44 protein-coding genes and 3 tRNA genes are annotated in these 49,701 nt (G+C 41.2%); 16 read left to right on the plus strand and 31 right to left on the minus strand.

Annotated features, from left to right (window positions below; translation table 11 throughout):
• The 8 genes from FIB07_14475 to FIB07_14510 form a co-directional block, all read right to left on the minus strand.
• On the minus strand, window positions 1-128 hold a 128-nt coding region (locus FIB07_14475), incomplete at its 3' end, for a transposase (GenBank protein NJD54060.1).
• Window positions 129-275: 147 nt separating this feature from the next.
• A complete protein-coding gene (locus FIB07_14480) occupies window positions 276-3,182 on the minus strand; it encodes a PKD domain-containing protein (protein ID NJD54061.1) in 2,907 nt (968 codons plus the stop codon).
• Between the two features lie 324 nt (window positions 3,183-3,506).
• Window positions 3,507-4,112: a winged helix DNA-binding domain-containing protein gene (locus FIB07_14485; protein ID NJD54062.1), complete on the minus strand. Its 606-nt coding sequence runs from the start codon at window positions 4,110-4,112 to the stop codon at window positions 3,507-3,509.
• The gene (locus FIB07_14490; protein ID NJD54063.1) at window positions 4,067-4,369 is read right to left on the minus strand and encodes a winged helix DNA-binding domain-containing protein; all 303 of its coding nucleotides are present in this window, start codon (window positions 4,367-4,369) and stop codon (window positions 4,067-4,069) included. The genes FIB07_14485 and FIB07_14490 overlap by 46 nt, the downstream gene beginning before the upstream one ends.
• Window positions 4,288-4,503 (minus strand): hypothetical protein, encoded by a 216-nt coding sequence (locus tag FIB07_14495; GenBank protein NJD54064.1) that lies wholly within the window; start codon window positions 4,501-4,503, stop codon window positions 4,288-4,290. Before FIB07_14495 ends, FIB07_14490 begins: the two co-directional genes overlap by 82 nt.
• Window positions 4,504-4,508: 5 nt before the next feature.
• Window positions 4,509-4,724 carry a hypothetical protein gene (locus FIB07_14500; GenBank protein NJD54065.1) on the minus strand — a complete coding sequence of 72 codons (216 nt, stop codon included), beginning with the start codon at window positions 4,722-4,724 and terminating at the stop codon, window positions 4,509-4,511.
• Window positions 4,721-5,143, minus strand: coding sequence for a hypothetical protein (locus FIB07_14505; protein ID NJD54066.1), 423 nt, complete (start codon window positions 5,141-5,143; stop codon window positions 4,721-4,723). Before FIB07_14505 ends, FIB07_14500 begins: the two co-directional genes overlap by 4 nt.
• A gap of 41 nt (window positions 5,144-5,184) precedes the next feature.
• Window positions 5,185-6,204, minus strand: coding sequence for a nitrogen fixation protein NifH (locus FIB07_14510; GenBank protein NJD54067.1), 1,020 nt, complete (start codon window positions 6,202-6,204; stop codon window positions 5,185-5,187).
• A gap of 94 nt (window positions 6,205-6,298) precedes the next feature.
• On the opposite strand from FIB07_14510, the gene FIB07_14515 reads away from it, so the two are divergent.
• On the plus strand, window positions 6,299-6,532 hold the full coding sequence (locus FIB07_14515; GenBank protein NJD54068.1) for a hypothetical protein: 234 nt from the start codon (window positions 6,299-6,301) through the stop codon (window positions 6,530-6,532).
• 75 nt (window positions 6,533-6,607) lie between these two features.
• Here the strand turns inward: FIB07_14515 and FIB07_14520 are convergent.
• The 4 genes from FIB07_14520 to FIB07_14535 form a co-directional block, all read right to left on the minus strand.
• Window positions 6,608-6,681: transfer RNA gene (locus tag FIB07_14520), tRNA-Phe, on the minus strand.
• Between the two features lie 84 nt (window positions 6,682-6,765).
• On the minus strand, window positions 6,766-7,020 hold the full coding sequence (locus tag FIB07_14525) for a hypothetical protein (GenBank protein NJD54069.1): 255 nt from the start codon (window positions 7,018-7,020) through the stop codon (window positions 6,766-6,768).
• A 6-nt stretch (window positions 7,021-7,026) separates the two neighbouring features.
• Window positions 7,027-7,923 (minus strand): hypothetical protein, encoded by an 897-nt coding sequence (locus tag FIB07_14530; protein NJD54070.1) that lies wholly within the window; start codon window positions 7,921-7,923, stop codon window positions 7,027-7,029.
• A gap of 3 nt (window positions 7,924-7,926) precedes the next feature.
• Complete coding sequence (locus FIB07_14535) at window positions 7,927-8,715, minus strand: hypothetical protein (GenBank protein NJD54071.1); 789 nt, start codon at window positions 8,713-8,715, stop codon at window positions 7,927-7,929.
• 171 nt (window positions 8,716-8,886) lie between these two features.
• On the opposite strand from FIB07_14535, the gene FIB07_14540 reads away from it, so the two are divergent.
• Window positions 8,887-10,179 (plus strand): hypothetical protein, encoded by a 1,293-nt coding sequence (locus FIB07_14540; protein ID NJD54072.1) that lies wholly within the window; start codon window positions 8,887-8,889, stop codon window positions 10,177-10,179.
• A 3-nt stretch (window positions 10,180-10,182) separates the two neighbouring features.
• On the opposite strand, the gene FIB07_14545 is transcribed toward FIB07_14540, so the two are convergent.
• Complete coding sequence (locus FIB07_14545; GenBank protein ID NJD54073.1) at window positions 10,183-10,854, minus strand: hypothetical protein; 672 nt, start codon at window positions 10,852-10,854, stop codon at window positions 10,183-10,185.
• Window positions 10,855-10,992: 138 nt separating this feature from the next.
• Complete coding sequence (locus FIB07_14550; protein NJD54074.1) at window positions 10,993-11,781, minus strand: hypothetical protein; 789 nt, start codon at window positions 11,779-11,781, stop codon at window positions 10,993-10,995.
• Between the two features lie 47 nt (window positions 11,782-11,828).
• Between FIB07_14550 and FIB07_14555 the strand changes: the two genes are divergently transcribed.
• Window positions 11,829-11,902, plus strand: a tRNA-Arg gene (locus FIB07_14555).
• A 62-nt stretch (window positions 11,903-11,964) separates the two neighbouring features.
• Here the strand turns inward: FIB07_14555 and ftsZ are convergent.
• The 6 genes from ftsZ to FIB07_14585 form a co-directional block, all read right to left on the minus strand.
• Complete coding sequence (gene ftsZ / locus FIB07_14560) at window positions 11,965-13,140, minus strand: cell division protein FtsZ (GenBank protein NJD54075.1); 1,176 nt, start codon at window positions 13,138-13,140, stop codon at window positions 11,965-11,967.
• Window positions 13,141-13,292: 152 nt separating this feature from the next.
• A tRNA-Val gene (locus FIB07_14565) sits at window positions 13,293-13,366 on the minus strand.
• Between the two features lie 331 nt (window positions 13,367-13,697).
• Window positions 13,698-16,655 (minus strand): hypothetical protein, encoded by a 2,958-nt coding sequence (locus FIB07_14570; GenBank protein ID NJD54076.1) that lies wholly within the window; start codon window positions 16,653-16,655, stop codon window positions 13,698-13,700.
• 275 nt (window positions 16,656-16,930) lie between these two features.
• Entirely contained in the window at window positions 16,931-17,551 is a 621-nt protein-coding gene (locus FIB07_14575) for a hypothetical protein (GenBank protein NJD54077.1), read from the minus strand.
• A gap of 45 nt (window positions 17,552-17,596) precedes the next feature.
• Window positions 17,597-19,498, minus strand: coding sequence for a hypothetical protein (locus FIB07_14580; GenBank protein NJD54078.1), 1,902 nt, complete (start codon window positions 19,496-19,498; stop codon window positions 17,597-17,599).
• A 67-nt stretch (window positions 19,499-19,565) separates the two neighbouring features.
• Complete coding sequence (locus FIB07_14585) at window positions 19,566-20,486, minus strand: hypothetical protein (GenBank protein ID NJD54079.1); 921 nt, start codon at window positions 20,484-20,486, stop codon at window positions 19,566-19,568.
• Window positions 20,487-20,797: 311 nt separating this feature from the next.
• Here FIB07_14585 and FIB07_14590 point away from each other — a divergent pair, with 311 nt between their 5' ends.
• Window positions 20,798-22,981 (plus strand): FCD domain-containing protein, encoded by a 2,184-nt coding sequence (locus FIB07_14590; protein NJD54080.1) that lies wholly within the window; start codon window positions 20,798-20,800, stop codon window positions 22,979-22,981.
• A 29-nt stretch (window positions 22,982-23,010) separates the two neighbouring features.
• Here FIB07_14590 and FIB07_14595 read toward each other — a convergent pair whose 3' ends face one another.
• Entirely contained in the window at window positions 23,011-25,506 is a 2,496-nt protein-coding gene (locus tag FIB07_14595; GenBank protein ID NJD54081.1) for an AAA family ATPase, read from the minus strand.
• Window positions 25,507-25,723: 217 nt separating this feature from the next.
• Here FIB07_14595 and FIB07_14600 point away from each other — a divergent pair, with 217 nt between their 5' ends.
• The gene (locus FIB07_14600) at window positions 25,724-26,299 is read left to right on the plus strand and encodes a hypothetical protein (GenBank protein NJD54082.1); all 576 of its coding nucleotides are present in this window, start codon (window positions 25,724-25,726) and stop codon (window positions 26,297-26,299) included.
• Here FIB07_14600 and FIB07_14605 read toward each other — a convergent pair whose 3' ends face one another.
• Complete coding sequence (locus FIB07_14605; protein NJD54083.1) at window positions 26,300-26,869, minus strand: hypothetical protein; 570 nt, start codon at window positions 26,867-26,869, stop codon at window positions 26,300-26,302.
• 112 nt (window positions 26,870-26,981) lie between these two features.
• On the opposite strand from FIB07_14605, the gene FIB07_14610 reads away from it, so the two are divergent.
• Genes FIB07_14610 through FIB07_14620 form a run of 3 tightly spaced genes read left to right on the plus strand, consistent with a single transcriptional unit; the run spans window position 26,982 to window position 28,688 of the window.
• Window positions 26,982-27,281, plus strand: a complete 300-nt coding sequence (locus FIB07_14610) for a hypothetical protein (protein NJD54084.1) — start codon at window positions 26,982-26,984, stop codon at window positions 27,279-27,281.
• A gap of 31 nt (window positions 27,282-27,312) precedes the next feature.
• On the plus strand, window positions 27,313-28,122 hold the full coding sequence (locus FIB07_14615; GenBank protein ID NJD54085.1) for a hypothetical protein: 810 nt from the start codon (window positions 27,313-27,315) through the stop codon (window positions 28,120-28,122).
• 26 nt (window positions 28,123-28,148) lie between these two features.
• Complete coding sequence (locus FIB07_14620) at window positions 28,149-28,688, plus strand: metallophosphoesterase (protein ID NJD54086.1); 540 nt, start codon at window positions 28,149-28,151, stop codon at window positions 28,686-28,688.
• Window positions 28,689-28,778: 90 nt separating this feature from the next.
• Here the strand turns inward: FIB07_14620 and FIB07_14625 are convergent, their stop codons facing one another.
• The 3 genes from FIB07_14625 to FIB07_14635 form a co-directional block, all read right to left on the minus strand.
• Window positions 28,779-28,937, minus strand: a complete 159-nt coding sequence (locus FIB07_14625; protein NJD54087.1) for a lmo0937 family membrane protein — start codon at window positions 28,935-28,937, stop codon at window positions 28,779-28,781.
• A 165-nt stretch (window positions 28,938-29,102) separates the two neighbouring features.
• On the minus strand, window positions 29,103-30,728 hold the full coding sequence (gene groL / locus FIB07_14630; GenBank protein NJD54088.1) for a chaperonin GroEL: 1,626 nt from the start codon (window positions 30,726-30,728) through the stop codon (window positions 29,103-29,105).
• Between the two features lie 3 nt (window positions 30,729-30,731).
• Window positions 30,732-31,004, minus strand: a complete 273-nt coding sequence (locus FIB07_14635) for a co-chaperone GroES (GenBank protein ID NJD54089.1) — start codon at window positions 31,002-31,004, stop codon at window positions 30,732-30,734.
• Between the two features lie 157 nt (window positions 31,005-31,161).
• Here FIB07_14635 and FIB07_14640 point away from each other — a divergent pair, with 157 nt between their 5' ends.
• The 4 genes from FIB07_14640 to FIB07_14655 are packed head-to-tail and all read left to right on the plus strand — an operon-like array spanning window position 31,162 to window position 36,677.
• The gene (locus FIB07_14640) at window positions 31,162-32,370 is read left to right on the plus strand and encodes a glucose-1-phosphate thymidylyltransferase (protein ID NJD54090.1); all 1,209 of its coding nucleotides are present in this window, start codon (window positions 31,162-31,164) and stop codon (window positions 32,368-32,370) included.
• A 10-nt stretch (window positions 32,371-32,380) separates the two neighbouring features.
• A complete protein-coding gene (gene glmS, locus FIB07_14645) occupies window positions 32,381-34,195 on the plus strand; it encodes a glutamine--fructose-6-phosphate transaminase (isomerizing) (GenBank protein ID NJD54091.1) in 1,815 nt (604 codons plus the stop codon).
• A gap of 2 nt (window positions 34,196-34,197) precedes the next feature.
• Entirely contained in the window at window positions 34,198-35,490 is a 1,293-nt protein-coding gene (gene glmM, locus FIB07_14650; GenBank protein ID NJD54092.1) for a phosphoglucosamine mutase, read from the plus strand.
• Complete coding sequence (locus tag FIB07_14655; protein NJD54093.1) at window positions 35,487-36,677, plus strand: glucose-1-phosphate thymidylyltransferase; 1,191 nt, start codon at window positions 35,487-35,489, stop codon at window positions 36,675-36,677. Before glmM ends, FIB07_14655 begins: the two co-directional genes overlap by 4 nt.
• Here the strand turns inward: FIB07_14655 and FIB07_14660 are convergent, their stop codons facing one another.
• Both FIB07_14660 and FIB07_14665 read right to left on the minus strand, forming a co-directional pair.
• Window positions 36,678-37,298, minus strand: coding sequence for a translation initiation factor IF-2 subunit beta (locus FIB07_14660; protein NJD54094.1), 621 nt, complete (start codon window positions 37,296-37,298; stop codon window positions 36,678-36,680).
• A 2-nt stretch (window positions 37,299-37,300) separates the two neighbouring features.
• Window positions 37,301-37,822 carry a 50S ribosomal protein L16 gene (locus tag FIB07_14665; GenBank protein NJD54095.1) on the minus strand — a complete coding sequence of 174 codons (522 nt, stop codon included), beginning with the start codon at window positions 37,820-37,822 and terminating at the stop codon, window positions 37,301-37,303.
• A 281-nt stretch (window positions 37,823-38,103) separates the two neighbouring features.
• Between FIB07_14665 and FIB07_14670 the strand changes: the two genes are divergently transcribed.
• A complete protein-coding gene (locus FIB07_14670) occupies window positions 38,104-38,979 on the plus strand; it encodes a CBS domain-containing protein (GenBank protein NJD54096.1) in 876 nt (291 codons plus the stop codon).
• Between the two features lie 29 nt (window positions 38,980-39,008).
• Here FIB07_14670 and FIB07_14675 read toward each other — a convergent pair whose 3' ends face one another.
• Window positions 39,009-39,824 (minus strand): CBS domain-containing protein, encoded by an 816-nt coding sequence (locus FIB07_14675; GenBank protein NJD54097.1) that lies wholly within the window; start codon window positions 39,822-39,824, stop codon window positions 39,009-39,011.
• Between the two features lie 163 nt (window positions 39,825-39,987).
• Between FIB07_14675 and FIB07_14680 the strand changes: the two genes are divergently transcribed.
• Window positions 39,988-40,503: a hypothetical protein gene (locus FIB07_14680; GenBank protein NJD54098.1), complete on the plus strand. Its 516-nt coding sequence runs from the start codon at window positions 39,988-39,990 to the stop codon at window positions 40,501-40,503.
• Window positions 40,503-41,336, plus strand: coding sequence for a TIM barrel protein (locus FIB07_14685; protein NJD54099.1), 834 nt, complete (start codon window positions 40,503-40,505; stop codon window positions 41,334-41,336). Before FIB07_14680 ends, FIB07_14685 begins: the two co-directional genes overlap by 1 nt.
• A 138-nt stretch (window positions 41,337-41,474) precedes the next feature.
• On the opposite strand, the gene FIB07_14690 is transcribed toward FIB07_14685, so the two are convergent.
• Window positions 41,475-41,657, minus strand: coding sequence for a hypothetical protein (locus FIB07_14690; protein ID NJD54100.1), 183 nt, complete (start codon window positions 41,655-41,657; stop codon window positions 41,475-41,477).
• Window positions 41,658-41,787: 130 nt separating this feature from the next.
• Window positions 41,788-42,918 carry an ethylbenzene dehydrogenase gene (locus FIB07_14695; GenBank protein NJD54101.1) on the minus strand — a complete coding sequence of 377 codons (1,131 nt, stop codon included), beginning with the start codon at window positions 42,916-42,918 and terminating at the stop codon, window positions 41,788-41,790.
• A gap of 443 nt (window positions 42,919-43,361) precedes the next feature.
• On the opposite strand from FIB07_14695, the gene FIB07_14700 reads away from it, so the two are divergent.
• Window positions 43,362-48,221 carry a DNA polymerase II large subunit gene (locus FIB07_14700; GenBank protein NJD54102.1) on the plus strand — a complete coding sequence of 1,620 codons (4,860 nt, stop codon included), beginning with the start codon at window positions 43,362-43,364 and terminating at the stop codon, window positions 48,219-48,221.
• Window positions 48,222-48,234: 13 nt separating this feature from the next.
• Here the strand turns inward: FIB07_14700 and FIB07_14705 are convergent, their stop codons facing one another.
• Window positions 48,235-49,548: a hypothetical protein gene (locus FIB07_14705; GenBank protein ID NJD54103.1), complete on the minus strand. Its 1,314-nt coding sequence runs from the start codon at window positions 49,546-49,548 to the stop codon at window positions 48,235-48,237.
• Window positions 49,549-49,701: the final 153 nt, after the last annotated feature.

Consider the following 49,701-nt stretch of genomic DNA (forward strand, 5'->3'; position numbering starts at 1 on the left):
AGCTCTGCTTGTTTCTTTCGTTCTGCGAGAGCATTATTATAGAGATACCTGCATGTTCCAAGCGTTCTATTCAAAATAACCTCCTGATTCATATTAGGGCATATTCTGAATTGATATGTCTTTTTCATGCCGTATCGACATTATTTTTAGATTATATATCGCTTATGATAGAGTGGGATGAAACTAATCTATTCCAGGGGGTACGTTTCAGCCCAAGCCTGAAGGCATTTGGCGATCTCTAACCCTTGACCCCGCACAAAGTATTCTCCTTCTGTTTACCTACTCTTCCGCCTGGCTGTATATACAGCCAGAAGCATTGTTATTGACAGAACTGCCTCAAATCCTGCCGCTTTTTCAGGGGAGGATCTGGTTGGGATTGCAATTGGAGTTTCATTCGGGTTCGCTGATGTTTCGTCTGGTATTATTTCACCCAACGAACCTTCAGACTTGACCCATCCGAATTTGACAAGCGATGATCCCCTCGCAGTCACATAACCACCGTCCGAGGTTGGTTTGATAGAATATCCCTCGTCTCTTTTCTGCCACTCAATGTTCCCATCAGAATCTAGTTTAACGAACTTTGCACTGTAGATTTCGCGGTAGACATCAGTCTTCTCATAATCATTCTCAGGACGTTCTTGCACCATTACAGAATAGATGTAACCGCCATCCTCTGTCGCGGATAAAGATGCTTCATATGCCAGGCCCTTTACTCTGTTGCCCTTTCTCCACTGTTCATTTCCCTTCGCATCGGTTTTCATGAGCCATATATCTGTGTTCCACTGTGGACCTGTGTAATTTGTCCAGTAAGAAGTCCAATTGGACTGATTCAGGTAGCTTGAAGTACCCATCATTACAAAACCTCCATCTGAAGTTTGAAGACCTGGGCCGGCATGATCATTGAGAGATATAATTCGCGTACATGCCCACTTTTCATTACCTTTTTGATCGGTTTTTATAAGAATTGCATCAGGATCAAGACCACCATACGGATTCCACCATGTCCCGGTCACAATGTAACCTCCGTCAGAGGTCTCTTGAACACTTGATAAAATATTTTGCCCTGTCCTGTTACCTTTTAATATCCTGCTCCAGCTATAGTTTCCTTCTGGATCGGTTTTCGCAAGCCAGGCGTCCATATTATCACCAGCGGCCCATTTATTGATCCCGGCCACGACATAACCGCCTTCATGCGTCTGTGCGACAGTGCCGTTTTCTCCGAATACCAGCCCAAATCCCAGATTTGGTCCAATTAATTTATCTTTGAATGTCCTGTACCACTGCTCCTTCCCTTTTTGATCTATTTTAACAAGCTTGATATCTGACATGTTGTCCCCGGCAGCCATGAAACCTCCATCCTCTGTCTGGATTACGGATTTTAATTCATTTCCGTTAAATGTCCAGTTCCACTCCTCTTTTCCATCCGGATCAGTCTTTACAAGCCATCCTTCATAGATCGAGTCGTTCCTCCCCGCAATGATAAATCCCCCATCAGAAGTCTCTTCCGCATATTTTGCGTCGGAATAATTCCCGAAAGACACATTCAATATCTCAAAAGGCGCAGCCAATTTCTGGACAAACACTTTTTTCCATGTGGAGTTCACTCCCCCGCTGTTATTAATTACGGTCAGTCTCACTGTCATTTCCCCGATCCTGTTGTATGAATGAGAAATTTTCTTGGCGCTTGTGATTGTTGTGTTCCCGTCTCCGAAATCCCATCTGTAATTAGTAATATTCCCTTTAGGGTCATTGCTCACCGAAGCATCAAATGTTACAGTCTGGTTCACTCCGGGATATTCAGGTTCATATGTGAATACAGCAAATGGAATATCCCTGTTCTTGAATTTTTTCAACTTTATATTGAGGCTGTTGCTTCCGCTTCCCATTAAGACATATCCATCATCGGTCTGTGCAATCGTTTTTTTCCCTACAGGGGGTGATCCGAAAAATTCATTTCCAAATATTTTCTCCCATAGTTTATTTCCAGTATAGTCAAGTTTTCTAACGGTGTAGCCCAGAATTACATCCTCTGAGAATTTTGTTGCTGCAAGCAGGTAATCCCCTTCCCTTGTTTGTTCCACATATGAAACAGCAAGATCATCCAGATTTTTTCTCCACTGCTCATTGCCGTCCCGGTCTATTTTCAGCAGCCTGTTGTCAGCCCATGCCGATCGCCACAAAAGAAAGCCGCCATCCTGTGTATGCTGGAAATCATGGAATGAAGTATCCATATATGTCTTTTCCCATTGTTTGAATCCATTCGTATCGGTCTTTATAAGCCTTATTTGCGATTCCGAAGTGCCTGCGATCGCTACCGCATAGCCGCCATCGGATGCCCTCTGGACAACGACCGATCCACCCCCTATTCCTTCGTATGTCCTGTTCCACAATTCATTTCCATTCTGGTCTGATTTTTCAAACCATGTAGTATCAGGACCATACACGCCTGCAAGGACTAATCCCCCATCAGGTGTCATTATGAAAGAATAAGCAGAATGGTCTGTTCTCCCAAGGGTCCTGTTCCATTCCTCATTGCCATTCAGATCAGTCTTCACAAGCCAGATATCCATGGGGCGCTCCATTTGAATCGAGCAATTCTGGCAATTATCGGTCTTTCCAAGAATCAGGAAGCCGCCATCAGGGGCTTCCCTAACAGATCTGTAAGTCTCATCATAACGATCCATGATCTTATTCCCTCCGAAAAACTGCCTGGCCGATCTATTTTCCTGTAAGTTCTTTTTCCATTCTTCCTTTCCTTCTGCGTCTAACTTACTGATCCAGATATTCAAAGAGCCAGTTGTGAAATTTGCTGTGCTCCCGGCAATGAGGTATCCAAGGTCAGTGGTCTGCATGATATTCATCGCATAACCCGCCCGGGATTCGTCCTCTTCTATGAATTTCCTTCTCCACTGCTCTTTACCCGTTGGGTCGGTTTTTACCAGAAGGTAATCTTCAGGATGCCTTCCATCATTTGAAGATTTACTCAAAGTACCAATAATAATGTACCCACCCTCAGAGGTCTTCTGGATACACTGAGTTTCGTATATTTCTCCAACGCTGTAAGTCCTGTTCCATTCCTCATCAGGGAATGGTTCCCTCGATTCTGCAAGGGCGGTCCTGGATGAGTTTACCAGATCACCCAGAAGAATCAATGCAAATAAGATCCTGGTGTACTTATTCATCGTCTCACTTCTTTCTCAAAAATACTATGAACAACAGCATTCCAGAAAAGAATATGATTCCGGAGGCGGTCATTTTTTTTATCTTTAGCATGGGTTTCATGTAAATGGAACCAGTGAGAAGTAGTAACATATGAACGAAAATGTATTTGGGATCCGTTCCCATAGCGTAACCTATTGCCCTCTTATCCTTTGAATACACGAATTAAGTACGTTTTGGATGGATATAAATGTTCCACGCATAACTGGCGAACTTGTGTACTGAAGGATGCCAGAGGGACCTGACTCTCTTGAACTGACTTAAACAGAAATAGATTAAAGACAATATCACTCCTTCAGAGGCGACATATACCCTCCTGCGGTCCTGCGCGTCAGGGGAACCATGGAATCGCATTTTTTTATCTGCACCTCTTTACCTGATATGAACTTCCCCATCCCCAGAGCCTTCACATGTATCTCCTTCAACGCATCCCTTTTGACACCCTCAAAGAAAAATACCCTGACAAGCGGTTTTGCATCATCCATAAAATCCCAGACCCCGACTACCCTCCCATCGGTCAATATCGTTGGTGCGGCATTTCCATTGAAATCAAAGACATTGTCATAGTACTCAGGGTCAAGATACCTTTCCCTTTCCTTATAGCCCATTATGTACGGGTCCAGGACTGGCAGCAGGTTCACGTTTTTCTTTTTCGGAAGCCCTGTTGCCTTCATCTGTTCTTTATCAGAGCACAGCATTATGTAAGTTCCGTCCGAATCCGGGACCTCAATTCGGATTATGCTGCTATCGAGTTCTTCCAGTATCTTTCTTACCTCCCCTTTTGGAAATCCCGTCCACCATGCAATATCATTTTCAAATGCAGGCGCGAAGGACGCAAGATACTTTTTTACGATCCTTTTCCCAGTTCTTTTATTATTTCCTTTGTTGTCAATCCCCTGCCATGAACAACATCAACTATTTTTCGGGATATTTTTTCATATTTTTCCCTGGTAATCCCGAATCGTTTAGCATAACTTCCGGAAGATGAGTTAACCATTTTCCGTGTTGCAGCAAATTCTTCCGGGATCATATCTTTCGGGAGGATATACAGGGTGCTTCGTATGCACTTTATCCTGCCGAGATTCTTTTTACTGTAGAGTTCTGAATCCAGATCTTCTTTTGTAAAATTTCTGGCCCGTGCAAAAAGGATAAGTAAGGTGTTTGAGGGACCTGTGCATGGAGACCCCCGATATCTCTGACTACCTGCACAATATCATCGATCTTCGAATCATCTGCGAGGTGCTGTTTCTTTAGGACGAACCGGTTGATCCTGTCCATGTTCATGCTGTTCATTTTCTCAGTTTCAAATTATATCCTCTCTGCGCTGCGATCTTATCGAGAATAGAGTGGAGTTTTTTCGATCTGCCTTTAATATCCATTGCCCCTGCGCCCATCCTGGATTCTGTCTTGCACCCGAAGCACCTGCTTTCTCCCTCGCTCTGGTACCTGGGGCACAGCCTGCACGAAAGCCCGCAGACGCCGATCTCGGGGTACTTGAAGATCATCTTTGGGTTCCCTTCTTTCTCTCAAACCACAGCCCGATAAGCCATGGATAAGCTATAAACATAATATAGGAGAACCAGATTGAGAAGTAAGCAAAGTAATCCTTGCTATTGAAGAGGATGAAATATATCAGGACATCCAGGATGAAGTTGACAAGAAAGATTAAGACACCAAATCTCAAACCTTCTGCTGCCTTCTTATCCGTACCCCCAAGATAGTCTCTGGCAAGAAGGCAGCCTATAATAAAATATGCCGCTATGAGCGGGAAGCTGATCGCAGGATATTTCGAAATATACGGAATGCTCTGCAGGTCCATTAACGCCGGCGTCATGAACACAAGTGTTCCCCAGAAGAATCCGATGAGCCAGATCAGCACTGAATACAAAAGAGCTTTCCCGGGTTTATAGGGTTTGTATGACATAGATGGATATTTTCCACCACGGCTATATAAATATTTCAATTTTACACTGCATAGATCCTTTTTAAAGCCATGAGAGCATGTAATGTAATCCATTTACTCGGCTTTCCTTTCTGTTCTATATTAACAAGAAAGCGCCCATTGAAAGTGCTTTCAAGCTTCCATCTGCCCTTTTCATCCTGCTTGGAAAGTATAAGCCCCACGGCTTCCTGCATCCTCCTGTCCCTGCATCCCAGTTTTGTTAGTATCCCCAGTACTTCCAGAACATCGGTGTTGTACATCAGGGGAAAACCGAACTCAAGCCATGCAGGGATAGATACGCGTTGAATGTTATGGCTTCTTTTGAAGATGTGGTGTTTGAGCAGGTATTCTGCACCTTTTCCCATTGTTTCTTTTATATCGGAAGATCTTCTACCAGAAGGGATCCCGGCCAGCGCCTTCAGCGCCTTTACAACACCCATGTGGCAGCTATGCCTTCTCCAGCAGCGCTGCCTTTTTTCATAAGGCCAGCCTTTTGGTGCCTCCCTGATCCGATCGTCAAACCGCGTATATTTGACGATCCAGTCTATCCCCTGCTGAACTCTTCTATCCTCAAGACATCCGAACCTCAGCAGGCACCAGACCATGTTCCCGGTCAGGCAGGGCACTACATTGGCGTGCTCGCCTCCGTCTTTTCCGCCCAGATACGAGAATCCGCCGCTTTCCCTGTCCTGTGAATACTGGAGGATGAACTCGCAGGCTTTCCTTATGCGCTCATCGTTCCCGTCTGCGGCTAGTTCAGCAAGGATGATGAACTGCCACACGGTTCCCTTGTATTTTGAGTGCTCATAGAAATCCTGTGGCTTTCCCCAATAACCCCCATCCTCCTGAAGGGATAATATCCGGGGAACCACACCTGTTTCCATGATTTCAGCTTTTGCCTGCCTCACTTCCACACTGTCTTCAGGCACCTCAAGGAGGTTGGCCAGGGCAAAATATCTGACAGAGGGATCATCTTTTTCCAGCAGCCAGTCTGTGGGATCCGCATTCAGCACCGATCTCCAGTTGTCTTGTTTCCTCGGCATCTTTAAGAGTAATTATGACGAACTATCTATAAAAGGATCGGTCCGCTATGTATAATAACAATAAAATTGCACTCATACCGCTGGCAAGGGATCCATGAGTCCTATGACCGGCATCAACCTGCTTTTTGGAAGTGTAATACTGGAAACGCAAGATGCTCCACTGAACTATCTTTATCTATCACTGAACCTTGAAGAACTTGGAGTTGAAGCCGGAGAAGAGGAAATTCTAATTGATTCTGATGAAAAGGCGGAGAAATTTGAATTTTTAGGTTCTCCAAGTATTAGAATAAATGGAAAAGATATTCAGGAAGAAGTGATCGATACATAAAAAGGTTAAGAAATGACTTTCTTTTATCCGTTGAGAAATAAAAAGGCATTCGATATCTCTTTCAAGGTAATTGAATGCCCAGACCCGGACTTGAACCGGGGACATCTGCGTCTTCAGCGCAGCGCTCTCCCAGGCTGAGCTATCTGGGCACACAGGTGCTAATTGCCGACATCGTATATCAAACCTTTGTCAGCGACGCTCACAATATGTTTAACCATAGAAATAGGTTTCGATTATCGGGACAGGAACATTTTCACAAGATAGACCCCGATACCGATCACTACGAGGCTGAAAATCGATCTGATCAGGGCTACATAACGATAATCAAATAACGTGGAAATTGCTTCCTGCATATTGAAAAAAAATGTATAAATTGCTATAAAGATCAGTCCCACCAGCATGATAACCACTGCAATGTTGATCAGCTTTTTGAAACTGTTATCTTCTATCTGTTCTTCACGTTTTTGTTCCTTTTGTTCCCCTTCCATTTTATTTCATCTCCTGCGCCGGATAATTATTTGATATACAAGCAATACACCGATCAGTGCAGAAGCAGCGAGGAACCCGGGTTCTTGGGGCGTTTGTACAGGTTTTGGTTTCCCTTCTTCCACAAGAACATCGGTTACCGGTTCGTTATATTTCAACGTATTCAGTTTTATTTTGTCAGCCAGGTTAGCCTGAGCAACAGTTCTTCCGTTTTCCAGGACTTTAACGGAAAAACTATATTCCTTATTCCTGGGAATGGTGAATGTTACCTTGCCCCTGGATCTGCCCTCGCTTTTTATTATGTTTATCGTATCACTCTGGATATATGTATTGTAAGGGTCTACCTGGGCTGTCACTTCAAGGGTCAATGGGTTTGAATCTCCTCCCTGATTATATAATCCGGGTGAAACCTCCACTACAGCCATTGACGCGTCATTTAGAAGTTTTGTTACGACAATATTCATATCAATAAGTTTGATATCAGATGGCTCACCTGGTGCAGGTTTTGCCTTGACAACAACTGGAGCAACATGTTCAGGAGTTAAAAGCTTGCTTCCTTCAAATACCTGAACTGCAACTGCATATTCGCCCGGATTCGGAACATTGAGTGATATGCTGTTGGACGAAGAAGACTGACTTTTAATATAACCTATGTCCGAATCTTTTTCTGCAACTATTAAATTTGTTGAAGGTTCCCTTATTTTTATTTTCACTGTAAGTGAACCGGTATCGGTATCCTGGTCATTCCTGATATACGGGGTCACAGTGAGTTTTGTTCCGTCTTCTCCCTGTGAATACATAACATCAGTTGAAATTATATAGACGTTACCGTATTCCCTCATGCACCCGCTAAGGGCTACCGCAATAAGAATAAGAATAAAAATTAAAAAAACCTTCAATTTCATATCTTATAGTCTTACCTTGAGTTTTATTGTCTTTGAATCAATGATTTTATCACCCATCATAAGAGTAACAAATACATCTGTCTCCCCATTGGGTGCATTTTTCAATACCTGGATTTGAAGTGGTAGTGTATTGGATGTTCCTCCTTTTGCCATTGCATTCCCGATTGTGATTGAATTATTTGTTCCCATTCTCTTATTATCAACATCCGCGACTACTTTCAGGGTATTCTCATCTATTACTGACCTGCCATCATTCTTAATTGAAAAGGTTATAGTCAGGTTATCTCCTTTATTTGCTTCCCATGAAGTAACTTCAGCCTCTGATATGCTGTTAATGTCCTTAACAAAGCCGACGAACTGAAGTTTTGCATCAGGAAGAACTACAGTATTCACAGGAACTGATTTCGTATTAGTTATGAGATTTCCTTTTGAATCCTTTCCTGACTGGTAGGAAATTGTAAGCGTAGATGTATTTACAACATCTTTGAAACCTGGCGCCTGGATTTTTGCAGATAAGAGGACAGGGGACGGCTGATCATCCCTCGCAGGGATATTTACATTTCCGCCAGAGAGAACTGTGAAAGGCTCAAGTGACTTTACAGAAACAGAATCGATCGGTGACGTAGCATTGTTCATAACATTCACTGATATTTCTTTTTCCTGGAACTCTTTTATCTGGATAGGAGCAACACTTACTGTTATGTCCGATGGGTCAACTGGAGCTACTGTCGATACGCATCCTGATAAAAGGACGGCTAAAACGAATAGTATATAAATTAATGTTTTTTTCACGATATCACCTGATGTTAAACTATTTATTCACATCTTTAACTATTTATAATCATACCTAATCATATAAATTCATTTTTAACTATATATAGATTTCCCCCAAAATTGCTCTCCATTACCGGCAGCGGTAAATTCCGGAAAAATATAAATATTAAGGGCCTCTATAACATAATTGTGAGAGTTTTGATCAGAAGCTTTATTTTATTTATTCTGGTATTGGGTTTAATCGCTGGTCCGGCGCAATGTGAACCCCTGAAAAACCTGATAGAGGTTGGCACTTTCACAACATCCGAACCCTACGGTGCCGAATTCTATAATGATTACATGTTCATTGCTGATGGAAACTCTCTCCTGGTATATAACGTAAGTAATCCTGAAAAGCCAGGGCTAATTAATAAAATTACAGATTTTGATAAGGTTTATGGGATATCTATCCTGGGAGAGCGTCTTTATATGGCATCGGGGCCGGGCTGGATTAATGTACTCAATATCAGTGATCCTGAATATCCAAAAAAATTACAACAGATCAGCTACCTGGACAATGCAAATGATGTTGCAGTAACTGAAAAATATATGTATATAGCTGATACAAATACCGGATTACTTATTTTTAATTTGAACAATCAGGCAAATCCGGAACTTGCCGGAATGTTCTACATATTAAAATCCAATATTAGTGGAACTCTTCAAGGATGGGCAGGGATCTCAATTGAAGTTTCAGGGAATTATGTTTTTTTAAGTGCGGAAAAAAGAATCGGATTTTATATTGTTGATGTATCTGATCCGGGAAATCCAGAGGAAGTCTTTCATTCCCTTGGGAAAAATGTATATGATATAGCTATACGAGGAAATGATATTTATCTTGCCAGGGCTGATGGTACATCCGAATATAACCTGCTAAATGTCAGCAACCCTTATGCACCAAATAATACTGACACATTTTTTATAAATGAAATAAAAGATAGAGCTGCTATTGCAATCCATCCATCGGGTGATTACATCTATGCTGCATCGGGTGACACATGGCATATTTTCAAAGTTCCTGATACCATTCCTCCACAGATAATAATTGACAGTCCGAAGCAGGGCGAAATATTTTCAAGCCAGGTAATTAACATCTCAGGTACTGCTTCTGATAAAAATGGTATTAAAGAAGTCCTGGTAAATGGAAATTTTTCCGGGACAATGGTATGGGATCAAACGGTCAGGCTCCGGGAAGGGACTAATAATATCACTATAACTGCATGGGATATGAATGGGAATAATATTACTAAAAGTATTGAGGTAATATACCGCCCACAGGCAACACCTGTGCAAACAGTTACTTCCAGCCCATCACCAGAGAAGACCGCCGAAATTACAAAAGATACTGTTAAAAACCCTGTATCTTATAATATTATATTAGTTGCAATGCTCTTTTTTATAACTATTGCTTTTATTTATTGGATAACCAGACTAAAAAAATAGGAGTTATGATAATGCTTCTATTAAAATCATATCGTTTTCCGGGGGTGTTTTATTCCGGCCATTTTCCCCAAAAGCTTCATACATAGATTTTAGTGCCTCTTCCTGGGTGGAAACACTTCCGAATAACATATATATAGATGCCGGATAATTCAACAGTTTGTTTATTTTCTGGGGATTCTTATTATTAGAGAGATACATTGTTATTAATTTTGCATAGAAACTGTTTATTTCAGGATCTATACCCGTTATCTGGATTGATATCTGGCTATTTTCGCTTCCTATATTCACGGAAATAGGCCAGTTGAGGAATGAAATCTCTTCATTTATTACCTTGTTAAGGGTATTGATATCGTAACTATTGATATTTTGTTGTGAAAACAATTGAATTGCTTCATTCAGAGGGGGTAAACTGCTTTTCCTGTTACTTAAAAGCCACCTGAACATTGTCAGGGGAATTGTTATTCCGTAAATGCGGTTCCGTGTCTGTTCCATCGCGTGATTTTTTTCTTTAAATAGATCTTTGGCAGTCTCCAGGCTTCCCATATTTTCAGTAACAAATCCAGTGAAATCAATAATATCTCTCATTGCTGCAGATAAATTACCCTGGTGTTTCTTAAGCAATGGGTCGAGCATTTTCAAATGGGTATCGCTGATTGAGACATTTTTTCTTAGCATATTTTCCACCTTTTGGATTGGATTTTTGCAAGTTCATAAAGCGTAAAATCTTGATATTGCCCTATGATTCTTATGATAATGATAATAATAGCTAATAGTATTTATAACTTACCCCAAAAATTCACGAAAAACATAAATTTAAGTCGAAATTATTACTTCATCTCCCTGCTTCATACCGAACATTTTCGCTGCATTCCCCATGTTCACTGCTATCTCAAGAAACCCGTGGCTGCCTATCAATACCAGAGGGTCGCCTTCTTTGCAAAATCCATATGAACTGCCAAATGTTAACCTTCTTTCTCCGATCCATAACTCATCCCCGGATCGAAAATCCGGTTCCCCGGGGATATTCATGATATTCGTGATAATATTCCCGAATGAGTCTATATATATGACTTTGCCATGGATGGAGCCATTCATTTTTTTCCCTTCCCCGAAATCAAGTTCCTTAAAATCAAAGATACATCTGCCTGCATCTTCAATTTTTGATCCTTTTGAAATATATGCGCCTGCCGGTGCAAAGATGTCCCTGCCATGAAAAGTGCAGGATATGTTTTTTTGAAATAAGGTCTTATTTGAAATCTCATATACTTCGAACGTTCCAATGCTCTTTGCAGCCGGAATAAGAAGACCGTTGTCTGGCCCGATAAAATAATGGATTTTACCATCATCGTCCCGGGATATAGCCTTGATTGCAATTGCACGCCTTTTTGTCCCGACACCAGGGTCTACTACTGCTATATGGACAGTCCCCGACGGGAAGTATCTCGCAGAAGTCATTAATATGAGTGCTGCGGCGCGTATATCATGGCGGGGGATTGAATGTGTGATGTCCACAATGTTTGCACCAGGATCAATGCCGAGTATTACACCTTTCATGGATGCCGGATATACATCCCCGAAATCTGAGAGCAGGGTTATTACCATACAAGAACATTTAATTACCGGATTAACTATAAAACCCGTTGCCACATGGACTCGTGGGGTAGCCAGGATATCCTGGCGGGCTTCGAACCCGCAGACCCGCGTTCGAATCGCGGCGAGTCCGTTAATTTTATCATACCTGATAAAAAAATATAAAAGAATTTCCGGTTATAAGCCGGAAATGGTTTATTGTAACAAGTACCAGACCAGGATCAGTATTATTAATAGTATTATTGCATACCAGACATAATTACTGCTCTTTTCTTCTTCAACCTTCGGCTGTGGCCTTGGCGCCTCAATCCTTGGTGCAGGCCTTGGTTTTGGCGGCTCTGGCTTTGCCACGGGTTCAGGCACTGGCTCTGGTTCAGGCTCTTTGACTTTTTCTTCCACAGAGCCTGATATGAACGGGCTTTGAACACCAGTTAATACTGCCATAACACGAACTTTTCCTGTAAGGCTGTTATCTACTTTTGCGCCCCAGATGATTCTCTTGGTATTTGGCACTTTATCCATTATCAATTCACCTGTGACCGCAACTTCTTCCAGTGTCAGGTCTTCGCCTCCCACAATATGGATAAGCACACCATAACAATCGGAAATATTTGTAACGTCAAGCAGTGGTGTACTGATGGCCTGTGAAACAGCTTTAATAACTCTCTCGTTACCATCCCCCTCACCAATACCTATCGAAGAGATACCGCCGCGTTCCATTACAGCGCGAAGGTCCGCATAGTCAAGGTTCACAAGGCTTGGCTGGGTGATAGTATCAGTAAGATTCTTTACGAATGCACCAACGAGTGCATTGGCAACATTAAGGGCTTCTTTTAAAGGCAGGTTTCCTGCAACTTCCCTTAATTTTGAGTTATCAATAATTACTACAGAGTCACAGGATTCTGCAAGCAGTTTTATTGCTTCTCTTGCTTTCTCCCTTCTTGACATTTCAATTGTAAATGGGATTGTGACACAGCCGATGGTAAGTGCGTTAACGGAGCGGGTTAGTTCTGCAACAACCGGTATTGCGCCGGTTCCTGTTCCGCCACCCAACCCGGCGACCAGGAATACAAGATTTGTTCCATCAAGTTCGGTTCTTAGTTCATCAATGTTCTCTCTTGTGGCCTGCGCACCCATTTCCGGGTAGCCACCGCAGCCGTGACCCTTGCATATTTTCTCCCCGAGTAATATCACTTTATCAGCTTTTTGAACGTAAAGATGATTGACATCGGTATTTGCTGCAATTATCCGTCCGCCTGTAATACCTTTTTCTGCAATCCATGTAGTAATATTACAGCCTGCACCACCCAAGCCTACGACGGCAACTGATGGTTTTGCTGCTTTTGCAAACTCTTTTAGATCTGTAACCATATTTTAAAAGCCTCCTTCGAAAGAATGGCTATCTATTTATATTGTTATTTTAGTATATATGCTTTTTCAATGAATTTCATAACAATCATAAGGATAAGATAACTGATAATAGCATAAGATAACTGATAATAGCAGAAAAATATGTTTTAATATGGGCCCGCGGAGATTCGAACTCCGGATCTCCGCCATGTCAAGGCGACGTCATAACCAGCTAGACCACGAGCCCGGTTTCTTCCCTTTTGTGAATTATTGTTATTAACTTTTAAGATTGTAGTTAGTTCTCAATTTTATATTAGGGGGAGTGACCTCCATAAGACCTTGAGGTAAATATAACTTACGATAACGTGCTGTAAGTTTACTGATAGTATAATTGCAAGGCGCAGGGAACGAAACGCGTGGCAGCAAAATCTTTGTCACTTTGAGTATCAAACAGCAAGAAACCCTTGATCTTATAATGAGTAATAGAAAAGAGAACTGTGTAAAAATTATATGACATTGTTTTAGCTCAATCAAAAATTAAAGTGCTGGAGACCATCCGGCACTTCTTTATTTCCTCATTAGATTTTCTCCAGCCGGACATAATCAATATAGTATGTATCCCCTGCTTTTGCATACGGTGCAAGGAAGAACATTAATCGTCCATCGTTTACCGTAGCACTGAAGCCAGATGTGGTAAATTCAGTTGAGAATTCCTGCCAGCTCACGCTAAGATTGAAGGTCTGGTACAGACCGTAAACAGTATACGGTGAAATATGTTTAATTAATGCTACTTTCAGGTCATGTCCTCTCGTCGAGTATGCTGCAAAACTTAACCGATACCGGGTTTTTGGTTCCAGTGATATACCTTTCTGGTATAGCTGGATGTTCGTACCACCAGTGTATAGAACAATGTTTGCAGATTTTGATCCTTCATATCCCGGGGGCGTTGCGGTGAATTTTCCGGTTCCGTTCGTATAGAATAGCCATGGAGATGTTCCAGATTCAAAACCCGGATTCTGGATAAGATTAGACCCAGGAGGCTGATTCGTGAAGTTCAGGTTCATAACATTCTGACCCGCTACGTTGACCAGTTTGAAAGTGGCGTTCGTAGGAATAAATCCTGTCCTGATTTCCTCAGTTACATTATAGATGCCATTTGCAAGGTTTGCGAATATGTAGAACCCATTATTATCTGTCAAGTTACTGGCTATTATTTTGCCTGTTGTGACATTCTTTAGAGTGATATTCCAGCCCTGAATTCCTGCTTCGCCTGCATCCCATTTTCCGTTGCCGTTGGTATCGTTGATCTTGTATCCTGAGATAATGCCTGCGATAAGGGATGGTGACGCAAGCGGAAGGAGGTCAGTATTGTTACTATCAAGTATATAAAGCGAGTTGCATATCCCATCTTTATCACTATCTGAACAGGTCTGGCTGAAGCCTGTGCCATTCGGGTTGGCCCAGAAGTTGCCGCCAAGATATGAGCCACCGATGATGTTAGTGCCTTGGGTTTTTGTGGTGTTCCATGTGTTATTGGAGAATGGGGTACTGATATAACTGAGAAAATTGTTGGTGTTGTTGAAGTAATTATTGTAGATGATGTTGCTATTGGAAACGGAGAGGGATATTCCATCCATATTGTTTGAGACAATATTATTATATAATGTATTAGCATTGGAATAATAAAAGGCGATGCCACTATATTTGTTTGAACCAGCGATATTGCCAGATAAGATATTGCTGTAACTGTTAACTGTGAGGGAAATTCCATGTTCTTTATTTGATTCTGCAATATTGTTAGATAGGGTATTATTATTACTAAAGTAATATAGATTGATTCCATCAAATATATTTAAGTTGGCAATATTGTTACTTATGTTATTGTTTTTTGATTCCCAGAGAACAATCCCGAAACTGTTGTTTGTGACATTGTTGTTTAAGATGTTGGAATAATCACTTCCACGGTAAAGTTGGATACCTGCTATACCTCCACTTGCTAACCCAAAATTTGTCGCCCCCTCTGCTTTGAACCCACTGATATTCACATAATCAGCAGTGACCCTAAAGACAGGTTCGTCTGAATTAAATGCATGAATAATGGTAGTATCTCTACTCTCTCCTTGAATTGTTAGTGATTTATCTACAACTATATTCTCAAAATAAGTGCCACTGTCTACATGTATCTCATCGCCGAGGTTGGCATCGTTGATAGCGGGTTGGATTGAAGTATAATCTGTGCCCTTGTTGATATTGTGAACAGAGTTAGTAGTTGGAACAGATGTCACTATCCAATCCCATGTCTGCATGGCACTGCCTTTTGCATTGCTTGCAATTGCAGTTACATTCCATGTGCCCAACGCTGCGCTGGAGTTGGTATAGGATGATGTGGTCACGCCAATCTCGTTTAATGCCTCCGTTCCGTTGATGAACCAGCTTACATTCACGGTCTGATTTGTTGTAATGCTGAATGTTCTTGATTCACCCACATTATTTGTCACTGTTGAAGTCGTTGGAGAGAAGCTGCTTATATCAGGAACGCCAGCTGATGGCGCTGCATGCAATGCAAGCGGCAGGGAGTCGATATTGTTACTATCAAGCGTATAAGGTGAATCACATATCCCATCTTTATCATTATCAGAACAGGTCTGGCTGAAGCCTGTGCCGTTCGGATAAGCCCAGAAGTTGCCGCCAAGGGTTGGACCACCGATGATGTTGGGGCTGAATTGCAGGGTGGTGTTCCATGAATTAATATTTGGGTCATAGAATTGAACATTGTTAGTATTGTTAAAAATATTGTTGTATATCCTGTTGTTGCTGGATGAGTCAAGAGAGATACCGGGGCCGGTGTTCAAGCTGGCATTGTTCCCGATGAGCGTATTATTGCTGGAATAGTCCAGATAGATGCCGTGGCCACTGTAGAGGCGGTAGCCGGTGTTCGAGCTGGCATTGTTCCCGATGAGCGTGTTGTTTCTCGATGAGTACAGATAGATGCCGTTGCTGCCAGAGGTGCCGGTGTTCGAGTTGGCATTGTTCCTGATGAGCGTATTATTGCTTGATGAGTACAGATAGATGCCGTTGCCGCTGTAGCGGTAGTAGCCAGTGTTTGAGCTGGCATTGTTCCCGATGAGTGTGTTGTTGTTTGAAGTGACCGAGATCCCTATCGTTGCTCTGGTCGCTGTAAATCCCTCAAGAATAATTTCATCCGCTGCAAGTGTGATCGCGCTTCCGCTTCCCCTTGCGTCCACTACAGGCCTACCGATCCCGCGCAGGATGAGCCGTTTGTTTACATTCACATTCCCGAAATATGTCCCGCTATAAACCAATATTGTGTCCCCGGCGCTCGCATTATCTATCGCATCCTGTATCCTCGTATAATTAGCGCCGCCGCTATCATCAACTGTCAGCGTTGCTGCACCTGCGCCGCCAGCCAGCAACAGGATTGTCATCATCGTTATTCCAACCGCGATTCTGAGGGCATGCCCTCCACAAGATTTATTTGCAAACATATTTTCCACCTTATCCATAATATCACCCATACCTACTTCTATTAGATAGAATTTTACAGTAGGTTATTTGCATATGATAATTAGTAGTTTATAACATCTGTTATCCGAAAACCGGAACAAATGGATTTTTGTTACGGAAATGGCGTAACAAAGCTGTTTTTAATTTGAGATTCGGATTTACAAAACACAGATTTATCTATCCATGGATTTCCGATGCTACCATAAAGAATACAATTCCAAGATATTTTTGAGTTCCATTTTGCCCCTTTGAGCAAGGAGGAAATATTCTATCATCAATATTGAATCTATCCTTCCCATCCCTGTTCTAAACCTAATATTTGATGATGCAGATCTTTCGTAGTTGCTTCACTCTCTGGCTCATATTTTCTTATATTGGGCTTGGAATATGCTCCAATAAGTGGGATTGAATTTTTATTTTCGTAAATATAATCTCCATCAACACCAATTACCTCGCATAGCCTTTTTGCTGATTCTTTAGCGGTTTCAGATGTTCCAGCATTCCAAATTGTTTTAGAATCTCCGCTGATCATGATTAATTTTATTGTATAATAAGTTGTTCCCTCACCGTCATTCGATTCTTCAACATTGACATTCTTTATTTCTGAAAATTTTATTATCTTAGCCTCTTTCCATTTGATTTTCTTGTTAGAAACTGTCAATTTCTCCAAGATAATACTTTTTATTCCTCTGTCAAAGGTAAACTTCTCAGCCGATTTAAATGTAAAATAAAGTATAAAAAAATAGAAAAGAACAAAGAAAATGGCAGTACCAGTTGTAGGAGACATCCACATTATAAATAATAACCATATGATAGATATATATGATATCCCATTGAAAGACTGATCTTCGTGCAGAATTTCTTCAGTTTCTTTTTCATCTCTTATTATTATTTTATTTACTATCATATTCTTCCTTTAATTGATGATGATTTTTCTCCTGGTTATTTCATTTTACTTCATTTCTTTCTCTATCTTTTCTTTAGATCTATCAGCCAGCATAGTCGCCATCCATGTGTTGAATAAATTTCCTCCCTGTGCATCAGCGGTAACAAGAAAATCCGGAACGATCTTTATCTGTCCTGTTGAGATTTCATTGATGACTTTAATAAGCGCTAACTTATCAGGACCAATGACTTTAGCCTGTGCCTCATATGCATCAGCAAGACCGGTTCCAGTCTCACGCTGCTTATATGCTTCACCATCTGCTTCATACTTGGTGGAATCCCGTACACCTTCTGCTCTCCTGCGTGCGGCATCTGCCTTATCTTTCTCGATCTCAATTGATAACTTGGCATCGATTACATCTTTCTGTTTTGCAGCCCGGGAAGTTTTCTCCTGGAGCGCGATATTTTCTTCCTGGGCTTTTGCCTGCTCCTGGAACTGCTCCTGTTGCTGAATCGCGATCTCCTTATCGGTCTGTGTCTTAAGCAACGTCGGATCAACGTCAATGTAGGATATCAATAAGTTCTGTGCTTCAACGTGATATCTTTCAAACTCTTCCCGGGCTTTCTCAAGCGCCTCTTGCTGGAGATTGGTACGCATCTGGATAAATTCTATCGCTTTCTTTTCCCCGGCCTTATTCCTGAATGAACTGTCTATCAATGGATGCACGATCTGTTCAATGAGATTGGCTACTGAGCCGAATCTTGCGATTATGAATGATGCGTGCTGGGGCCTGACCCTGATGATCATTCTTACATCTGCTTCGAGCTTGAAGCCGTCTTTTGACGTTAAAGTTAATTGGCTGAATTTAAAAAATTCCGTGGCTTTTTCTGAAAGGACCTCTTCCTGCGGCGGCCTCCGGGTTCTGGAGGAGGCCGTTGTCTCCAAATTCGAGACTGTCTTATGCTGCGCCCGGATATCCGTGCTTGCCGCCCAATCGATAGTAACAGCGCTCGTCGGCACGAAATATGGGGTGAAAGCAAGAAAGTTCAGGTTATATTTACCTGGCGCAACAGGTTCTCTCCATATCCCGCGCTGGTTTTTGTCAGTAGTCAGAACAACCTCGTCTTTTTCGTGGATCTCCTGTCTTAAATTTAACTTTTTATCCATTTCAGGAGGAGTTTCTGGTTCCTTTGCCAGTTCCAGGCCGATATTGGATCGCAGGACAGCCACATATCCGGGAGGTACTTCTGCAACTTCGTATTGTTTTACCTCAAATAAATCGGGATTAATATAATATTCACCAGGCTGTAATGTATCGAGCTGCGGTCCCCTGTATCCCCCACTGTTTATAAAGGCCTGGCCATCCTGGAAAAACCTGTGGGAATCGCTTTCTTGCCTGGGAGCAATTATATATTCGGGAGATAGCGGTTTACCATCCATAGCCACCACAACACCGATCTTTTCTTCATTGATCTTTGTTATCTCTTTCCTGCTTACGATAAATGCCCTCGTATTTATTCGATAAACACCGGGGCGCAGAAGTGCTATTTGAGGACCTTTCTTACCATTATTATCAAGGAAGGCTCTTGCATCCTGGAACTGGTTACACTCAACAGCATCACCAAGCAACCTGCCGGTAGGGATTGGTTCACCATCGACAGATTCTACTGTCCCGATCTCGGTTTCTTTAATAATAGTTACCTGTTCCTTTTCAACGTTCCATATTATCGGATTAAACCAGTAGAGGCCAGGCATCAGTGTATCTGCCTGGATACCGATTTCACCATGCCTGGCAATTACCTGTCCCTGCGGCATTTTAGCTCCGAATATTTTCCTGGTAGTTATACCGACTTCATATCTTGCAACATATACCAGTCCACTTAACAAAAATATTAAAAGTATTATTCCTGAAAATGCCATGATAAACTGTGTTATTGATGCTAACATTTTTTCACCAACCTTTTTCATTTAAAAACAGGAGGTAGAGGAGAAATTTATTTCTCCTCCTTTATGTATGGGCTAAGCTTATTTTTCACTATAGGATCATGTCGTTGTTAGTTATAGTACAGGTCTTAATTTCACCGCCTGTTATGTAACCACTGCAATCACCTGAGTATGAATCAGAATAATCCCATCTGGAATATTCTCCTACATAATAGTAGCCCTCATAGACTGTTACATTAGTGCCCGGCTCATCATTACCGGGGAACGATTGCCATTCGTCAGATGATACATACATCGTGAAATCGGATGGTATAGCAGTGCCACCGTTGTCGTTGATCACTTTTTTGATAACTGTTATTTGAGCCTTCGGTCTGTCGTCGTTGGTTATAGTGCAGGTTTTGGTTTCGCCCAAGTTAATTTGACCGTTGCACTCTGGTGAATATGACGAGATATAATCTTGGTTCCAGTCTTCGTACACGCTATAGTATCCCTGACCAATTTTTATATCGGTACCAGTTTCAGAACCTGAGAATGACCACAATGAAGGGTTGTTACCGTATATTGACATTGTGAAGTTAGATGCATTTGCCGTGCCTCCGTTATCATTAATTACATGTTTGATGACTTTTAAATGCGGAGCTATATCATCATTGGTTATTACACACGTTTTAGCTTCGTTATTATTTATGCGTCCCGAGCAACCCGGTGAATATGATACATTATAGCCTTTTACCGCAAGTTCAGCTACTTTATATTCACTATTTTTCATAGTAACAGTTGTTCCGGTCTCTGAACCACTGAAGATAGCGGGTGATGGATCTTTGGCTGTAACGGTTGCTGAAAAATCAGATGCTTTCATTGATCCGCCGTCATCATTGATTACGTTTATGAAAACTACCAGCGTTGGTTGTTTATCTGAGGCTGCATAAACTTGGAAAACGTTGCCCATAAGCAATATAGTTATTGCAGCTATGGACAGCAGCACAAGTTTTGTTTTGTTTCTAACAATCATATTTTATCTCCTTTATTTTTCAGGTTATTTTCGGTAATATATCGAAGGTCATTGCACTTTTACCAGTGCTCGTTGATGTATTCGCCACACTACTATCATATCAGCTTTCGATTGCAGGATGAAATCGAGATATTTTTATTATGTATCTCGATTGTTTGCTGCCAACGATACCTGACAGCATAGTAGATTATTTGTATACAATTATTACAATTCTTATAATATTTGTTACCCGAAAACCGGAACAGATGGGATTTTGTTACGGAAGTGGCGTAACAAATCTGTTTCTAACTTTTATTTAATAAATATGAAGAATGTATTTATATGTGATCCAATTAATAACAATGTTCAAGAGAGAATATAATAATATCATGGAAAAAAGATGTTATTTTATGAATGAATTTAATGTAGATCCTGATGAAATTAAATTTTATTTAGAATCAAAACCTGAGAACATTGATGTGGTACTTGAGAAAGCGGAAAAATTGCAGGGATTGGATTTCGGAGATATTGCCACACTTCTTCATATTAATCCCGATCCCAATAATAAAGATTTTAACACCCTACTAGAAACTGCAAAGCGTATCAGAAGCGATATTCTTGGAAATGAAATAAACCTGGCTGTTCCTCTTTACGTTACAAATTATTGTATGAATAAATGTCCTTATTGTGCATTCAATCGTAATAATTATAGTAACGGCAGAACCCGTTTGACTTTTGGCCAATATTGTAAAGAAATTGAATATTTGATAGCGAAGAATTTTAAGACAATAGAGCTGGTTTTTTCAGACGACCCGGAAATTGGCATACAGGAAATGACGAAATATATAGAGCATCTGAGAAATAAACTTGGACAGGGAGAAAATGGGATGATTGGTTTGAACTCTTCTCCATTATCACTGGAAGACTATAGATCGTTGAAAAGTAGGGGTTTAGATATCGTACTTTCATGGCAGGAAACATATCACAGGAAAACTTACGACGAGCTTCATAAAGAATGTGTTTCTAAAAAAGATTTCCAGTATAGATTAGGAACCCAGGAAAGAATATATAATAGTGGAATAAGAAATGCCGGGATTGGTGTACTGCTGGGCTTGTATGATTTTAATTTCGAAATCATGGCATTAATCCGGCATGGATTGTATTTAAGGGAAAAATTTGACCGTTTTCCCATAGTTGGGATACCTCGTTTGAAAAAAGCCAACAGAATGTTATTCCATCCAGAGCAGGAGTATCAAGTTTCTGATAACCAGCTGAAACTTATCACTGCAATCATCAGGCTGGCATTACCATACTCGCATATTTTCATAAGTACGAGGGAAAATAAAGATTTGATAATAGATTTATTAAAGGCAGGTGGAGGATCCATCTCGGCGGCTCTTTGCAGCGTTGCTCCAGGTTATATCACCAATAAGAAATCCGGATTGAATCAATTTGAGGTTTCTTCATATGAGCCTGCTGAAATGGAACAGAGTTTAGAAAAAAATAATTTTATTCCTACATATAATCCTCCATTTTTTGACAATGTTGATCTAAAATCATTGATTCCTGAGATATTTAAGGGAAATGCAGCTTTATTTATAGGTTCTGGATTAACCGGTGCTGTAACAGACTGCAACTCTTCTATCTTTAAAAAAATAGCAGATATTTTAACTATTAAAAATATTATTAACATAAATTGCGATAGCATTCTGGAAGATGCAATTAAACAGCGTAGGGGCAGAATCAATCTAATTCAAGAAGATAAGGATATGCTGGAAATGGAATCAGATACAACAATTTACAAAATGCCCAGTTCCATTGATCCGCTTATGTTCAATAAACTCGAGGAGCTTTTTTTTACAAGAGCTATTTTATTTGTTGGATATGATATAAATAATGATAAAATTAATACCATTATTAAAAAAACCAAGCAACGTTTAGAGAATAGGGTTCGGTTCTATGTTATTATAAGGAATCCAGCAGAAGTTGAAATTCGTTTTTGGAAGAGCAATAATGCTAAGATATTCAACGTAGATATCGAACACTTTTTCGAAATCCTGGCTGAAAAACTCAGAACAGATCCCATAATAAACAGATATACCTTTAATGCACTGTGGGAAGTAAGAAAACAGATGGAGATGAACTCAGTAAGTCTTGCCGCAAGGTATAGGGGAACACATGACATAGAGGCTCTGGAGTCTATTTTAGAAAAATTTGAAGTAGCTCTTAAGGATGAGATAACAAGAGAAACGGGTGTATTCTGGGGTTATGATTTTGATTTCCACGTAGGGATATCTTCAGCAAGCGGAAATAGTTCATTTTATGATATTTGCAGGTTGCTGTATAGATCATTATCTACATTAAGCAGGCAAGCTCAATCCATGGAGACTTTAAAACAACATAGAGAAATACTGGATGCCATCAGGAATAAAGATGAAGATAGGGCAGTTAAACACATGGAAGATCATATTGATTATGTAAGGGAAATCTGGGAGCGGGGATTAAATCCCAGATAATCGCATATTCATCAAATTATATATATATATTATATATTTTTATTCTCATCACATTTTGCGATGATTTGATTACCAATCCAGATATGTTGGTTAATAATTGGCAACCCCTTCCACAACACCCCTGTAGCACCAGGCGCTTTCTTCTCTACTTCATCCAGCATCTCTGCGGCGCGCTCGCAGTACTTTCTGTATGCGTTGAGGTCTCTTTTTAAATGATTGAAATCCTTTTCTTTTGAATTCTGCACTTCCTTCAGCGCATTTCCGAGATTTTTCACGGCTTCAAGGAGTTTTTCTTTGCTATAAGAATTTTCAACTGCACTTTTTGCCTCTTCAAAATATTTTTGGACTTCAGCTTTAGCTTCTTCTTTCTTAAAAGTCAGCATATAGAAAGAGCGATAAAATGGAAGACAAAATCTTGCTGGTTGCGAATTTGTTTCTTCCCTTGATGATTTTTCAAAAAATTGCAGAGCTCGCTCTAATTCCTTTCTGAAATTCTCTTCATCTTTTGATTCTGTTGCCCTGAAAACATACGCTCTTCCGAGAGAATGGTTGGCATATGCTCGAACAATGCTTTTTTCGTCTTTTGTGAGGGTAAGAAGGTTTTCTGCTATCTGGTTCTTATCAGTAACATACGGAAAGACAGAACCAAGAGCTTCTGCTGCTACGCTCCGCACATCGGTATCCTTATCATTTATTAGGTCAAGAAGGGCTTCTGTTGCCTGATCCTTATCTGTGACATGGGGAAAGGCAGAACCAAGTGCATACGCCGCACCAATTAACACAAATCTATCATCATGTTTTATCAGAACAAGCAGTTCGTTCCATGCCCGAACTTTATCAGTAACCTGGGAAAAAGCCGAACCAATGGCTTCAACTGCATTCCTTTGCACAAAGATGTCCTTATCCTTTGCCATGGTTAGCAATGCTTCTGTTGCCCGGTCTTTATTAGTAAGGTGGAAAAAGGAGGAACCAATGGCTTTAGCTGCACTTCTCCGCACAAAAATATCCGTATCCTTTGCCATGGTTAGCAGCGCTTCTGTTGCCCGGTCTTTATTAGTAAGGTGGAAAAAGGAGGAACCAATGGCCTCTGCGATAACACTTCTCACTTTCCAGTTTTTATCCTCTGTAAGGTTAAGCAGATCATTTGTTGCTCGATCTCTATCAGTAAAATACTTAAAGGCGGAACCAATGGCTTCTGCGATGACACTTCTCACCTTCCAGTCTTCATCCTTTATAAGATCAAGCAGGTCATTTATTGCCCGCTCTCTATCAGTGAGGTAAATAAAGGCGGAACCAATGGCTTTTGCCGCCTCCCTTCGTATTTCCCATTTTTCATCTTTTGCAAGTTTTAGCAGGTCATTTGTTGCCCGCTCTCTATCAGTGAAAACTTTAAAATTTTTCCCCATTTCATATGCCGCTTCTTTTCTCTCAGATACTTTTCCGCTCTGTGCTTTTCTGTAAATTTCGGGTTCATTAATTACGCATCTACGTTCATTCTTTGCATATCCATCACAAAAATCTGAGCCATTTTTTCTTGCCCAATCCTCATTTTCTATTACATCTCTTGCCCTTACTGTGCCTTTTATCTTAGCAAAGGATTTTCTGAAATCTGATTTAGTAAGCGGCCTTATTTCAAGCGAGTATTTTTTAATATCATCAAGAGGTAAGTTTCCGATTTTATCCCAGTCATTTAGTTCTCGCACCATATTATTGATAGCTTCCTTGCACAGAGTCGCAATATCGCGGCCTGCAAATAATTTCGAGACACAAGTTTCCGCTATCTTCTGCATATCTGCGTCTAATTCCATACCTTTTTTCAGGGTATTCAGTTTAATCATTTCCATAACAGCCTGCTCATCAGGCAGAGGGACGTAAATCCGCATCTCGAACCGGCTGAGCACTGCAATATCAAGGTCCCATGGGGTATTAGTGGCAGCTATTGTAAGAACATTCTGGCTTGATTTCTTATTCTGTAATCCCTGCATTTCAACAAGCAGCGTTGACAATACTCTTCGCGAAGCTTCAGATTTATCGTTACGGATACCCCCAATGGAATCAAATTCATCCAGGAAGATGATAGATGGAGCCTTTTTTCGAGCGACATTATATAAAGCAGATATGATCTTCGAAGACTCGCCATAATATTTAGACAATATATCTCCGGTTTTTACCTTGAAAAAAGTGGCTTTCAAAGTTCCAGCAGTTGCCGCAGCAAGCAGGGTCTTACCTGTTCCGGGAGGCCCAAAAAGCAGAATGCTGTTATATGGCTCTATTGCATCAGGTTTATTTTCAATTATACTAATTAAATTAGACTCATTGATGGTATTCCTGGCATTATCAAGACCTGCAATATCCTCCCAGGTTACATTTGTTGATGTTATCAAGCTATTAATATATTTCTCAAAATTCCCTTCCCCTTCTTTTACCATAGTATCATAATTTTCCGCTTCATGAGCATTCTGTGTAATTTTTTTTTGTTCTGTGCACTCTCTCTTTATCGCTTCTAATTCATCAGATAGGCGCATTATTATCTCCGGTTATAATTAAAAAATTTAATCCAGTGACATATTAGAAAGAGACATAATACTTATATTTTTTGTTATAGATTTTTCGGGGGAAATTTATAATGATAATCTTTTTGACGCTATTGTATTATAAGGACTTCCAAAACTCTTAACAGATAAAAATCACGCAATTTTCCAATAACTATTTATATTTACTTATTTCACATAAAACCCAAGTATGAACCCTGAATTGATCAATGGCTGGGAAAAGATCGTAGGACATGACAGAATGAAAATAATTTCAAGTAAATTTTTTGATAGCAGGCTTGATTTAGAGTTTCCAGATCTTCAAAAAGGCAGCTATGAATATAAAAAATTGAGCATAACTTCTGAACTTGAAAATAATGCAAATATGTTAATTGAATTTGAAAGAGAAGGTTTCTTAACTCATGATGAAGTTTCAAGAATGATTGAAGTATCAACCCAGAATATTATAAGTAATAATATGCCCGGTGCTCTTTTTGAGACTATCTCCATAATAATGGATGATGAAATATTGAAGAATATTAAGAATAAGTTGACCGAAATCGAAATAAAAGGTTTCTTGACCCACGATGAAGTTACAGGAATTGTTAAAGTATTAGCCCGAAATATTACAGATAAGAGCTTGTCTGGTGCTCTTTTTAAGTATATTTGCATTATGCTGGACGATGAAGAATTTAAGGATCAAGAAGAGGAGCGGCTTGAAATGCTGGTCAAGTACATCAGGTGGTGTCTGGATAGTCTCAATATGAATGAAAAACAGTTGGAGTAGTTATCTAAGAATCAATTTTATTTTGAAACTGCAATTGGCTTGATGTACTCTTTCAAACAGGTCAATATCTCCAAATCGTTTTACTATATTTTTGATCACGGGTTCGCAGGTGGTTTCACAATTTTTCTTCTCACATGACGTTCCTTTTATGTCCATATTGATCTTACGCCCTCCTCTGGTAATGATTGCATTATGATATACTTTGAAATCAGCATCCAGGTAGTATTTTAAAATATACTCAATCCCATCCCCGAAATCCGTAATCGATTCAGGAGGAAATTTTCCTTTGGTAGAATCGAGCTTATCGCTGATGCTCAGTATTTCGCTCCCGAAAGGAGATGCCACATACATTGTGTGTTTCTCGCCAATAATAGCTTCCCTTTCAAACAAAATAGCCAGGCGGGAAGAAACGAGGTCTGTAACCGATTCTGAGACTTTTTCTTTGCGGATATTCAGACTCTCTGACAGCTCGATATTTCTATAGGATCTCTTGCACAGTTTTTCTAAAATTTCTAACCTGCATTTCCTGCTGAGTGTTTTAGAAAGATCCATAAAGGACTTAGTGGACATAGTGTTGTGATATAATATGATTTTTTGTATATATACCGATAGTGTTTATGTTGATTGCCGGGGCATCTTGCCGACCCAACTTTTATATCCCAACAAATTAAAATAGTTCCTGATGGGAACTGTTAGTGCAAAGAAAAGGCTTGAGACAATAGAAAGGGATGTGATCCCTTCAATGTTCGTGGGTGTGCTTTCAAAGGATGCAAAGTGGCTGGAACATACACTGAAAGAGACACTTCCGCAGCTTGAGGAACGGGCATACCGCCTGGCGCAGGAATGCAAGAAAAGCGGGGAATGCAAAGAAGATGACCCGGTAGTTGATGAAAAACGTATCAGGGCTCTGTTTGAAGATGCCCGCTCAAAACTTGAAAAAGAGCATCTCACAAGAGAGGCACATTCGAGATATACGCATTAACTATTTATTGGAAAATTGTGATTTATCATTTATGCAAGAGCTTTCAAAAAAGAAATTTGAAGAGGAATATTCACAATGGATAAGCTCTGCTGCCAGGGATGTCGCCTTCTCTCTGAACAGATTGAAGCCATCTGATCTAAAAACAATTATCGCACTCAACGAGCAATATCTGGAAAAACCGGAATCTGTTTTTGGTACATCCGGCCTTGATAAGGTTAAAAAGTTAACCCCGGAAAATATATTATTCCTTTCAACGGATGCGATCGTCTTCTCGCAGAGTATCTTTGCTCCGTTTCCCGGTGTTTTTGATTATGCTGTCGCCCTGAACAGGCGTTATTATATCGAAGGTTCATGGTACTCAATAATTACGCTGAATACAAAATATATAGAGGAAGCCAGTGAGACTATCTTAAAATATGCGATCTTCCATGAACTTTTGCAAAAAGAAATATATGAGGAAAATATGAGGAATGGGATCCGTAAATTCAGTCCTGAGGAAAAGAGAAAGATCAGTAACGATACATTGAATAAAGCGATTGAAAGCTCAGGGATAACTCCTGATGAGATCATGATTGAAAAGGAACTGATGCTGAAAATATCCTCTAATTCCCCCCTTATCCCAAAACCATTTGCTGAAACAGCGCTTTTCCATTATGTTGTAAAGAATCTTGAAGATTTAAAGGATTTTCGCGAAAAGAGCAGTACTGAAAAAGAAGATACCATAGGAAGGAAGTTGCATGCCGATTTTAAGGAATGGCTTGATTTTTCAACTGATACTTACAGGAAATTCCTCAGGGAAGTAAAGAAAGAATTGAACTATATGGATTACGGATATGTATAAACTACCCCTGCACTCACGAGGTTTAGATGAAAATAATAGTACTTTCTGATACTCATATAAAATCAGGCTCTATCGCCGAAGCGCTCCCTGCAGGGCTTATTAAATTGATCAAAGAAGCTGATATGGTAATTCATGCGGGGGATTTTATCACAAAGAAAGCCCATGATGAACTTTCAGGTATCTGCAACCTTTGCGCTGTGCACGGGAACATGGATGAGATGAGTTTAAAGAAATCGCTTCCTGAAAGAAAAATTATCAAGGCCGAAAGTACAAAAATAGGGATAATACATGAGGCTGCGCTCTCGATACATGACACAACAGGGGCCAGGTACATGGCAAAAGAAATGGGTGTGGATGTGCTGGTATTCGGGCATCTTCATAAACCTGTTATCGATAAAAGTGATGTCCTTCTCCTGTGCCCTGGAAGTCCGACAGCGCCGAGGTTATCAGAACCAGGTGTAATCGAGCTAACTATTGAGGACGGTAATATATCGGGAAAGGTTATAACGCTTGAAGGACCACGATGCAGAGCGCTTGAGAGTGAAAGAGGTTTTCAAGCTGAATAAGAAAAATTGAGACTGGCTTGTGTCAAAGACAAGAACTCAGCCAGGCTCGAATCCGGTTACATTGCTACCGATACTTATCCCTATATTTCCCTATTCGGGGATAGGTCTTCGTCCCTGTATGATTCTAATCAGCACTACTATAATAGCAAGGACCAGCAATATATGAATTAAATTGCCAAGTGTGCCAACTGCAAATCCTAATAACCATAGGACCAATAGAATCACAACTATTGTAGTTAATAGATCCATATTTTAACCTCCCAATATAGAGTATAGGAACATTCAATATATATATTTTATTGATCAAGATTGAATGAATGATCAGATAAATCAAAACAGCTTATTTAAAAATAAACACCAGGATGGATTCCCGGTATTGAAGGAATCCATATTGGTAACTGTAATTGCATAGTTTTACATCATATAGCTTTCAGGTCCGGGCATTTGCGGCATCTCGCTCTTCTTGTCCGGAATTTCAGCCACAAGCGCTTCAGTTGTAAGCATCAAACCTGCAATACTTGATGCATTCTGGAGTGCGGTTCGAACCACCTTTACAGGGTCGATGATGCCGGCTTCGATCATATCCTTATAAGCATCCGTCTTTGCGTCATAGCCCATATTGGGATTTGATTCGGCCTTTAGCTTCTCAATGACAACCGAGCCCTCACGACCTGCATTTGCAGCTATCTGTTTTAGCGGCTCTTCAATTGCTTTCCTGACAATATCCACACCGATCTTTTGATCCCCATCAAGATTAAGACTTTCAAGCGCCGCCGCAGATCTTAATAATGCTATTCCGCCGCCTGCCACAACACCTTCCTCTATAGCGGCTTTTGTTGCGTTCAGGGCATCATCAATACGCATTTTCTTTTCCTTGAGTTCGGTTTCAGTAGCCGCTCCAACGTTGATCACGGCCACGCCGCCTGACAACTTGCCAAGGCGTTTCCTGAGATCGTTCTTCTTATAATCCGAATCCTCAAGCTTTATGCGTCCTTCGATAATGGATATACGCCTGTCTATATCGACTTTCTTTCCTTCGCCTTCTATTATGATCGTCTTTTCCTTTGTTACTCTTATCTTCTTTGCACTTCCAAGGTCAGAGAGTTTTACGTTCTCAAGCTTCATCCCGAGTTCTTCACTGACAACTTTTCCCCCGGTCAGGGCAGCGATATCCTCAAGTATCTCCTTTCGCTCATCCCCGAAACCAGGAGCCTTTATCGCGCATATCTTCAGTGTTCCGCGAATGATATTAAGGACAATCGTAGCAAGCGCCTCGCCTTCCAGGTCTTCGGCAATAATCAGGAGCGGTTTATTCTCCTTTACCACTGCTTCAAGAATCGGCAGGAATTCCTTCATTGAGCTTATCTTCTTATCATACAGTAGGATCATGGGGTTTTCAAGAAGCGCTTCCATTCCTTCCTTGTCAGTTACCATGTACGGCGACATATAACCCTTATCAAGCTGCATACCTTCAACGACTTCAAGCGATGTCTCCATGGATTTTGCTTCCTCAACAGTTATAACGCCGTTGGCTCCAACTTTTTCCATTGCGTCGGATATAAGGTTCCCGATCTCTTCATCGTTGTTGGCTGAAATGATCCCGACCTGCGTGATCTTTTCTTTTGTCTTGACCTCTTCGCTCATGCCTTTTATTGTCCTGACAACAAGGTCAGTAGCACGGTCTATCCCGCGCTTTATCTCGATTGGATTGGCTCCCACCGTGATGTTCTTCATCCCATGATGAAGGATCGACTGGGCAAGAAGCGTGGCAGTTGTTGTACCGTCTCCTGCCACATCCTGTGTTTTTGTGGCAACTTCCTTGACAAGTTTAGCTCCCATATCCTCATAAGGGTCTTTAAGGTCGATCTCTTTGGCAATCGTTACACCGTCATTGGTAATGACAGGGCTTCCATAGCTTTTTGAGAGTACCACATATCTGCCCTTTGGTCCGAGTGTTATTTTTACCGTATTAGCAAGCTGGTCCACGCCTCTTAAAAGTGCATGCCTTGCTTCATCATTGAAAATCAATTGTTTTGCCATATTTTAAGCCTCGATCTTTGCAACTACATCCTTTGATTCAAGAATGAGAAATTTTTCCCCGTCAATTTCCAGTTCTTCGGAACTGTAACCCGAATATAATATTATGTCACCCTTCTTTACAGGGAATTCTTTCTCATCAATAGTGCCCACTTCAACCACAACCCCCTGCTTTTTCTTTTCCTTTGCACTGTCGGGGATGTATATTCCGCCTTTAGTTCTTTCTTCTTCCTTTACCGGTTTAATTAAAACCCTTTTACCTATTGGTTTTATTTTCATATTAGTAACCTCCATTGAATTAACTAACCGTACAAATCAATAATGGTACAAACCCAGATTTGTAAGGAGTTTTTCATTGTTTGCGGTTCTATATAAAATTTGCTAATTCTGAAATAGTTAATTTTAAAATGTATTGATTTAGATATAGAGGAACTATATGAAAGCTTTAATTCTTGCTGCTGGAGAGGGATTAAGATGCCGTCCTCTCACTTTGACCCGATCAAAGGTCATGCTCCCGGTCGCAAACATGCCCATTCTTGAATATATTATCCAGGCACTTTCGCAAAACGACCTGAAAGAAATAATCCTGGTCGTGGGATATAAAAAAGAACGTATAATGGATTACTTCAGGAATGGCCTGGATTTCGGGGTAAATATCAGTTATATTGAACAGGATGCCCAGCTTGGCACAGCCCATGCGATCAAGCTTGCAGAGTCAATGGTCAATGAAAAGTTCCTTGTCCTGAATGGTGATAACCTTATAGACGCCGGAACGATCAGTGATCTCATAAAAGGGGCATCCGGGGATGTAACGCTTCTTACCGCAATGCGTCAACAGACAACAGGATATGGTGTGATCTTACTTGATAAAGGAAAGGTTTCACGAATTGTAGAAAAGCCCCGTGATAAAATAAGTCACCTTATTAACACCGGGATATATATGTTCTCATCTTCGATATTTGGTGAAATAGATAAAACCCCGATCTCAGAGACAGGGGAATATGCAATAACAGATACGATACAGAGAATTATTGACAGAGGCGCCAACGTCACAAATATAACCACAAAAGGCACATGGATCGATGCTGTACATTCATGGGATCTATTGAAAGCAAACTCCATATTCCTTGGAAAAATTGAAGAAATGAAAGCAGCCGGGTCGATCGAGAAAGGTGCGGTAATAATCGGCGATGTGGATATCGGTGATAATTCGGTTATCAGGGCCGGTTCTTATATTGTGGGCCCGGTCATTATCGGGAAGAATTGTAATATCGGCCCGAATACCACCATTTTACCTTCAACGGCTGTGGGTGATAATTGTTCGATAAGTTCATTCACAGAGATTGAGAATAGTATTATCATGAACGATGTGCGTATCGGTGCGGGTTCATATATCTCAAATTCCATTATTGGGGGCAATAATATTATCGGCCCTCATTTTGTTTCCGAGGTGGGAAAAGATCTGAAAATAGAAATGAAAGGAATACTTCATAACGCAGAAGAACTGGGAACTGTTATTGGGGACAATAACATTATCGGACCATCAGTACTTGTCAGGGCTGGAAAAATGATCGCAACAGGCTGTGCTGTTGATTCCGGGGCCAGGATTACAAAAGACCTGCCTCCGAACTCGACTGTTCTGTGAGGCAATAAAAATGTGCGGTATAGTAGGATATGTTGGAACAAGGCAGGCAACTCCCATACTCATAGACGCATTAAAAAGGCTTGAGTACAGGGGATATGATTCTGCAGGTCTTGCAATATTAACAGACAACGCGATATCGGTATGTAAAACAGAAGGTAAAATAGCTGACCTTGAAACAAAGCTTCCTGATATGAACGGAACATGCGGCATCGGGCACACCCGATGGGCAACACAGGGCGCGCCGACCACAATCAACGCGCATCCCCATGTTTCAGGAAATATCGCAGTCGTTCACAATGGGATTATTGAGAACTACCAGGAACTGTATGACTGGTTAAAGTCCGAAGGATACGAATTTGTGTCAGAAACTGATACCGAGGTTCTCGCGCATCTTGCTCATAAATTCTATAAAGGAGACCTTGTCAGGGCTGTCATCGAGGGCCTGAAAAAAGTAAAAGGCTCATACGCTGCTGCTTACTTATGCAGCGATTCAAAAACAGTGGTTGCGGCAAGAAAAGAGAGCCCTCTTGTTGCCGGCGTGGGAAAAGGTGAAAATTTTATAGCTTCGGATGTTACTGCATTATTGAAGAATACAAAAGATGTGGTCTATATGCAGGATTTTGAGGTCGTGCAGTTGACAGGGGAGGATATGCAGTTCTTTGATTTTAATGGAAATCCTGTCAAAAAGGAAACTGAGGTCATAGAATGGAACATAGAAGCAGCCGAGAAATCGGGATACCCGCATTTCATGTTAAAAGAGATACATGAACAGGTTACATCAGTCCATGATACACTTATGGGACGGGTATCAGAACTGAGCGGGGATGTAATTCTCGGCGAGGTAACACTTTCCATAGATGAGATAAAGAATCTTGAAAGGATCGTGATCATTGCCTGCGGCACATCATATAATGCGGGGCTTCTTGGAAAATATCTTTTTGAGTCGCTGGCGGGGATACATACGGACGTGGAAATAAGCTCTGAATTCAGGTATGCAAATCCCGTGGTTTCGGGATCCACGCTTGTAATAGCCATATCGCAGTCAGGGGAGACCGCAGATACAATAGCAGCAACAAGAGAAGCAAAAATCTATGGATGCCATACTCTTGCAGTAACGAATGTGGTAGGTACAACACTTTCCCGCGAAGTCGAAAATATCGTTTATACAAGAGCTGGCCCTGAAATAGGGGTTGCAGCCACAAAGACTTTTACGTCCCAGTTAATTGCCCTGTATTTACTTTCTATCTATTTTGCACGAAAGAGAAAAAAATTGGATGTTGACAGGTCAAAACGCCTTCTTGTTTCAATGAAACAGCTTCCCGGTATGATCCAGCAGATCCTGAATAACAAGGAATTCATACAGAAACAGGCCAACCGGTTTTCAAATGCAAAGGATTATTTCTTTTTGGGAAGATCCCTTAATTTCCCTATAGCCTTAGAAGGAGCTCTTAAGCTCAAGGAGATATCCTATATCCATGCTGAAGGATATGCGGCAGGCGAATTAAAACATGGGCCTCTGGCTCTTATTTCAAAGGAAACCCCGGTAGTGGCCCTTGCCACAAGATCATCAACGTATGATAAAATAGTGAACAACATCAAGGAAGTGAAAGCGCGAAGCGCCCAGGTCATTGCAATAGCATGCGCGGATGATAATGAAATAGATAAGTATGTGGATGTGGTCATAAAAATTCCGATAGCAGATGAACTGCTTTATCCTGTGCTCACATCTGTCGTAGTACAACTTCTTGCATATAACAGCGCCGATGCACTGGGCTGCCCCATCGATAAACCCAGGAATCTTGCAAAAAGCGTAACGGTGGAGTAATTATGGCATTATTTGGTTCATCAGGTATCAGAGGTCTTGCGAATAAGGAAATTACCCCGGAGCTTGCACTGAATGTCGGGCTTGCTGTGGGCTCGCTTCACGGATCGGCTGTGATCGCGCGTGACCCCAGGACCTCAGGAGAAATGATCGAGCATGCTGTGATCTCAGGGCTCCTGTCAGCCGGATGCAGTGTGACGCGTATCGGAATGGTGCCCACGCCAACGCTTGCGTATGCTGCAAGAAATTTTAGCTGCGGTATCATGATAACGGCATCGCATAATCCTTCGCAGTACTGCGGCATAAAAGTCTGGAAAAGGGACGGTATTGCATTTGATTCAAGGCAGCAGGATGAGATTGAATCGATCATAAAGGATAAGACATGGAAGACAGCAGAATGGCAAAATATCGGGAATGTTTTCCAGGCTGACGCTATTGAAGACCATGCAAGAATGATACTCAGTAAGGTAGGGCGCACTTCCCTGAAAGTTGTTGTTGATTGCGGATGCGGCGCAGCTTCCGTAATAACACCTTATGTCCTGCGGCGTATGGGCTGCACCGTTATAACTCTTAATTCCCAGCCCGACGGATTCTTCCCTGCAAGAGATCCGGAACCGGTCGAGAAGAACCTCGAATTATTGAAGAAAGCAACTCTTTCATTTGGCGCTGATCTTGGCATAGCTCACGATGGCGATGCTGACAGGATGATGGCTGTTGACGGGAAAGGCAGGTATATAGAAGGGGATAAGCTTCTTGCATTCTTCGGTATCCGTGAAACAAAACACAGTATTGTGGTGCCTGTTGACACCTCAATTATGGTCGATGATGTCCTAAAAGGCAGGGAAATCTATCGAACGCGTGTTGGCGATGTGTATATTGCGGAAGAATTGAAAAAGAGAAATGCCGAATTTGGCGGCGAGCCATCAGGCAGCTGGATATTCCCCGGCATCTCTTTATGCCCGGATGGTATCCTGGCAGCAGCAAGGCTTGTTGAGATCGTTCAGAATGAAGGGAGGCTTGATGCACTCATAGATGAACTTCCGACATATCCGATGATACGGGGAGCTGTTCCGTGCAGTAATGAAAATAAATCAGCAGCAATGAAAAAGATCGCAGAATCGTTAAGGAGAATAGGAGACGTCACGGACATCGATGGAATAAGGGTTGATGCGGATAATGGGTGGATACTTGTACGCCCAAGCGGGACTGAGCCCAAGATAAGAATAACAGCAGAAGCGAGAAAGGGTGTGGAAGAATTGTTTAAACGAGCCGAAAAGATGGTTCAGGAGTCGCTTTGAAGGCATTAGTCCTTGCTGCCGGGCAGGGTACAAGAATGGGGCCACTGACCCGCAATATCCCTAAGGTAATGCTGCCAATAGCGAACAAACCACTCCTTTTACACGTGATCCAATCTGCGCGTGATGCAGGGATCAGGGAATTCGTACTTGTTGTAGGTTATGGCGCGAAACTTATTAAAGACTATTTCAAAGATGGATCTCTTCTTGGTGTCAGCATAGAATATGTCAACCAGGAAAAACAGATGGGTACTGCTGATGCTGTTGGTTCGGCAAAGGGAATGGTTGGTGACAGGTTCTTGGTGTTAAACGGGGATATAATAGTAAATTCGGCGCATATCAGGAAATTAATAGAATGCAGTTCGGATGTGGTATTGACAGCAAGGCATGTTGATAATCCTTCTGAGTATGGTGTCCTTGAAGTCCATGGTGCAAGGGTTTTACGTATCATTGAAAAATCCCCGGATCCGCCAACGAGTCTTGCCAATGCAGGAATATATGTATTTCCGTCATCAATATTTGATGCTATAAGTAAAACCCCGCTTTCGATACGAAAGGAATATGAGATAACTGACTCGCTACAGATGCTCATCGATATGGGAATAGATGTTGGTTTTCTTACACTTTTCGATAAATGGATGGATATCGGGAGGCCCTGGGAACTTCTTGATGCCAATGAATATTTCCTGTCTGTTTTACAGCCCGACATATCCGGTGAGATAGAGCCTTTTGCGACGTTAAAAGGCAGTGTTTCAGTCGGCGAGGGCACGATAATAAGAAATGGCTCATATATAGCAGGGCCTGTCATTATCGGCAAGAATTGCGATATCGGCCCTAATTGCTACATCCGTCCGGGAACAAGTATCGGTGACAATGTTCGTATAGGAAATGCAGTTGAGATCAAAAACAGCATTATAATGAAGGGAACGCATATCGGGCATCTGAGTTATGTGGGTGACAGCATAATAGGGGAAAGATGCAATTTCGGGGCCGGGACAAAGGTTGCGAATTTAAGGCATGATAACAGGACAATCCGTGTAACATTAAAGGGAAAACTTATAGATTCGGGAAGAAGAAAACTTGGAACGATCATGGGAGATGATGTTCACACCGGTATTAATAGCATGATAAACGTAGGGGCTGTTGTTGAAAGTAAATCGATGATTAAGCCAGGGGAATTAGTAAAATAACTATGTTATTTTCTCTAACATTTCTGCAAAAGCAAGATTACCTGTGATCTTTTTGATCTTTATTTTTACAGTATCCCCTTTGACAGTACCTGGTACATAAATCGTATATTTATCCTTTTTAGCAATGCCGTCACCTTTGCTTCCTACTGCATCAATTCTGACATCGTAGGTTTCGCCTTCAACCAGTGCTTCTTCCTTGGCGATCAACGTTGCCCGCCGTTTTGTTATAGGTCTATGCGCGCCGCATGCATCACATCGCAATGTAAGGACTCTTTCACTTTTTATAAGGTGTGTATCCGGACGTCCGCATTCAGAACAGGTTACATATTCTTTTACATATGCGTTGATGAGTTCGGAAATCATGCCTGAAGTTAATCTTCTCTGGAAAATTGCTCTTGAACCATCGATCTTACCTGCTGTTCCAAGCTCCCGCAATAGGAATTTGAATATATGCGAAGGCTCACGGTTCAATTTATCCACTATTGCAGCGAAATTTTCGAGCACTGTTGTTTTTCCTTCGGTTAGAAGTTTAGGCTCGGGGATAACAAAACGTTCCCCTGAGCTTTTAACTTCAGGCAGATGATTTAATGCCCTGTCCAGGTTATCCAGATAATCGTTCATTGTCAAGTAAGGACAAGTTCCTGGCCTTTTTCCACTACCAGGCTTATCGGAGTCGGTAATTTATATCCGGCTGAGATCAATGATTTCTTTGCAAGTTTGAAATTAGCGGGAGTAACAAACACACTCATTACCTTCTGGCCCCTTCTTACTCTTGCCGCAGTACCGATAGCCTTTCCGAATGCCTGCCGCATCCCCTGCGATACACGGTCTGCACCTGCTCCTGTGGCCTGTTTATTCTCTCTCAGGACCTCATGAGGGTATACCCTGATCTTTAAATGATAATTGGGCTGTCCTATAGTATCAAGCAATATCCTGTTTGCTGCAATACGCGCAGATTCAAGGGCATTGTGCCTGATCTGGCACTCTTCTTTTGTCACGAGTGTCAACTGGATCGGGAAATCCTCTGTTAAATTGCCCATGTCATAAGTCACTAACTTGCTACCCGGAACACCGCCCATGTATTCTCGTCTCGTATAAGAGCGCTGGGTAATTTTCTTGTACATTCTTCCTGGTTTTCTTGCCATTGAATAGTCCTCCAATAATTATAATGTGAGAATAAAATATATCACACGATTTCAGTTCCAGATGACTTTTTAGTTAATAAGCTTTATTGAAATAACAAAATTGAATAGTAACATTCATTATTAATGAATACTAATATAACTTTTAGCTAATATAACTAAAAAATGACAGGAGTAAAGGCGCAAAGACTGTATGTATTTTGTTCTTGACTATAATTGTCATTATCATTAAGTATAAATACAACAAAAGAGAGTTAGAAATATAGAGAGTTTAAATTATGTTTATGGAACTTACACCAATACAAAAGGAAATACTGACTGCATTAATAGATTTATACAGGAAAAAAAAGCATGCAATAAAAGGGGAAGATATAGCAGAAGTCATAGAAAGAAATCCCGGAACTGTCAGGAATCAAATGCAATCATTGAAGGCGCTTGGATTAGTCGAAGGAGTTCCAGGACCCAAAGGAGGATATAAGGCTACAGGGGAGACGTATCGTGCGCTTAGATTATCAGAAATGGATAAGGAAACGAATGTTCCTTTAAGACGGAATGATGAAGTGATAGATAATGCTACAGCAGCAGAAATAAGTTTCACAACAGTAAGACATCCTGACCAATGCAATGCTACTGTACATGTTATAGGAGATATAAGAAAATTCGAGGTTGGAGATAATCTTGTGATAGGACCCACGCCGGTAAATAAATTAGTAATACGGGGATCCGTGATCGGCAGGGATGATACACAGAATACGGTATTATTTGTCATACAGGAAATGATATCTCTTCCCAAAAAACCCGTTAAGAATTATATACACGAAAATCCTATAACAATTCCACCCACAGCAACGATTCAGGAAGCCTCACGGATACTTGTTAAGAATAATATTCACGGCGCTCCGGTGAAGGACAAGGACGGTATCGTGGGGATAGTTACACTGACAGATATCGGGAAAACGCTTGCGGATGGGAAAACAAGCCTGAAAATAAGAGACATCATGACAAGGGATATAATCTCCGTTGACGGTGATTTGCCTCTGTATGAAGTTGTTAAAGTATTTAACAAAGAAAAAGTAGGGCGGCTGATGGTTAAAATCAATGGAGAGCTTGCAGGGCTTATCTCAAAAACAGACATACTAAGCAAACTTGTATTGTATTAAAAGAAATAGTTTTTAAAGCATATAATTGTTCATTGTTGGACATGCGACATACCGTTTTCATCATCTTTTTTAAGCCTTTTTGTGATCTCAATTAGAGGATGTTTGGCATAATCAAGTATTTTAATATCAGAGAGTGTATGAAGACCCGATGACATAGCGGTCTTTTCCATACCAAGATGGATTTCATCTCTTACAGGGATGACATAAGCATCCATGCTTTTTATCCCGAGTTTTTTAGCTGCAATTACCCTGTGATGACCATCTACAAGAATAAGTTTATTGGTTTTTCTTATTACAACTATTGGCTCAGCCAGCCCTTTTTTTAGTTCGTATATCCTTCCGTCAAGTTCATCCGCATATACTTTGGGCTGCGTGGGGACAAGTTCATCGATGTTTACCGATTCGCGGATAACATCAACATGTATATTGTGGATGGCCTCAAGAGTTTTCTTGAGTGTCCATACCTTCTGGGGGCTTGTCCTTTCAATATGCGAGCGGATAACATCTGAATTTGTAATAATACCACGTAAATGCCCGCTTGTATCAACAACCGGCAATTTTGATTTGCCTGACCTGAATATGACACGCGCCACATCACTCATCTCCATTTCCGTATCTGCCACAAGCACATCCCGGCTCATTACACCTGAGACCTTTTCACCAAGCGCTTTTTCAAGGAGGCCGGATGCAGATACATATCCTGTTACCTTTCCATTTTCGACTACAGGAAATCCGTCATGCCCTGTTTCCTTTATAAGTTGTATGACATCCCTGACAGTATTTTCCGGGGATACAGTATCTACTTCCGTTGTCATGTAATTTTTAACTTTAGGATGGTCTGTCATGGTAGTCAGTTAAATGGTTTTGTTAAATGACTTTCTCCTTTTTATAACATTGGGGTCAGGATTAAGCATAACGATATATAGTAATCCAAGTATAGATACTATGAAACGGGAGGCTCCAACCCTTCAGGGGGAGTAGTTCACCTATCGGAATTAACTTGACGGAATGAATTATATGAATGAACAAGACCAGGAGATTCTAAATATACTCAAAGAAGCGATTTCTATTGAAATCTATGGTAAAGAATATTATTCGATATTCAGTGATTTAGTCGAAGATGAGAATGCAAAATCATTATTCAAGGGATTGTCAAGGGATGAAGGGGAACACAGGCAACTTCTTGAAAAACAATTCCTGAAGATCACAGGAAAATCTTTTGACATCAGTACGGTGGATGAAGTGAACAGGGAAAAAGCAAAGCGCATATTCCCGGAATCCCTTGAACCCCTGGGCATACAAGAAACAAAGGATATTCTCAAGCTTGGTATCAGGACGGAAGAAAGATCTATCGAATTGTATTCCAAAAGTGCTGATAATACCAGTAATAAATCCAGCAAAGATCTGTTCTTAAAACTTGTAGTTTTTGAAAGGGAGCATAAGAAAACACTTGAGGATGCGTTATATTACCTTGACCAGGAAGGTTCATGGTACGGATACTCCCCTCCTACTATTGAGGGGTAATGGAAGGTTTGCTCTTTGGCACTGCGGGCATACCCATAAGCTCGAATGGAACTGATAGTTTGTCAGGGATAGAGCGTGTTCATGAGCTTGGCCTTGGTTGTATGGAACTTGAGTTCGTCCGCGGAGTTAAGATGGGAGAAGAGACTGCCAGGAAGGTAAGAGTCCTGGCAAAGAAGCTGGATATAGGATTAAGTGTGCATGCCCCTTATTATATAAATCTAAATAGCGAAGGTGAAACCCGGCTCAAAAGCGGGGAACGAATACTGAATTCTGCAAGGATCGGGCAAATATGCGGTGCAAAAGGCGTGGTTATTCATGCGGGTTTTATAGAGAAAGATTCACGCCAGAGCGCATACGAAAAAATTAAAAAAGAACTTACCCGGATACGTGAAGAAATGAATAGTGAAGGCTTAAATATTACACTTCGTATCGAAACCATGGGGCGCAATTCCCAGTTCGGGAACCTTGATGAAGTTCTTACTATTACAGAAGTGGCAGGAGTATTACCATGCATTGATTTTTCACATCTGCATGCCGTGAATGGAAAAAATAACTCAAAGGAAGAATTTGCTGACATCCTCACTAATATTGAGAATAAGCTCGGGCGCGATGGCTTAAACAACATGCATATTCATGTTTCAGGGATAGAATATTCTCCAAAAGGTGAGAAAAAGCATCTTGAATTTGAAGCGTCTGATTTCAAATATAAAGAATTAGCCAGAACTTTTTCAGAATTCAATATTAAAGGAATGGTGATATGTGAAAGCCCCAATCTGGAGATAGATACATTGAAATTGAAACAGGAATTTGAGGATTTAACCTGTTGTAAATAGGTCGTGCATCGAATAGGGATTTAATGGAACCCCTATTACTTCCTCAATCGGTTTTTCTTTGCAGCCGCGTAATGTCAGGACTCTCTGGCATACAGGGCGAGTACATTCCGGACAACGTTTTCTATTTCTCATAAAAAATTATAATTTTATAATTCCTGCATTGCCACTGCCTTTTAATATTGCCTCATATTCATCTATGAACATGTCGCGCATGTTCTCAAGGAGAAACATATTCCTTGTGCATAACATCACTTTATTTGAAGCAAGCCGCTCAGGTGCGCATTTTTCCATCCATAAAACTACCTCGTTTGATTCGCTCATTCTCTTCATCTCCTTACAATCTAATCATACTGATGATTATGATAATCATTTGAAGTATTAGTATAAATAGTTTATGGATAAATTTCATTAAATATTTACAATGTTTATAATGACAAGGAGAAGGTAAAATTTACCTTCTCCTTACCAATATTATTACCAGCAATGAACCAATTGCAAATACTACTTCAAATGCAGGTGCTTTTGTTGTTGCAACGGGTATAGCTGTCATTGTTGCTGATGGAGCAGGGGTCGCCTGTGCTGTGAAGACCATTTTGCTTACACCATTCTCATAGCTGTGCCTTACCTGCGCATTATCGAATATGGCCGTTCCAAAGGAATATTCCTTCTTCAGGTCAGAGAATTGCACATCATACTGGCTTCCAGTTACAAGTTTTCTACCGTATTCCATTGTCCACATGCCACCGTTATAGACAGCCATGGCTTTTATATCAGCCCGGTCTCCTGTCGGAGGTCTTGTAACAATAGCTGCTATTTCATCGTCAGCTTTATATGTATCGGTGAATGGCTGTTTTTCCGCATCGATAATCCAGTATGGTGGGGCTGGTTGGTCTGCTGAAGTATAGTTTGGAGAGGTATTAGCAGCATTGATGTTAGTAAAGTATGGCACAAGCCCCGGGTCGCTCTTTCTCCCTGCATCTGCCGCTGTTGCTTTATTGTATCTTGTGGAATCAAGATACTGGTCGTCTATATAACCTGATGGATTTGTTCGCACAAGTTTTGCATGCCAGATATCTGCCATTTCACCCGGATTTGGTGTGTATTTGTTGCCGAAGGGTTTTCCGGCTTCACCTGCGTGGCATGTTGAAAAACAACCAGTGGTTTCAAATGCCGGAGTATTAATATTCCATATCTGGGCAAATTTGTCCTCATAGTACTTGTTGTTGTCGCCGCCTTTATCATCAGGATCTTTGAGCTGCTTCCATGTGCCGTTTGCCTGTTTAATCCAGGGCTCACGCCTCATGCTTTCGGTTGGATCGTTCCAAGTTGCAAGGAAATATACAGAGTCGCCTGTATAAACGCTTTTTAGTGTAACTGTATGAGATCCCGTATTTGCTCCACCAGCTACATTAACCGTCATTGCAGTTGCCTGGTCCCATATCGTATCTGGCACGCCATCAATTACCGGAGCCTTTGCCACCATCAAAGAATTAAGGGTGCCGGCAGATGCATACCCTATGCCAAAAGACAACAGTATTCCCAAACCTAACACTATTAATCCATTAACTTTCCATATATTCATATAACTCCTCCCAGATAAATCGCATGCACTCTATACTCCATTGTAATGCTACAAAATGCTTTTTATCTGTGTCAATAAATTTGTTTCTTCTATTATATAAATTTGTTTCAACAACTATAAAAATGGTAAACGGATGATGTTGTTTTCATGTCGATCTGATTTATGCTGATGGGCGTCTGTCGGGAAAGATGCCCTGGGGTTACGCACATTTGCGCCCTGCAGACAAATATCACTCTCTTACGGACCCTGACGTCATTGTTGCTCTTGCAGCGCTTCTTTCGGACATAACTATAACATTTATGAAGATACGTTAAGCATCCTCTCGATTGCAATAACAATCTTTATCTCATTTCAGCTTGAAATGAGCATGTAATCTTGATTAAACAGCCTACAAAACCAGAAAACTGTAAATATGTTTGATTTTATCCAGGGAGACTATTTGAATGAAATTTGCCGCAAGCGCAGCAATGCTTGCTTATTTTAGTGCTCTTGAAACAGAGCTTAACCGTGCTATCGAGCTGGCCAATCGCGCACGTGCTAACGGCGCCGACCCGACTCCGGGAATTGAAATACCAATAGCAAAAGACCTTGCAGACAGGGTTGAGAAACTCCTTTCTATTGAAGGAGTCGCAAAAAAGCTCAGGGAACTTGAATCAACGATGTCGCGTGAGGAAGCCGCCCTCCAGGTGGCAATTGCTGTTGCCAAGGGTGAAATAAAAAAGTTTGAATCGGACAGGGACGCCATAGAAGCTGCGGTGAGGGTTGCAATGGCAGTCCTCACAGAAGGCGTGGTGGCTGCACCTATCGAAGGAATCGCCAAGATCGACCTTGCAAAAAACGACGACGGTACAGATTATATCAGGACATATTATGCGGGTCCGATAAGGAGTGCTGGGGGCACTGCACAGGCACTGTCTGTTCTTGCTGCCGATTATGTGCGGGCGAACCTGGGGATCGCACGTTTTGTCCCGCGGCCTGAAGAGGTTGAACGATATGTTGAAGAGATCACGGCATACAGGCGGGTAGCGAATTTACAGTATCTGCCATCAGATGATGAGATCCGCCTGATAGTCAGGAACTGCCCGATATGCATTGACGGTGAACCCACAGAGGAAGCTGAAGTGGAAGGGCGGCGTGACCTTGCGCGTATCGAGACGAACAGGATCAGGGGCGGAATGGCGCTCGTTATTGCTGAAGGCATTGCCCTCAAAGCGCCAAAGGTGAAAAAGCACGTTGACAAGCTTAAACTTGAAGGCTGGGACTGGCTCGATAAATTCGTGGTCACTGTAAAAACCGATGATGCATCGGCCCAGCTTAAGCCCAAGGATAAGTACCTGCAGGATCTGATCGCAGGCAGGCCCGTTTTCTCATATCCTTCAAAACCTGGCGGCTTCAGGCTCAGGTATGGCAGGGGCAGGAACACAAGCTTTGCAGCCGCAGGTATCAGTCCGGCCGCGATGGCATTAATGGATGATTTTATTGCTGCCGGCACCCAGATAAAAGTCGAGAGGCCTGGAAAAGCCGCAGGCATAGCCCCTGTGGATACAATCGATGGTCCTACAGTGCGCCTGCTCAATGGTGATGTCCTGAGAATCAGTACAGAAGAGGAAGCAAAAAAAATAAGACCATCCGTACAGAAGATCCTTGATATTGGCGAGATACTGATCAATTTCGGGGATTTTCTTGAGAATAACCATCCGCTTGTTCCATCATCCTACTGTTTTGAATGGTGGCTCCAAGAGCTTGCTGCAAAAACATTAACAAAAGAACTTGGCGACCTTAAAAATCCCACTGCTGAAAAAGCGCTTTTTTTATCAGATACTTATAAAGTGCCGCTGCATCCTGAATACACATACCTCTGGCATGATATTTCAATTGATGAGTTTTCCCGGCTTGCTGAATATATCGGGATAAATGGAAAATATTCTGACAAACTAACATTTCCGAATGATGATAAAATAAAGACAATTCTTGAAGTCCTGCTTGTCCCTCATATAGTTCGTGAAAAGGTGATTTTTATTGATGAACCGCTTCCCCTGATGAGATGTCTTGGTCTTGATTCAAGTCTTAAAAAGAACTGGACAAATACCGAGTCAAGTATCCTGGATATGGTCTCAAAAGCAAGCGGGATAACAATCAGGGCCCGTGCTCCTATCAGGATCGGGGCACGGATGGGACGTCCTGAGAAATCTGATAAGCGTGAAATGAAACCAGCGCCACATGTGCTTTTCCCGATAGGAGGTGCTGGTGGCAAGAGGCGCTCTCTTGTAGATGTGAAAGATTTTGTGGACGATGAAGAGGACAAAGAGAAAAATAATGAATTCAGGAATAGCGAGCTCCAGACCGGATTAACATACCAGAAAGGAAAAGTCGGGACAATAAGCGTCCAGATTGGGAGCCGCATATGCCCTGCATGTAAGAACAGGACTTTCAAGAACAGGTGCACCTGTGGAGAATTCACCCATCCGCTTTTTAAATGTGAGTCATGTGGAATTGAAGTAAACAACTCGTTTGCAGGGACTAACCCGATATGCCCGAAATGTAAAAAAGAAACCACATCTGTCACTGAAATGGATATTGATTTCTTGTCTGAATACCAGAAGGCGCTTGATAAAGTCGGGGAACGAGATGTTTACAAACCCAAAGGCGTTCTTGGCCTTACTTCAAAAAACAAGACGCCTGAGCCGCTGGAAAAAGGAGTGCTCAGGGCAAAACATGATGTTGTGATGTTCAAGGATGGGACTGTGAGGTATGACCTCTCGGATATGCCTCTAACGCATATTAAACCAAGAGAACTCGGTGTCTCGGTTTCGAAATTTAAAGAACTTGGTTATGTGAATGACACATACGGAAATCCGCTTGTTGATGAGAACCAGATCCTTGAACTTAAAGTTCAGGATATTGTTGTTTCAAAGGATTGCGCTGAATACCTTCTGAAAACCGCGCGATTTATAGATGATCTTTTAACGAGATATTATAAAGTTGAACCTTATTATAATGTCGAAAGAATTGACGATCTGATCGGGAAATTAGTGATAGGGCTTGCTCCCCACACCTCGGCTGGCGTTCTTGCCCGCCTTGTGGGCTTTACCACAGCGTCTGTTGGCTATGGGCATCCGTTCTTCCATGCAGCTAAGAGGCGAAACTGCTTCCAGGGGGATGAAAAATTATTGGTCCAAAGAGGAGATGGCTTTGAACTTTTAACAATCCGCGAGCTTGTTGAGAGCAAACTTATCGGAAATACCGAAAAAGATGATTTTGGAACTGAATACAAGAAAATAAGCGGCCTGAGAACATTTGCCTTCAATATAAAAACAAAAAAATTCGAACTGGCAGATATAACACATGTTTCAAAACATCTTGCTCCTGAAAAGCTGATCGAAATAAAAACCAAAAGCGGCAGAAAGATAGTGGTAACAAAGGATCATAATTTCCCGGATAGTTCAGGAGAAAAAATGAGGGCGCAGGATGCAGATGAATTATTGATCCCCTGGAATCTTGAAAGACCCCGCATCGAAAATAAAGAGAATATTGACCTGCTTTCGATAACAGACGCGCAGGACGTAATGATAAGGACTGAAAGCGATGTTTTCGAGGATGACGTACAATTTTCGCAGATAAGCAACAGTCTTGGAATGAGTTATAAGACATTTACCAATTACATTTACAGGAAGTCATATCCTTTAGAGATAGTCAATAGATTCAATCCTGAAGTGATCGATACAGGAAATTACCTGCTGGGGAACAAGAGAGATAAGGTTTCAATAAAACCCGGCATAACGGTTAACGAGGATTTCTTATCACTGTTAGGATTTTATTTAGCAGAGGGATTTATAAAGAAAAATCAAAATAATTGTCACCAGGTATCTATAACCGCTACTAAAGAATGGACCAGGCACATATTAAAAGAAAAAATAAATACTGTTTTTGGTTTGTCACCCAGTATTTCAGGAAACCATATAACGATTTGCTCAAGATTTGTCTTAGAGCTGTTTGAAAATCTGAATATCGGAAAAGATGCAAAAACAAAAAAGGTTCCAGATTTTGTGTATTCCCTGCCACAGGATAAAATAAGTGCATTTTTGGGAGGTTATTTCACAGGAGATGGCTCGTGTTCCCTGCAAAGCACTTTAGAGGTCAATGTAACTTCAGTAAATAAATGGCTTATTGACGGGACGTCCTTCCTCTTGATGTTTTCCGGGATCAAGCACTCTATCTATGAGGAAGAAAGGGCAGTAAAAAGTGATCTTATCCTAAAATTCTATGGAAAACCGAAATTAATCCATTCCTATAAAATAAGGATATACGGGAAAGAAGCAAGAAAATTCATTGAAGACATAGGCTTTCTTGGTGAAAAACAAAAGCATGCCAAAGATATGCTCAAAAAATGGCTGGCTAAAGAAGGTAAGACAAGAACCAATTTTGATGAAGATGTGTTTATTGATAAAATAGTAGAAAAGAAAGAGATAAACACTGATGATAAATATGTATATAACCTGACAGTCGATACCCATCATACTCTCATTTGCTCAGGAATTACTACATTCCAGTGTGACGGTGACGAAGACTGCGTGATGCTCTTGATGGACGGCCTCCTGAACTTCTCCCGCTCGTACTTACCCGACAGGCGCGGCGGACAGATGGATGCACCGCTTGTCCTGACTTCGCGTATTGATCCGAATGAAGTGGATAAGGAGGCGCATAATGTGGATGTGCTTTTCCAGTATCCTCTTGCGTTCTATGAGGCAACGCAGAAGTACACAAATGCCAAAGAACTTGTCAAGATCATGGATACTGTTAGCGGACGGCTCGGCACTCCTGGACAGTATGAAGGCTTCGGATTTACCCATGATACTGCAAATATAGCAGCGGGTCCGACAAATAGCGCCTACAAGACCCTGGGGACGATGATCGAAAAAATGGATGCGCAGCTTGGGCTTGCCCGGAAAATAAAAGCTGTTGACCCCCAGGATGTGGCAGAAAGGGTCATAAATTCTCATTTCCTTCCCGACCTTATCGGGAACCTGCGGTCGTTCTCGAAACAGAAGGTAAGATGCACGAAATGCAACGCCAAATACAGGCGCCCGCCCCTGCAGGGGACATGCCCGAGGTGCGGCGGGAATATCGTGCTGACGGTGCATGAGGGCTCGGTGAGGAAATATCTTGAGACGAGCCTGAGAATTGCGGATGAGTATAATGTGCGGCATTATACGAAGCAGAGGCTTGAGCTGCTTGAGATCGAGATGAAGTCGCTGTTTGAGAGCGATAAGGTGAAGCAGAAGGGGCTGGCGGATTTTATGTGAGGGATATGTTTATTTATGTTCTTCCGTCTACTTTACTCATAATTTGTAAGATCTCTTCAGGAATTTGTTTCATATGGTTGACGAGGAGAGCTTTTGTTTGAGAAACTGGCTTGCTCATACCCAGTTTCAAAAAAATTGAGTCTAATTTTTCTTTTCCATTACCCTTTGAATTTTTAATTGCAACCTCCACATCTTCAATAGCTTTGTTCGTTAGTTTCGAAATCGCCTCTGATTCGATAAGATAATCCTCTATTTCTTTTTTGAGCAGGATATGAAACTGCTCTGAGGAAAAATCTTTCTTTAATTTTTTTTCTTTCTCTTCTTTAATGTTATCCGAGTCTGCAACAATCATGAAGGGGATTGGAATTCTTGTTTTTTTAAGGAATTTACCAGTTTCGACGAGTTTTTCAAACCCTCCTCCATTTTCAGTTCCACATGTTATGATTTTTTGTTTTTGAATATTCATTCCATTTTTAATGAAAAATTGCATCCAGATTTCAAAATCATCTTTCCCTTCTATTAAGAAAATGAAAGAAGGATTTTTAGTATGTAAAATCCAACTTTTAGGAATCCCTGCTTTTTCCAGTATTTCATCTATGTTACTGAAATCTTTTAATTCTACTATTTTAGTTTCACCAGCTTCTTTTATTACCACAAATAATTTATTAAAAGGCATGCTATCTATTAGAACAGGGGAATGAGTTGTTAAAATAAATTGCTTGTCCTCATTTATCGAAACCTCATTAATTATGGACATGAACTTGGAAATAGCATCCCCATGAAGATGTGATTCAAGTTCCTCGATTGCTAATAAACTTCCTTTAGGGGTTGAATGAAGTAGTGTAATTAAGTATATTATTTCCTTAGTTCCAGATGATACATGCTTCCACATAAATCCTGTATTCCCAAATGGCTGTTCGGTTATTGAAAGGAATACTTCTTGTGTACCTTCTTTTAATGGTGCGCGCACCTCAATAATCCCGCCAATTATCTCTCTGACGCTCTGGTTTATTTTTTCAAAGATTTCTCTCTTTGATGATGCAAGAGTATTCAGAGTTTGAGGTAGGTTTCTTGCATCTGATGCTAATCGAAAATTTCCGCGGGCACTTCCTCCTTCAGGACTTTCTCTAATAGGGTTTAGTTTTCTAAATAAGCCAAAGAAATTATAAAGCATTAATAATAAGTCCTCGGATGGTTTCGTTGGACAATGTCCTTTTGGGCTACTTATAAGAGATCTTGAAGGACTCCCTCCTCCTAAAGACTCAAAATTACAGTTTCCATTTTTATAGCATTCACCAAAATTTTGAATGGCATTTAGTTGGTACATACTATTTTTGTCCCAAAAGCCATTAGCGAATAGAATTTCTTTTTCTTTTATATATATCCCACATTCCGCACATGGTGCCCGTTGATTTTATATAATCAAAATAAGAATCAACCGGCATGGAATATTCGAGTAAAAACATTGATCACCTTGGTA

The organism is Candidatus Methanoperedens sp. (genome assembly GCA_012026795.1).
Lineage (GTDB): Archaea > Halobacteriota > Methanosarcinia > Methanosarcinales > Methanoperedenaceae > Methanoperedens.

Excerpts from the sequence above, each read along its gene's own strand:
- FIB07_14480 (NJD54061.1), bottom strand. The coding sequence starts at position 3,182 with ATGAATAAGTACACCAGGATCTTATTTGCATTGATTCTTCTGGGTGAT.
- FIB07_14495 (NJD54064.1), bottom strand. The coding sequence starts at position 4,503 with ATGAACATGGACAGGATCAACCGGTTCGTCCTAAAGAAACAGCACCTC.
- FIB07_14500 (NJD54065.1), bottom strand. The coding sequence starts at position 4,724 with ATGATCTTCAAGTACCCCGAGATCGGCGTCTGCGGGCTTTCGTGCAGG.
- FIB07_14505 (NJD54066.1), bottom strand. The coding sequence starts at position 5,143 with ATGTCATACAAACCCTATAAACCCGGGAAAGCTCTTTTGTATTCAGTG.
- FIB07_14510 (NJD54067.1), bottom strand. The coding sequence starts at position 6,204 with ATGCCGAGGAAACAAGACAACTGGAGATCGGTGCTGAATGCGGATCCC.
- FIB07_14515 (NJD54068.1), top strand. The coding sequence starts at position 6,299 with ATGAGTCCTATGACCGGCATCAACCTGCTTTTTGGAAGTGTAATACTG.
- FIB07_14525 (NJD54069.1), bottom strand. The coding sequence starts at position 7,020 with ATGGAAGGGGAACAAAAGGAACAAAAACGTGAAGAACAGATAGAAGAT.
- FIB07_14530 (NJD54070.1), bottom strand. The coding sequence starts at position 7,923 with ATGAAATTGAAGGTTTTTTTAATTTTTATTCTTATTCTTATTGCGGTA.
- FIB07_14545 (NJD54073.1), bottom strand. The coding sequence starts at position 10,854 with ATGCTAAGAAAAAATGTCTCAATCAGCGATACCCATTTGAAAATGCTC.
- FIB07_14550 (NJD54074.1), bottom strand. The coding sequence starts at position 11,781 with ATGGTAATAACCCTGCTCTCAGATTTCGGGGATGTATATCCGGCATCC.
- ftsZ (NJD54075.1), bottom strand. The coding sequence starts at position 13,140 with ATGGTTACAGATCTAAAAGAGTTTGCAAAAGCAGCAAAACCATCAGTT.
- FIB07_14570 (NJD54076.1), bottom strand. The coding sequence starts at position 16,655 with ATGGGTGATATTATGGATAAGGTGGAAAATATGTTTGCAAATAAATCT.
- FIB07_14575 (NJD54077.1), bottom strand. The coding sequence starts at position 17,551 with ATGATAGTAAATAAAATAATAATAAGAGATGAAAAAGAAACTGAAGAA.
- FIB07_14580 (NJD54078.1), bottom strand. The coding sequence starts at position 19,498 with ATGAAAAAGGTTGGTGAAAAAATGTTAGCATCAATAACACAGTTTATC.
- FIB07_14585 (NJD54079.1), bottom strand. The coding sequence starts at position 20,486 with ATGATTGTTAGAAACAAAACAAAACTTGTGCTGCTGTCCATAGCTGCA.
- FIB07_14590 (NJD54080.1), top strand. The coding sequence starts at position 20,798 with ATGTATTTATATGTGATCCAATTAATAACAATGTTCAAGAGAGAATAT.
- FIB07_14595 (NJD54081.1), bottom strand. The coding sequence starts at position 25,506 with ATGCGCCTATCTGATGAATTAGAAGCGATAAAGAGAGAGTGCACAGAA.
- FIB07_14600 (NJD54082.1), top strand. The coding sequence starts at position 25,724 with ATGAACCCTGAATTGATCAATGGCTGGGAAAAGATCGTAGGACATGAC.
- FIB07_14605 (NJD54083.1), bottom strand. The coding sequence starts at position 26,869 with ATGTCCACTAAGTCCTTTATGGATCTTTCTAAAACACTCAGCAGGAAA.
- FIB07_14610 (NJD54084.1), top strand. The coding sequence starts at position 26,982 with ATGGGAACTGTTAGTGCAAAGAAAAGGCTTGAGACAATAGAAAGGGAT.
- FIB07_14615 (NJD54085.1), top strand. The coding sequence starts at position 27,313 with ATGCAAGAGCTTTCAAAAAAGAAATTTGAAGAGGAATATTCACAATGG.
- FIB07_14620 (NJD54086.1), top strand. The coding sequence starts at position 28,149 with ATGAAAATAATAGTACTTTCTGATACTCATATAAAATCAGGCTCTATC.
- FIB07_14625 (NJD54087.1), bottom strand. The coding sequence starts at position 28,937 with ATGGATCTATTAACTACAATAGTTGTGATTCTATTGGTCCTATGGTTA.
- groL (NJD54088.1), bottom strand. The coding sequence starts at position 30,728 with ATGGCAAAACAATTGATTTTCAATGATGAAGCAAGGCATGCACTTTTA.
- FIB07_14635 (NJD54089.1), bottom strand. The coding sequence starts at position 31,004 with ATGAAAATAAAACCAATAGGTAAAAGGGTTTTAATTAAACCGGTAAAG.
- FIB07_14640 (NJD54090.1), top strand. The coding sequence starts at position 31,162 with ATGAAAGCTTTAATTCTTGCTGCTGGAGAGGGATTAAGATGCCGTCCT.
- glmS (NJD54091.1), top strand. The coding sequence starts at position 32,381 with ATGTGCGGTATAGTAGGATATGTTGGAACAAGGCAGGCAACTCCCATA.
- glmM (NJD54092.1), top strand. The coding sequence starts at position 34,198 with ATGGCATTATTTGGTTCATCAGGTATCAGAGGTCTTGCGAATAAGGAA.
- FIB07_14660 (NJD54094.1), bottom strand. The coding sequence starts at position 37,298 with ATGAACGATTATCTGGATAACCTGGACAGGGCATTAAATCATCTGCCT.
- FIB07_14665 (NJD54095.1), bottom strand. The coding sequence starts at position 37,822 with ATGGCAAGAAAACCAGGAAGAATGTACAAGAAAATTACCCAGCGCTCT.
- FIB07_14670 (NJD54096.1), top strand. The coding sequence starts at position 38,104 with ATGGAACTTACACCAATACAAAAGGAAATACTGACTGCATTAATAGAT.
- FIB07_14675 (NJD54097.1), bottom strand. The coding sequence starts at position 39,824 with ATGACAGACCATCCTAAAGTTAAAAATTACATGACAACGGAAGTAGAT.
- FIB07_14680 (NJD54098.1), top strand. The coding sequence starts at position 39,988 with ATGAATTATATGAATGAACAAGACCAGGAGATTCTAAATATACTCAAA.
- FIB07_14685 (NJD54099.1), top strand. The coding sequence starts at position 40,503 with ATGGAAGGTTTGCTCTTTGGCACTGCGGGCATACCCATAAGCTCGAAT.
- FIB07_14690 (NJD54100.1), bottom strand. The coding sequence starts at position 41,657 with ATGAGCGAATCAAACGAGGTAGTTTTATGGATGGAAAAATGCGCACCT.
- FIB07_14695 (NJD54101.1), bottom strand. The coding sequence starts at position 42,918 with ATGAATATATGGAAAGTTAATGGATTAATAGTGTTAGGTTTGGGAATA.
- FIB07_14700 (NJD54102.1), top strand. The coding sequence starts at position 43,362 with ATGAAATTTGCCGCAAGCGCAGCAATGCTTGCTTATTTTAGTGCTCTT.
- FIB07_14705 (NJD54103.1), bottom strand. The coding sequence starts at position 49,548 with ATGTACCAACTAAATGCCATTCAAAATTTTGGTGAATGCTATAAAAAT.